At 45.4% G+C, this 57025-nt stretch carries 58 protein-coding genes, 2 tRNA genes and 2 rRNA genes (1 of these 62 cut by a window edge); 46 read left to right on the forward strand and 16 right to left on the reverse strand.

The genetic code is table 11. The features are described 5' to 3' along the window. The 5 genes from OJ16_RS03165 to OJ16_RS03185 form a co-directional block, all read left to right on the forward strand. Positions 1–886 (forward strand): 23S ribosomal RNA (locus tag OJ16_RS03165); the annotation flags it as partial. 130 nt (positions 887–1016) lie between these two features. Beyond that, positions 1017–1132: ribosomal RNA gene (gene rrf / locus OJ16_RS03170) — 5S ribosomal RNA — on the forward strand. Positions 1133–1202: 70 nt separating this feature from the next. Continuing rightward, a tRNA-Asp gene (locus tag OJ16_RS03175) sits at positions 1203–1279 on the forward strand. A gap of 34 nt (positions 1280–1313) precedes the next feature. Continuing rightward, positions 1314–1390 (forward strand) — tRNA-Trp (locus tag OJ16_RS03180). 555 nt (positions 1391–1945) lie between these two features. Beyond that, a complete protein-coding gene (locus tag OJ16_RS03185; RefSeq protein ID WP_040987392.1) occupies positions 1946–2704 on the forward strand; it encodes a hypothetical protein in 759 nt (252 codons plus the stop codon). Positions 2705–2792: 88 nt separating this feature from the next. Here OJ16_RS03185 and suhB read toward each other — a convergent pair whose 3' ends face one another. Then, on the reverse strand, positions 2793–3596 hold the full coding sequence (gene suhB / locus OJ16_RS03190; protein ID WP_040987395.1) for an inositol-1-monophosphatase: 804 nt from the start codon (positions 3594–3596) through the stop codon (positions 2793–2795). Between the two features lie 177 nt (positions 3597–3773). Here suhB and trmJ point away from each other — a divergent pair, with 177 nt between their 5' ends. From trmJ to ndk, 11 genes are all read left to right on the forward strand, one after another. Next, positions 3774–4499 (forward strand): tRNA (cytosine(32)/uridine(32)-2'-O)-methyltransferase TrmJ, encoded by a 726-nt coding sequence (trmJ, locus tag OJ16_RS03195; RefSeq protein WP_040987396.1) that lies wholly within the window; start codon positions 3774–3776, stop codon positions 4497–4499. Positions 4500–4617: 118 nt separating this feature from the next. Continuing rightward, the gene (gene iscR, locus OJ16_RS03200; protein ID WP_040987399.1) at positions 4618–5124 is read left to right on the forward strand and encodes a Fe-S cluster assembly transcriptional regulator IscR; all 507 of its coding nucleotides are present in this window, start codon (positions 4618–4620) and stop codon (positions 5122–5124) included. 30 nt (positions 5125–5154) lie between these two features. Then, the gene (locus OJ16_RS03205) at positions 5155–6369 is read left to right on the forward strand and encodes an IscS subfamily cysteine desulfurase (RefSeq protein WP_040987401.1); all 1215 of its coding nucleotides are present in this window, start codon (positions 5155–5157) and stop codon (positions 6367–6369) included. A 50-nt stretch (positions 6370–6419) separates the two neighbouring features. Then, positions 6420–6800, forward strand: coding sequence for a Fe-S cluster assembly scaffold IscU (gene iscU, locus OJ16_RS03210; RefSeq protein WP_005592829.1), 381 nt, complete (start codon positions 6420–6422; stop codon positions 6798–6800). Between the two features lie 67 nt (positions 6801–6867). Next, complete coding sequence (gene iscA / locus OJ16_RS03215; protein WP_040987406.1) at positions 6868–7191, forward strand: iron-sulfur cluster assembly protein IscA; 324 nt, start codon at positions 6868–6870, stop codon at positions 7189–7191. A 53-nt stretch (positions 7192–7244) separates the two neighbouring features. After that, a complete protein-coding gene (gene hscB, locus OJ16_RS03220; protein ID WP_040987408.1) occupies positions 7245–7760 on the forward strand; it encodes a co-chaperone HscB in 516 nt (171 codons plus the stop codon). A gap of 20 nt (positions 7761–7780) precedes the next feature. Then, positions 7781–9634, forward strand: a complete 1854-nt coding sequence (hscA, locus tag OJ16_RS03225; protein WP_040987410.1) for a Fe-S protein assembly chaperone HscA — start codon at positions 7781–7783, stop codon at positions 9632–9634. Positions 9635–9645: 11 nt separating this feature from the next. Further along, on the forward strand, positions 9646–9984 hold the full coding sequence (fdx, locus tag OJ16_RS03230; protein ID WP_040987412.1) for an ISC system 2Fe-2S type ferredoxin: 339 nt from the start codon (positions 9646–9648) through the stop codon (positions 9982–9984). 109 nt (positions 9985–10093) lie between these two features. Beyond that, positions 10094–10288 carry a Fe-S cluster assembly protein IscX gene (gene iscX / locus OJ16_RS03235; protein ID WP_006711734.1) on the forward strand — a complete coding sequence of 65 codons (195 nt, stop codon included), beginning with the start codon at positions 10094–10096 and terminating at the stop codon, positions 10286–10288. 197 nt (positions 10289–10485) lie between these two features. Beyond that, the gene (gene pepB / locus OJ16_RS03240; RefSeq protein WP_040987415.1) at positions 10486–11772 is read left to right on the forward strand and encodes an aminopeptidase PepB; all 1287 of its coding nucleotides are present in this window, start codon (positions 10486–10488) and stop codon (positions 11770–11772) included. 67 nt (positions 11773–11839) lie between these two features. Further along, complete coding sequence (ndk, locus tag OJ16_RS03245) at positions 11840–12265, forward strand: nucleoside-diphosphate kinase (RefSeq protein WP_006711732.1); 426 nt, start codon at positions 11840–11842, stop codon at positions 12263–12265. 64 nt (positions 12266–12329) lie between these two features. Here ndk and csdA read toward each other — a convergent pair whose 3' ends face one another. The 4 genes from csdA to OJ16_RS03265 all read right to left on the reverse strand — a co-directional run bounded on the left by csdA (position 12330) and on the right by OJ16_RS03265 (position 15972). After that, a complete protein-coding gene (csdA, locus tag OJ16_RS03250) occupies positions 12330–13541 on the reverse strand; it encodes a cysteine desulfurase CsdA (RefSeq protein WP_040987417.1) in 1212 nt (403 codons plus the stop codon). After that, positions 13541–14140, reverse strand: coding sequence for a DJ-1 family glyoxalase III (locus OJ16_RS03255; protein ID WP_040987419.1), 600 nt, complete (start codon positions 14138–14140; stop codon positions 13541–13543). The genes csdA and OJ16_RS03255 overlap by 1 nt, the downstream gene beginning before the upstream one ends. A gap of 4 nt (positions 14141–14144) precedes the next feature. Beyond that, positions 14145–15026 (reverse strand): 2-dehydropantoate 2-reductase, encoded by an 882-nt coding sequence (gene panE, locus OJ16_RS03260; RefSeq protein ID WP_040987421.1) that lies wholly within the window; start codon positions 15024–15026, stop codon positions 14145–14147. 103 nt (positions 15027–15129) lie between these two features. Further along, entirely contained in the window at positions 15130–15972 is an 843-nt protein-coding gene (locus OJ16_RS03265; RefSeq protein WP_040987423.1) for a nucleoside-specific channel-forming Tsx family protein, read from the reverse strand. 345 nt (positions 15973–16317) lie between these two features. Here OJ16_RS03265 and OJ16_RS03270 point away from each other — a divergent pair, with 345 nt between their 5' ends. The 3 genes from OJ16_RS03270 to OJ16_RS03280 are packed head-to-tail and all read left to right on the forward strand — an operon-like array spanning position 16318 to position 18193. Next, positions 16318–16890: an LON peptidase substrate-binding domain-containing protein gene (locus tag OJ16_RS03270; protein ID WP_040988764.1), complete on the forward strand. Its 573-nt coding sequence runs from the start codon at positions 16318–16320 to the stop codon at positions 16888–16890. 56 nt (positions 16891–16946) lie between these two features. Then, positions 16947–17528, forward strand: a complete 582-nt coding sequence (locus OJ16_RS03275) for a sigma-70 family RNA polymerase sigma factor (protein ID WP_040987424.1) — start codon at positions 16947–16949, stop codon at positions 17526–17528. 2 nt (positions 17529–17530) lie between these two features. Further along, positions 17531–18193 carry a ChrR family anti-sigma-E factor gene (locus OJ16_RS03280; RefSeq protein WP_040988766.1) on the forward strand — a complete coding sequence of 221 codons (663 nt, stop codon included), beginning with the start codon at positions 17531–17533 and terminating at the stop codon, positions 18191–18193. A 66-nt stretch (positions 18194–18259) separates the two neighbouring features. On the opposite strand, the gene OJ16_RS03285 is transcribed toward OJ16_RS03280, so the two are convergent. The 4 genes from OJ16_RS03285 to OJ16_RS03300 all read right to left on the reverse strand — a co-directional run bounded on the left by OJ16_RS03285 (position 18260) and on the right by OJ16_RS03300 (position 22027). Continuing rightward, complete coding sequence (locus tag OJ16_RS03285) at positions 18260–19636, reverse strand: AmpG family muropeptide MFS transporter (RefSeq protein WP_040987426.1); 1377 nt, start codon at positions 19634–19636, stop codon at positions 18260–18262. Positions 19637–19722: 86 nt separating this feature from the next. Then, the gene (locus OJ16_RS03290) at positions 19723–20268 is read right to left on the reverse strand and encodes a peptidylprolyl isomerase (protein ID WP_052810289.1); all 546 of its coding nucleotides are present in this window, start codon (positions 20266–20268) and stop codon (positions 19723–19725) included. Further along, positions 20268–20837, reverse strand: a complete 570-nt coding sequence (locus tag OJ16_RS03295; protein ID WP_040987428.1) for a YajG family lipoprotein — start codon at positions 20835–20837, stop codon at positions 20268–20270. The genes OJ16_RS03290 and OJ16_RS03295 overlap by 1 nt, the downstream gene beginning before the upstream one ends. A gap of 59 nt (positions 20838–20896) precedes the next feature. Beyond that, entirely contained in the window at positions 20897–22027 is a 1131-nt protein-coding gene (locus OJ16_RS03300) for a methyltransferase (RefSeq protein ID WP_040987430.1), read from the reverse strand. A 146-nt stretch (positions 22028–22173) separates the two neighbouring features. On the opposite strand from OJ16_RS03300, the gene OJ16_RS03305 reads away from it, so the two are divergent. The 9 genes from OJ16_RS03305 (at position 22174) to nqrM (ending at position 30345) form a co-directional block, all read left to right on the forward strand. Beyond that, positions 22174–22485 carry a BolA family protein gene (locus OJ16_RS03305; protein ID WP_040987432.1) on the forward strand — a complete coding sequence of 104 codons (312 nt, stop codon included), beginning with the start codon at positions 22174–22176 and terminating at the stop codon, positions 22483–22485. A gap of 445 nt (positions 22486–22930) precedes the next feature. Then, complete coding sequence (locus tag OJ16_RS03310) at positions 22931–24271, forward strand: Na(+)-translocating NADH-quinone reductase subunit A (RefSeq protein ID WP_040988769.1); 1341 nt, start codon at positions 22931–22933, stop codon at positions 24269–24271. 3 nt (positions 24272–24274) lie between these two features. Continuing rightward, on the forward strand, positions 24275–25516 hold the full coding sequence (locus OJ16_RS03315; RefSeq protein WP_040987434.1) for an NADH:ubiquinone reductase (Na(+)-transporting) subunit B: 1242 nt from the start codon (positions 24275–24277) through the stop codon (positions 25514–25516). Beyond that, the gene (locus OJ16_RS03320; protein WP_040987436.1) at positions 25506–26291 is read left to right on the forward strand and encodes a Na(+)-translocating NADH-quinone reductase subunit C; all 786 of its coding nucleotides are present in this window, start codon (positions 25506–25508) and stop codon (positions 26289–26291) included. Before OJ16_RS03315 ends, OJ16_RS03320 begins: the two co-directional genes overlap by 11 nt. Next, the gene (locus OJ16_RS03325; protein WP_040987439.1) at positions 26291–26923 is read left to right on the forward strand and encodes an NADH:ubiquinone reductase (Na(+)-transporting) subunit D; all 633 of its coding nucleotides are present in this window, start codon (positions 26291–26293) and stop codon (positions 26921–26923) included. The genes OJ16_RS03320 and OJ16_RS03325 overlap by 1 nt, the downstream gene beginning before the upstream one ends. Before the next feature lie 7 nt (positions 26924–26930). Continuing rightward, a complete protein-coding gene (nqrE, locus tag OJ16_RS03330) occupies positions 26931–27527 on the forward strand; it encodes an NADH:ubiquinone reductase (Na(+)-transporting) subunit E (RefSeq protein WP_040988772.1) in 597 nt (198 codons plus the stop codon). Between the two features lie 29 nt (positions 27528–27556). After that, positions 27557–28783 carry an NADH:ubiquinone reductase (Na(+)-transporting) subunit F gene (gene nqrF / locus OJ16_RS03335; RefSeq protein ID WP_040987441.1) on the forward strand — a complete coding sequence of 409 codons (1227 nt, stop codon included), beginning with the start codon at positions 27557–27559 and terminating at the stop codon, positions 28781–28783. Between the two features lie 301 nt (positions 28784–29084). Further along, complete coding sequence (locus OJ16_RS03340) at positions 29085–30089, forward strand: FAD:protein FMN transferase (RefSeq protein WP_040987443.1); 1005 nt, start codon at positions 29085–29087, stop codon at positions 30087–30089. A 22-nt stretch (positions 30090–30111) separates the two neighbouring features. After that, the gene (nqrM, locus tag OJ16_RS03345; protein ID WP_040987445.1) at positions 30112–30345 is read left to right on the forward strand and encodes a (Na+)-NQR maturation NqrM; all 234 of its coding nucleotides are present in this window, start codon (positions 30112–30114) and stop codon (positions 30343–30345) included. A gap of 78 nt (positions 30346–30423) precedes the next feature. Here nqrM and OJ16_RS03350 read toward each other — a convergent pair whose 3' ends face one another. Next, the gene (locus tag OJ16_RS03350) at positions 30424–31638 is read right to left on the reverse strand and encodes a GGDEF domain-containing response regulator (protein ID WP_040987447.1); all 1215 of its coding nucleotides are present in this window, start codon (positions 31636–31638) and stop codon (positions 30424–30426) included. Positions 31639–31794: 156 nt separating this feature from the next. On the opposite strand from OJ16_RS03350, the gene dinB reads away from it, so the two are divergent. The 4 genes from dinB to OJ16_RS03370 all read left to right on the forward strand — a co-directional run bounded on the left by dinB (position 31795) and on the right by OJ16_RS03370 (position 35815). Then, on the forward strand, positions 31795–32862 hold the full coding sequence (gene dinB / locus OJ16_RS03355; protein ID WP_040987449.1) for a DNA polymerase IV: 1068 nt from the start codon (positions 31795–31797) through the stop codon (positions 32860–32862). Positions 32863–32965: 103 nt separating this feature from the next. Then, positions 32966–33445, forward strand: a complete 480-nt coding sequence (locus OJ16_RS03360) for a GreA/GreB family elongation factor (RefSeq protein ID WP_040987451.1) — start codon at positions 32966–32968, stop codon at positions 33443–33445. A gap of 61 nt (positions 33446–33506) precedes the next feature. Further along, a complete protein-coding gene (locus OJ16_RS03365; protein ID WP_040987453.1) occupies positions 33507–34268 on the forward strand; it encodes a YggN family protein in 762 nt (253 codons plus the stop codon). A gap of 185 nt (positions 34269–34453) precedes the next feature. Beyond that, entirely contained in the window at positions 34454–35815 is a 1362-nt protein-coding gene (locus OJ16_RS03370; protein WP_040987455.1) for a sodium-dependent transporter, read from the forward strand. A 63-nt stretch (positions 35816–35878) separates the two neighbouring features. Here OJ16_RS03370 and OJ16_RS03375 read toward each other — a convergent pair whose 3' ends face one another. The 4 genes from OJ16_RS03375 to OJ16_RS03390 all read right to left on the reverse strand — a co-directional run bounded on the left by OJ16_RS03375 (position 35879) and on the right by OJ16_RS03390 (position 40167). Further along, positions 35879–36943 (reverse strand): succinylglutamate desuccinylase/aspartoacylase family protein, encoded by a 1065-nt coding sequence (locus OJ16_RS03375; protein ID WP_040987457.1) that lies wholly within the window; start codon positions 36941–36943, stop codon positions 35879–35881. Beyond that, entirely contained in the window at positions 36930–37835 is a 906-nt protein-coding gene (gene rimK, locus OJ16_RS03380) for a 30S ribosomal protein S6--L-glutamate ligase (RefSeq protein WP_005592785.1), read from the reverse strand. Before rimK ends, OJ16_RS03375 begins: the two co-directional genes overlap by 14 nt. Beyond that, a complete protein-coding gene (locus OJ16_RS03385; protein ID WP_040987460.1) occupies positions 37835–38278 on the reverse strand; it encodes an ATP-dependent zinc protease family protein in 444 nt (147 codons plus the stop codon). The genes rimK and OJ16_RS03385 overlap by 1 nt, the downstream gene beginning before the upstream one ends. A 416-nt stretch (positions 38279–38694) precedes the next feature. Beyond that, positions 38695–40167 carry an aminoacyl-histidine dipeptidase gene (locus OJ16_RS03390; RefSeq protein ID WP_040987462.1) on the reverse strand — a complete coding sequence of 491 codons (1473 nt, stop codon included), beginning with the start codon at positions 40165–40167 and terminating at the stop codon, positions 38695–38697. Between the two features lie 1018 nt (positions 40168–41185). On the opposite strand from OJ16_RS03390, the gene OJ16_RS03395 reads away from it, so the two are divergent. From OJ16_RS03395 to pgpA, 14 genes are all read left to right on the forward strand, one after another. Next, entirely contained in the window at positions 41186–42475 is a 1290-nt protein-coding gene (locus tag OJ16_RS03395) for an NCS2 family permease (RefSeq protein WP_040987464.1), read from the forward strand. 286 nt (positions 42476–42761) lie between these two features. Next, positions 42762–43226, forward strand: a complete 465-nt coding sequence (gpt, locus tag OJ16_RS03400) for a xanthine phosphoribosyltransferase Tet(34) (protein ID WP_040987465.1) — start codon at positions 42762–42764, stop codon at positions 43224–43226. A gap of 142 nt (positions 43227–43368) precedes the next feature. After that, positions 43369–44616 (forward strand): esterase FrsA, encoded by a 1248-nt coding sequence (gene frsA, locus OJ16_RS03405; RefSeq protein ID WP_040987467.1) that lies wholly within the window; start codon positions 43369–43371, stop codon positions 44614–44616. A gap of 83 nt (positions 44617–44699) precedes the next feature. After that, positions 44700–45089, forward strand: coding sequence for a sigma factor-binding protein Crl (crl, locus tag OJ16_RS03410; protein ID WP_040987469.1), 390 nt, complete (start codon positions 44700–44702; stop codon positions 45087–45089). Positions 45090–45207: 118 nt separating this feature from the next. Continuing rightward, positions 45208–46347: a glutamate 5-kinase gene (gene proB, locus OJ16_RS03415; protein ID WP_040987471.1), complete on the forward strand. Its 1140-nt coding sequence runs from the start codon at positions 45208–45210 to the stop codon at positions 46345–46347. 22 nt (positions 46348–46369) lie between these two features. Then, positions 46370–47620, forward strand: coding sequence for a glutamate-5-semialdehyde dehydrogenase (locus OJ16_RS03420; protein WP_040987473.1), 1251 nt, complete (start codon positions 46370–46372; stop codon positions 47618–47620). A 167-nt stretch (positions 47621–47787) separates the two neighbouring features. Then, positions 47788–48237 (forward strand): transcriptional regulator NrdR, encoded by a 450-nt coding sequence (gene nrdR / locus OJ16_RS03425; RefSeq protein WP_040987475.1) that lies wholly within the window; start codon positions 47788–47790, stop codon positions 48235–48237. 11 nt (positions 48238–48248) lie between these two features. After that, on the forward strand, positions 48249–49352 hold the full coding sequence (ribD, locus tag OJ16_RS03430; RefSeq protein ID WP_040987477.1) for a bifunctional diaminohydroxyphosphoribosylaminopyrimidine deaminase/5-amino-6-(5-phosphoribosylamino)uracil reductase RibD: 1104 nt from the start codon (positions 48249–48251) through the stop codon (positions 49350–49352). A gap of 5 nt (positions 49353–49357) precedes the next feature. Next, positions 49358–50011 carry a riboflavin synthase gene (locus tag OJ16_RS03435; RefSeq protein WP_040987479.1) on the forward strand — a complete coding sequence of 218 codons (654 nt, stop codon included), beginning with the start codon at positions 49358–49360 and terminating at the stop codon, positions 50009–50011. A gap of 88 nt (positions 50012–50099) precedes the next feature. Further along, positions 50100–51209, forward strand: coding sequence for a bifunctional 3,4-dihydroxy-2-butanone-4-phosphate synthase/GTP cyclohydrolase II (ribBA, locus tag OJ16_RS03440; RefSeq protein ID WP_040987482.1), 1110 nt, complete (start codon positions 50100–50102; stop codon positions 51207–51209). Between the two features lie 150 nt (positions 51210–51359). Next, the gene (gene ribH / locus OJ16_RS03445; RefSeq protein ID WP_005592769.1) at positions 51360–51830 is read left to right on the forward strand and encodes a 6,7-dimethyl-8-ribityllumazine synthase; all 471 of its coding nucleotides are present in this window, start codon (positions 51360–51362) and stop codon (positions 51828–51830) included. Further along, positions 51830–52297, forward strand: a complete 468-nt coding sequence (gene nusB / locus OJ16_RS03450) for a transcription antitermination factor NusB (protein WP_040987484.1) — start codon at positions 51830–51832, stop codon at positions 52295–52297. Before ribH ends, nusB begins: the two co-directional genes overlap by 1 nt. A 91-nt stretch (positions 52298–52388) precedes the next feature. Then, positions 52389–53366 (forward strand): thiamine-phosphate kinase, encoded by a 978-nt coding sequence (gene thiL / locus OJ16_RS03455; RefSeq protein WP_040987485.1) that lies wholly within the window; start codon positions 52389–52391, stop codon positions 53364–53366. Positions 53367–53368: 2 nt separating this feature from the next. Next, positions 53369–53875, forward strand: coding sequence for a phosphatidylglycerophosphatase A (pgpA, locus tag OJ16_RS03460; protein WP_040987486.1), 507 nt, complete (start codon positions 53369–53371; stop codon positions 53873–53875). A 69-nt stretch (positions 53876–53944) separates the two neighbouring features. Here pgpA and OJ16_RS03465 read toward each other — a convergent pair whose 3' ends face one another. Continuing rightward, positions 53945–54328, reverse strand: coding sequence for a DUF3461 family protein (locus tag OJ16_RS03465; protein WP_040987487.1), 384 nt, complete (start codon positions 54326–54328; stop codon positions 53945–53947). A gap of 129 nt (positions 54329–54457) precedes the next feature. Next, a protein-coding gene (glnD, locus tag OJ16_RS03470; RefSeq protein WP_040987488.1) for a bifunctional uridylyltransferase/uridylyl-removing protein GlnD crosses the window boundary here: on the reverse strand, positions 54458–57025 show its 3' portion. 57 nt of this gene lie beyond the right edge of the window; only the last 2568 of its 2625 coding nucleotides appear in the window; its start codon lies beyond the right edge, outside the window; the stop codon is at positions 54458–54460.

Below are 57025 nucleotides of genomic sequence, written 5' to 3' on the forward strand. Positions count from 1 at the left end.
AAATCGCCTTGAACCTGCAGTTTCCCCGCGGCTAGACGGAACGACCCCGTGAACCTTTACTACAGCTTGGCACTGAACATTGACCCTACATGTGTAGGATAGGTGGGAGCCTTTGAAGCAAGTACGCCAGTATTTGTGGAGGCAATCTTGAAATACCACCCTTGTATGCTTGATGTTCTAACGTTGGCCCCTTATCGGGGTTACGGACAGTGCCTGGTGGGTAGTTTGACTGGGGCGGTCTCCTCCCAAAGAGTAACGGAGGAGCACGAAGGTGGGCTAAACACGGTTGGACATCGTGTGGTTAGTGCAATGGCATAAGCCCGCTTAACTGCGAGAATGACGGTTCGAGCAGGTACGAAAGTAGGTCATAGTGATCCGGTGGTTCTGTATGGAAGGGCCATCGCTCAACGGATAAAAGGTACTCCGGGGATAACAGGCTGATACCGCCCAAGAGTTCATATCGACGGCGGTGTTTGGCACCTCGATGTCGGCTCATCACATCCTGGGGCTGAAGTCGGTCCCAAGGGTATGGCTGTTCGCCATTTAAAGTGGTACGCGAGCTGGGTTTAGAACGTCGTGAGACAGTTCGGTCCCTATCTGCCGTGGGCGTTGGAAAATTGAAAGGGGCTGCTCCTAGTACGAGAGGACCGGAGTGGACGAACCTCTGGTGTTCGGGTTGTCACGCCAGTGGCATTGCCCGGTAGCTAAGTTCGGAATCGATAAGCGCTGAAAGCATCTAAGCGCGAAGCGAGCCTTGAGATGAGTTTTCCCTGGCACTTTAAGTGCCCTAAAGGGTTGTTCGAGACTAGAACGTTGATAGGCAGGGTGTGTAAGCGCTGTGAGGCGTTGAGCTAACCTGTACTAATTGCCCGTGAGGCTTAACCATACAACACCCAAGGGGTTTTGTAGGACTCAATACAAGAACATGATTGAATGTGTGTGAGAACATAAGACAGCTTTCCAGATTAATTTTGCTTTCAGTTTTTTATAAAAGCTGAAGGTAAAAGAAGAATTTGCTTGGCGACCATAGCGTTGCGGACCCACCTGATTCCATGCCGAACTCAGAAGTGAAACGCAATAGCGCCGATGGTAGTGTGGGGTTTCCCCATGTGAGAGTAGGACATCGCCAGGCTTTAAATTTCGTTTTTAGATAGACCATCTAGAAACAAAATGGACGCTTACTACGGTAAGTTTGCCACTGCGGAGTGGTAGTTCAGTTGGTTAGAATACCGGCCTGTCACGCCGGGGGTCGCGGGTTCGAGTCCCGTCCACTCCGCCACTATTTTGAGAGTCGTCTCTTTAAACACGAAGATAGGGGTGTAGCTCCAATTGGCAGAGCAGCGGATTCCAAATCCGCGTGTTGGGAGTTCGAATCTCTCCACCCCTGCCATATACTAAGCCTCAGCAGAAATGCTGGGGCTTTTTTACGTCTGTAATATTTGTATTGGTTCCAATTGGTAGAGCAGCGGATTCCCCGAATATCAAATAGCGCGTGTTGGGAGTTCGAATCTCTCCACCCTGCCATATACTAAGCCTCAGCAGAAGTGCTGGGGCTTTTTTACGTCTGTAATATCTGCATCGACTTCAATTGGCAGAGCAGCGGATCCCCCGAATATCGAATAGCGCGTGTCGGGCGTTCAAATCTCTCCACTCCAGCCATATACTAAGCCTCAGCAGAAATGCTGGGGCTTTTTTACGTCTGTAATATCTGCATTAGCTCCAATTGGTAGAGCTGCGGATTCCCCGAATATCAAATAGCGCGTGTCGAGTGTTAGAATTTCATCCACTTCGCTATTTCTCGAATCTCATTCTCAGATTTCAGCTTGCGGTTGTGCAACAACCCGTAACACTTCTCTTTTAAGCTCTAAAACTACGCTGACATTCACTGAAGTTCTAATGACGCAGGTTGTTTACTATACAGCCAGTTCAAGGAATAAGGTGCCCTATGAAATTTAACACTAAGCTAGTGATTACATCACTTATCTCTATCCCTTTGCTTGCGGGTTGTACCTCGCCAGGTGAAGATGACCCTAATGCTGCTACTAAGCAAGGAGCGGTCGGGGGAGCGCTGCTAGGGCTAACGATGGGCGCATTGATGGGTGAACCTGATTTGGCTGTAAAAGGCGCGATTGCCGGTGGCGTTGCAGGAGGAGTCGCAGGCTCAAGTCAAGATCTGCAGAGTAATAGAGAGAATATACGTCATGATAGTCGCAATAGTGCCATCGCCGCGCTGGGAAGCGATGATACATCAGTTCGTCAACAGAACTGGCAACAGTTAGAAAACTTTGTGGGTGAATGGAATGTGGGCATTCAGAATCATATTGTGACGATTGATCATCAAAAGATCACGGCAGAAGGAAGGCTCGCTTCCTTTTCGACTGCTAACGTCAACATTGCCAACCCGCAGGGGCTCAATTTAAATGCGTCTTTTAGTTATGATGCCAGCAGTGGTCATCAGCTAGAGATTAATAATTTAGGCAAAAATGTATCGGTGCGTTTTGCTGGAGAGTCAGACGCAAACAGCAATAAGGTTTTATTTTATCCCACCAATGTCGATGATGTTATCTATGCGGATATTGAAACGGCGGATATTCGTCTTGAATTAAGTTTCGTTGGCCATCAGATTTGGCTCATTGATAGCTATGCCTATGTTGAAGGTCGTGAGCAAAAACTGCAAACATATCGCTTTACGAGAATGGGTTAATTTGGCTTAAAGCCGTCTCATGTTAGTTTGCGGCATAAACAAAAAAGCCCCGCTCATAGAGCGGGGCTTTTGTATAATCAAAGAGCGATTATTTTAGCATTGCAGCATTGCCGTTTTCACGGATATGCTTAAGGATGCCTTTAACGCCACGAGCACTTGAAGCAACGATGTTGCCTGATGCCATGTAGTCAGTGCCGCCAGCGAAGTCTGTAACGATAGCGCCAGCTTCACGAGCGATAAGCTCACCTGCTGCCATATCCCAAGGTTTTAGGCCTAGTTCAAAGTAACCATCAACGCGGTTTGCCGCTAGGTAACATAGGTCTAGAGCTGCAGAACCAGTGCGACGGAAATCAGCGCAGTCAACAAATAGAGCAGATAGGATCTTGAAGTAAGATTCAGAATGCTGCTTTTGTTTGAATGGGAAACCAGTTGCAAGGATAGTACCTTGAAGGTCTTTAACTTGTTTTACGCGAATACGAGCGTTGTTCAGCTGAGCGCCAGAACCACGTTGAGCAGTAAATAGCTCGTTAAGCATTGGATCGTATACACACGCTACTTCAGTTCGGCCTTTAATGCGAACTGCGATAGATACTGAGAAGTGTGGTAGACCTTTAACAAAGTTAGACGTGCCATCCAGTGGGTCGATGATCCATTGTACTTCTTTATCACGGCCGTCGATAACGCCGTTTTCTTCAGCAACGATACAGTGGTCTGGGTAAGACGCTTTAATTGTATCGATGATCATTGCTTCCGCTTCTTTGTCTACGTTAGTAACAAAGTCGTTCGTGCCTTTTAGAGAAGATTCAATCTTCTCAACATTTTCAAGTGATTTGGCAATGTGGTTGCCAGCTTTTCGTGCAGCACGAATAGCGATATTAAGCATTGGATGCATACTAATTTCCCAACGGATGTTAAAGAACAGAAAAACGGCCGGAAGTATAACAGAATAAATAACAAATGGAAGTGGTTAAATTTCGTACTGTTGAGTCATGGGATTAAATCCCTGCGATGATTTTGATCGGCAATGTGATAATATCTCGCAGCTTTATAATGCGATAGGTAATCGGTCATGCTCAACAATGTCAAAGTAGTTTTAGTTGGTACTTCTCACTCAGGTAACATAGGCTCGGCTGCACGAGCAATGAAAGTGATGGGGCTAACTAACATGGTTTTGGTCGACCCTCAATGCGAGGTAGATGACCAAGCAACCGCTCTAGCGGCTGGTGCGAGTGATATCGCTCTCAATGCTCAAATTTATCCAACGCTTGAAGAAGCGGTGGCCGATTGTGCTTTGGTTGTTGGCTCAAGCGCACGTTCACGTACATTAGATTGGCCTATGCTTGAGCCACGTGAATGCGGTGAAAAATGTGTCATCGAGGGACGTACGGCAAACGTTGCTATCGTCTTTGGTCGCGAGCGTACTGGACTGACAAATGATGAGTTACAGACTTGTCATTACCACGTTTGTATCCCTGCGAATCCAGAATATAGCTCGTTGAACTTGGCAATGGCCGTTCAAACGATCAGCTATGAAATTCGTGTTGCGCACCTTGCAGAAGAAAAGCTGGGTTTTACAGAAAGTACGCTTCCGGAATATCCTCGCCATAAAGAATTGGAATTGCTGTATCAGCACCTTGAAAAAGTCATGGTTGATACCCAATTTATTTCTGAAGAGCAACCTGGAAAGGTTGTGAATAAATTACGTCGTTTATTCAGTCGCGCACGTCCAGAATTACAAGAGATTAATATCTTACGTGGAATTTTGACCGCCGTTGAAAAAAACATTCGTCGTTGATTTGTTCGTTTCGCTATCTTCCCGTAATACCTGACTAAAATGGTCAAATTAATACTTGACCATTTTAGTCAGGTATGAAAAGATTCATACCACATGAACAATGTGGATATGGTGTTATATGAGACTTACATCGAAAGGAAGATACGCAGTTACCGCTATGCTAGATGTGGCGTTACATTCTCAGCAAAACCCTGTGCCGCTTGCCGATATTTCTGAACGACAAGGTATTTCTCTGTCGTATTTAGAACAACTGTTTTCAAAACTACGTAAAGCCGGCTTGGTTGCTAGTGTTCGTGGTCCAGGAGGTGGATATCGCCTTGGTGCAGAAGCGCACACTATTGCGATTGGAACCGTCATCGCCGCTGTAGATGAATCCGTTGATGCAACAAAATGCAACGGTAAAGGTGATTGCCAAGGTGGCACTCGCTGTCTAACGCACACATTGTGGCGAGATTTAAGCTCGCGTATCAGTGACTTTCTTAACAACATCACCTTGGGTGAGTTGATGAAAGACAATGAAGTCATCTCAATTTCTGACCGACAAGATATCGATCTTGCGGTAAACCATAGCTTAACCAATCGCGACTCTTTGAGTGCGGCTATGGGAATAAATGTCCGCTCATAAGCGGCCAGTAAGTTTACATTGGAGTAAAGAATGAAACTGCCGATTTATCTTGATTATTCAGCAACTTGTCCGGTTGACCCGCGTGTGGCTGAAAAGATGGTTCAGTGCATGACGATGGATGGTACGTTTGGTAATCCAGCGTCACGATCACACCGTTACGGTTGGCAAGCCGAAGAGGCAGTCGATAATGCTCGCGAACAAATCGCTGAGCTGCTGAACGCAGACCCTCGTGAAATCGTATTTACTTCTGGCGCGACTGAGTCTGACAACTTAGCCATTAAAGGCGCTGCGCATTTCTACGAGAAAAAAGGTAAGCACGTCATTACCTGCAAGACTGAACATAAAGCAGTACTGGATCCTTGTCGCCAACTTGAGCGTGAAGGCTTTGAAGTGACTTACTTAGCGCCTGAAGCAAATGGCCTGGTTGATCTTGATAAACTTCAAGCCGCAATGCGTGAAGATACCGTACTGGTTTCTATCATGCACGTGAACAACGAAATTGGCGTAATCCAAGATATCGCAGCGATTGGCGAATTATGTCGCGAACGCAAGATTATCTTCCATGTGGATGCCGCGCAATCAGCGGGTAAAGTTGTGATTGATGTACAAGCGATGAAAGTAGACCTTATCTCGCTATCAGCGCATAAAGCCTACGGCCCGAAGGGCATCGGTGCACTGTATGTTCGTCGTAAACCACGCATTCGCCTAGAAGCGCAAATGCACGGTGGCGGCCATGAACGTGGTTTCCGTTCAGGTACACTCGCAACGCACCAAATCGTCGGTATGGGTGAAGCTTTCCGCATTGCAAAAGAAGAATTACAAAAAGATTACGATCATGCCTTAGCACTTCGTAACCGTCTATTTAATGGCGTGAAGGATCTTGAAGCGGTAACGGTAAACGGTGACTTTGATCAACGTGTACCACATAACCTAAACATCAGTTTCGCTTTTGTTGAAGGTGAATCGCTACTGATGTCACTGAAAGACCTTGCTGTTTCTTCAGGCAGTGCATGTACATCGGCAAGCCTAGAGCCATCATATGTTCTTCGTGCTCTTGGCCTGAACGATGAGTTAGCACACAGTTCAGTTCGTTTCTCATTTGGTCGCTTTACGACGGAAGAAGAAGTGGACTATGCAATTGAACAAATCCGTGTAGCGGTTAATAAGCTACGCGACATGTCTCCTCTATGGGATATGTACAAGGAAGGGATCGACTTAAACACGGTTGAGTGGGCACACCACTAATCAGTTTGCGTCCCAATTGATGTAGATGTAGAGGATTCGAGGTAGATATTATGGCGTACAGCGAAAAAGTAATTGATCATTATGAGAACCCACGTAACGTTGGTTCTTTCGATAAAGAAGATCCATCAGTAGGCAGCGGCATGGTTGGCGCTCCTGCATGTGGTGATGTGATGAAACTTCAAATTAAAGTAACACCGGAAGGTATTATCGAAGATGCGAAGTTTAAAACTTATGGTTGTGGTAGTGCGATTGCTTCAAGCTCATTGGTAACAGAATGGGTAAAAGGTAAATCAATCGATGAAGCCGCAGCAATCAAAAACTCTGAAATTGCCGAAGAGCTAGAACTGCCACCAGTAAAAGTTCACTGCTCAATCCTAGCGGAAGATGCAATTAAAGCAGCAGTTGCTGACTATAAGAAGAAACATCAGTAAACTCGACTTTGTCATGATGGGAGCTGGCCTCCCATTTTATTGGTAATAGAAACAATCAAGGTGCAGTATGGCCATTACATTAACAGATGCAGCAGTTAGCCGTATCAGTGCTTTCCTAGAAAATCGTGGGAAGGGCGTGGGTTTGCGTCTCGGTGTAAAAACGACAGGTTGTTCGGGTATGGCTTATGTACTTGAGTTTGTCGATGAGCTAAATGAAGAAGATGAAGTTTTTGAGCACAAAGGTGTCAAAGTCATCATCGATCAAAAAAGCCTCGCATACCTTGACGGCACAGAGCTTGACTACGTAAAACAAGGCTTGAATGAAGGCTTTGAGTTCAATAACCCGAACGCGAAAAGTGAATGTGGCTGTGGTGAAAGCTTCAACGTTTAATGATTGATCTCCTGCTTGCGAAAGTGGGAGAGATTGCCAAAGGCTAGATTTAGATGAATCACTTCGAATTATTTGGGCTACCAACTCAGTTCAGTCTGGATGGTAGCCTTCTTTCTTCTCAGTTCCGAGAACTGCAAAAACGTTTTCATCCTGACAATTTTGCGACTGCTTCTGAGCGTGACCGCTTGATGGCAGTGCAAAAAGCAGCGCAAATTAACGACGCTTATCAAATTTTGAAAAAGCCGCTTTCGCGTGCAGAATATTTGATTGCCCAAAATGGCATCGAATTGCATGGTGAACAGCAGACTCTACAAGATCCTCTGTTTCTCATGGAGCAAATGGAATTACGTGAAGAGTTGGAAGAGATCCCTGGTGGAACGGATCCTGAAGCTGCATTGTTTGAGTTTGATGAAAAAGTGACTAAAACGTACAAGCAGCAGTTGGTCGAGATCGAAAAAGAGCTTAATGCCGCTCAATGGATTCTTGCCGCTGATCGTGTACGTAAGCTTAAATTTATTGCCAAATTAAAACATGAAATCGAGTTAGTAGAAGAAAAACTACTCGGTTAACCTCAGAGCAAGGACTAACAATGGCGTTACTTCAAATTGCAGAACCGGGCCAGAGCTCGGCACCTCATGAGCATAAATTAGCTGCCGGTATTGATCTCGGCACAACTAATTCATTGGTTTCGACGGTTCGTAGCGGTAATGCTGCGACATTAGAAGACGACCAAGGCCGTCGTATTTTGCCTTCTGTAGTTCATTACACCAATGATTCGGTTTTGGTTGGACATGAAGCACTGGCGCATTCAGAACAGGATGCTGCTAATACCATCATTTCAGTTAAGCGTCTGATTGGCCGTTCATTGACGGACATAAACCAGCGCTACTCTTCTCTGCCTTACCAGTTTATTGCCAGTGATAATGGTTTGCCTATCTTACAAACCGCGGGTGGCAATAAGAATCCGATCGAAATATCTGCAGACATTTTAAATGCGTTGAAAGTCCGTGCTGAAACCACACTGGGTGGCGAGTTAGCGGGGGTGGTGATCACTGTACCGGCTTATTTCGATGACGCTCAGCGTGCAGGAACAAAAGATGCGGCTAAACTGGCGGGTCTTCATGTTTTACGCTTGCTGAATGAGCCGACCGCTGCTGCGATTGCTTATGGCTTAGATTCTGGTCAAGAAGGCGTGGTTGCGGTTTACGACCTTGGTGGCGGCACATTTGACATCTCGATCTTACGTTTATCGAAAGGCGTATTTGAAGTGTTAGCGACCGGTGGGGATTCGGCTCTTGGTGGTGACGATTTCGACCATCTATTGGCTGAGCACTTATTGGCGCAAATGGGCATCGAAGCCCCATTATCAGCAGAGCAAAACCGTACACTGCTCAATGCTGCGCAAAAAGTGAAGCAATCATTCTCTACTCAAGACGTCGCGGATGTGAATGTTCTTGATTGGCAAGGTTCGGTTACACGTGAAGAGTTTGAAGACTTAATTCGCCCACTCGTGAAGAAAACATTGATGTCATGCCGACGCGCATTGAAAGATGCCGAAGTTGAGCTAGAAGAAGTCAACGAAGTCGTTATGGTGGGTGGTTCAACTCGCACATTGTTGGTACGTGAAATGGTCGGCGAATTCTTTGAACGCGCGCCACTTACCAGTATCAACCCGGACGAAGTGGTCGCTATTGGCGCTGGCATTCAAGCCGATATCCTTGTGGGTAACAAACCGGATTCAGAGATGTTATTGCTGGATGTTATTCCGCTTTCGTTGGGTATTGAAACCATGGGTGGTTTGGTGGAAAAAATCATTCCACGTAACACCACGATTCCGGTTGCACGAGCGCAAGAATTTACCACATTTAAAGATGGTCAGACTGCGATGACCGTTCATACCGTACAGGGTGAACGTGAAATGGTCGACGATTGTCGTTCATTAGCGCGCTTCTCATTAAAAGGCATTCCCCCAATGGCGGCGGGTGCAGCGCATATTCGAGTGACTTATCAAGTGGATGCTGACGGCCTATTGTCGGTAACGGCAATGGAAAAGAGCACCGGTATTCAATCAGAAATTCAAGTGAAGCCTTCTTACGGTTTAAGTGACAATGAAGTCGCTAATATGCTGCGTGATTCGATGACGTATGCCAAAGAAGACATGCAAGCTCGTGCTCTCGCAGAGCAACGTGTTGAAGCGGATCGTGTGATTGAAGGTTTGATCGCTGCGATGCAAGCAGACGGTGAAGAATTACTGACAAGCGAAGAAGAACAAGCGCTACTGAAAGTGATTGAGACCCTTATTGAACTGCGCAACGGTGATGATGCCGATGCGATTGAGTTAGGAATTAAAGCGACGGATAAGGCAAGCCAAGAGTTTGCGTCTCGTCGTATGGATAAATCGATTCGAGCTGCGCTATCAGGTCAGTCAGTCAATGATATTTAAGAGTAGAAGTTATGCCTAAAATTATCGTATTACCTCATGAAGACTTATGTCCTGAAGGTGCTGTATTAGAAGCTCAAGCGGGCGAAACAGTATTGGATGTGGCACTAAAGAATGGTATTGGAATTGAACATGCGTGTGAAAAGTCGTGTGCTTGTACTACTTGCCACATTATTGTTCGCGAAGGCTTTGACTCATTAGATGAAAGTGATGAGCTAGAAGATGACATGCTTGATAAAGCGTGGGGTTTAGAGCCGGAATCTCGTCTAGGCTGTCAGGCCCGAGTAGCAAAAGAAGATTTAGTGGTTGAAATTCCACGTTACACTCTAAATCACGCTTCAGAAGACCATTAATGTTCTTTGAGCTGAATTTAACGTTTGTTTATTGTCATGCATTTGATGATTTACGATAAATTCAGCTATCTTGAACAATATTAATACTCGATTTTAAGGAAGACGACGAATGAAATGGACCGATTCACGCGATATTGCGATTGAGCTGTGTGACAAATTCCCCGACACGGATCCAAAAACCGTGCGTTTTACCGATTTGCATCAATGGATTTTAGAGTTAGATGATTTTGAAGATGAACCGAATCATTCCAATGAAAAAATTCTTGAAGCGGTGATTCTTTGTTGGATGGATGAAGCGGATTAAAGCGCGATGTTATGCATCGTCAAAAAGTATTAAAAAAACGGGCCTTATGGCCCGTTTTTTTATCCAATTGACATTTTTGCGTGACATAATGCTAACATCGAACCTCAATACCCAAGTCTGCCTTAATGCTTACTCGAGAGGATTTTGGTATAGAGAAAAAGGCGTAGTCAGCGCCATAATTAAGACAAGGAGAGACCATGTCTACACAGATGTCGGTATATTTAAGCCAAGCTGAAGCTGCGGCAAGTTGGGGTAATAAAGCGCTCGTTTCTTTTACTGAACAAGGCGCGACAGTTCATTTGGCTGAAGGCCACGATCTTGATGCTATTCAAAGAGCGGCACGAAAAATTGTCTCACAAGGTATTACAAATACCGCGCTCGAAGGTCAGGGGTGGGATTTGGAAGCGATTTGGGCATTTTTCCAAGGATTCCGAGAACCAAAGAAAAACACCAATGTGACGTGGAAACCTCTGGAAGAGGTTCAGCAGGCAGAGTTAGAAGCTCGCATTCAAGCAACGACATTCACTTGTGACATCATCAACAAGTCGGCGGAAGAAGTTGCCCCTCGCCAATTGGCGACGATGGCGGCGGAGTTTATCAAATCCGTTGCCCCTGAAGGTTCGGTCACGGTTCGTATTGTAAAAGATAAAGATCTCCTCACGGAAGGTTGGGAAGGTATCTATGCCGTTGGCCGCGGCTCAGAACGCACCTCTGCAATGTTACAACTTGATTTCAACCCAACAGGGGATGAGAACGCACCCGTGTATGCCTGCTTGGTCGGTAAAGGGATTACCTTTGATTCAGGCGGTTACAGCTTAAAGCCATCTAACTTTATGACCGCGATGAAATCCGATATGGGCGGTGCTGGTACGATCACGGGTGGGTTGGGTCTTGCGATCATGCGTGGTTTGAATAAGCGCGTAAAACTGATCCTATGTTGTGCGGAGAATATGATCTCAGGTCGCGCACTCAAGCTAGGCGATATCATTACTTATAAAAATGGTAAAACCGTTGAAATCATGAACACCGATGCGGAAGGTCGTTTGGTTCTGGCTGATGGTTTGATCTACGCCAGTGAGCAAAAACCAGAGTTGATCATCGATTGTGCCACTTTAACGGGTGCGGCGAAAAACGCATTGGGGAATGATTATCACGCTCTGATGAGCTTTGATGAATCGCTTTCTCATCAAGCACTAACTTGTGCCCGTGAAGAAAACGAAGGCTTATGGCCATTACCTGTTGCTGAGTTCCACCGTTCAATGCTGCCTTCTAATTTTGCCGATTTATCGAATATCTGCAGCGGCGATTACTCGCCAGGCGCTAGCACGGCGGCGGCATTCCTGTCTTACTTTGTTGAAGATTATCAAAAAGGTTGGCTGCACTTTGATTGTGCGGGCACCTATCGTAAAGCGGCATCGGACAAATGGGGCGCAGGTGCAACCGGTATGGGGGTACGCTCATTAGCTCGCATTTTGGTCCAATAAATAGACGATCAATATGAGCAGCATTTAGACTGCAAATAAAAATAGAAGAGAAGTAGAGGGAGATCATATGGCTCTAGAAAGAACGTTTTCCATCGTAAAGCCGGATGCGGTAAAGCGTAATTTGATTGGTGAAATTTACAATCGTTTTGAAAAAGCAGGCTTAAGCGTTGTCGCGGCAAAAATGCTCCATCTCAATGATGAGCAAGCTAGTGGCTTTTATGCAGAGCATGAAGGTAAAGAATTTTTCAATGACCTCAAAGCATTCATGACGTCGGGGCCAGTGATGGTTCAAGTTCTTGAAGGTGAAGAGGCGATCACTCGCTATCGCGAGTTGATGGGTAAAACCAACCCTGAAGAAGCGGCATGTGGCACCATTCGTGCGGATTACGCATTGAGTATGCGTCATAACTCTGTTCATGGTTCCGATAGCCCTGAATCTGCTGCGCGTGAAATTGCGTTCTTCTTCCCTGAGTCAGAGATTTGCCCACGCTAATTTCAATCAGCAAGAGTTAGAATGAAAAGAGCCTCAATCGAGGCTCTTTTTTTTGTTTGTCGTATTACAACATATCGAGAGCTTTCTCTATTGCCGCAATAACTCGTTCGGCATCGTTTTGATCGTTGTAAATGGCAAAAGAGATTCGCACAGTCCCCGCGATGCCCAGTGCATCCATCAATGGATGTGCGCAATGGTGACCTGCACGTACGGCAATACCTTGTTGGTCGAGTAATGTGGCGATGTCTTGATGATGAACGCCATCGACCACAAAAGAGAGCACCGATGCATTTGGCTGGTAGCCGATGACTCGGATATCGTCATGCTGACAAAGCTGCTGGTAAACGCGGTCTACTAAGGCGTGAATATGCGCTTCGACTTCTTCTCGAGTAAACTGTTCATACCATTTTATGGCGGTCGCGAGTGCAATTGCGCCAGCCACATTTGGGGTGCCCGCTTCAAATTTACCGGGAAGTTCGCTATAGGTTGTGCCAGAAAAAGACACTTTCTCTACCATTTTTCCACCCCCATGCCATGGTGGCATGGCTTCTAGCAGATCAAGCTTGCCATAGAGCACGCCGATGCCCGCAGGCGCAAAAATCTTATGGCCAGAGAACACCAAAAAGTCGGCATTTAAAGATTGGACGTCGATCGCTTCATGAACGATGCCTTGAGCGGCATCAAGCACCACAACCGCGCCTTGTTGATGCGCAAGTTCAATCATCGCTTCAATAGGCTGACGGGTACCCGTGACATTTGTGGTGTGCGCGATCGCGACAATTTTTGTTTTCTCATTTAGTGCTTGCTGAAAGACATCCAAATCGAGATGACAGCCATCGCTCATGGCGACCTTAACGATTTTCGCGCCGGTTTGTTCCGCTACAATTTGCCATGGCACGATATTGGCGTGATGTTCCATTTCGCCAATAAGAATCTCATCACCCTCTTGCAGCGTATTGCGTGCGTAAGTTTGCGCGATCAGGTTCAACGCTTCGGTCGCACCGCGTGTCCAGATAATCTCCTTCTCGCTAGCCGCATGGATAAAGCGTGCGACGCAAGCGCGTGCGGCTTCAAATTGACTGGTGGCTTGAGCCGTTAAGCTATGGCTTCCACGATGAACATTGGCATTTTGGATACTGTAATAGCGGCTAATGGAATCGATCACCACTTGGGGCTTTTGTGTCGTCGCCGCGCTGTCGAGATAGACCAATGGCTGGTGGTTGATGGTTTGGTTTAACGCTGGAAATTGTGCGCGAATAGAGGTGATATCGAGCATTAGCTTTCACCCAGTTCGTGATAGTGCAATACGGGCATCGTAACCATCGGCTCGGCGATAGACCAAGCATGCGCTTTACCGGACAGTTGAATGACGATTTCCATCGCAAATTCCAAGGCACTACCTGGTCCTTGGCTCGTCAGGAGATTGTGAGTGACATCGTAGGTAACACGCTTCACTCGCCAATTATTGGCTGGAATATGGCTTTGGAAATGAGGATGACAAGTCATCAAAGCTTTTGGGTAGAGTTGATGGTGTGCCAGTACTAAAGCTGGCGCGGCACAAATGGCGCCGACCAGTTTGCCTTCATACATTTGTTGGCGAACGATTTCGACCAATACTGTGCTATCACGGAACACTTCACTGCCACCCACGCCACCTGGCAAGATCACCGCATCGAATTCTTCATCAGCAATATCAACTAAGCGACAATCGGCGGTAAGAGTGACTCCGCGTGATGCTTTCATCGTCAGCTGGCCGGAAGACTCAGCACTGGCAACAACCACTTCGTAACCAGCTCGCACCATAATATCGATGATGGTGATCGCTTCCATTTCCTCACTGCCAGTGGCAATAGGAACTAATACTTTTTTACTCATAGGATTACCAACTCTGCTCTATCTGTTTGATGGCGTGATACAACTGCTCATTTACCGGTACATCAATACCATGGGTGCGTGCCGTTTTAATCAGATGCCCCGTGATAAAGTCTATCTCGCTTGGTCTTTGATGCGCAATATCTTGCTCCATAGAAGAGTAGTTATTCGCCGTCGCCTCAATGACATCGTTTACGGTTTTACGCAGGTGCTGCGCGTCAGCGTCAATGCCTTCGGCTTGCATCACCAGAGCGACTTCTGTTGTGATGCTATCTAATTGTGAGCGGTAGTGCACAGCGGCTAATTCGCCATTACGGATTTGATGCAGTGCAGTCAATGGATTGATGGCGCAATTGATCGCCACTTTATTCCACAGCGCTTGGTTGATTTGGTGCTGCCAGTGTACTTGAGGCAAAGCGTGATTGAGAACCTCGACCAAAAATTCACATTGTGTCCCTTTTTGATTGACCGCGCCTATCAACGTTTGCCCTTGGCCGGTATGAAGTACTTGTGTACTTGATGGGCGGTAGGCTCCGTGTGTTGTCGTCGCGAGTAAAAGAGGATTGTTAGGGAATAATGTTTGAGTTGCTTTCGCCGTACCCATGCCATTGTGCATTAATAGCAAAATGGCATCTTTATCTATATGAGGTGCAATCGATTCAAGAACATGCTGAACCTGTGGCGCTTTTAAAGTGACCAGAACCACATCTGCTTGCGCAAGTTGCTCAGTATGACCATTATGAAATTGAATCGCTGGGCATTCATCGCGTTGGATGGAAATGTGTGGGGAGGAGTTGCGGCTCCACAGGCAAACGTGGTGACCCGCTTGGATGAGATAACTCGCCCATAGAGAGCCAATCGCGCCTGGGCCAACAATGGCAAAGTTCATGAAAATGACCGATTTAGATTAATGGCAAAAGGATAATAGCCTGTACAAGGAAAGCAAATAAAAAAGGCACCCGAAGGTGCCTTTTATGCCAGATTAGCAATAATTAGAACTTGTAAGTAACAGCGAAATAGTGGCCAACACCTGATGATTCAAATGCGTCACTGTCTTTAATTCCGTAAACGTTATCGTAAAGCTTTAGACCATAACCGACTGCGAATTGCTTATTATGCCAATAAATACCATTGAACATTGATCCGCCAGTACTTGATGTGCTGTATTCGTCTTTCATACCAAATTGGTAATCTAAATAGCCCTGGTAAGTAATAAATGAGCCATTCTCAAAGAAAAAGAAAGGTTTGAACCAGTTGGTAGAAAATTGGTAGCCGTTCCAATCGTTTTGTTTTACATCATAGTTTGCGTAAAGGTTGAATTGCATTTTACCAAACCATGGCACCATTACATCAGAACCTAAACCAATCATCGATTGAAAACCAGGATCTTTCTCTGCCATGACGTAATTACCGTCACTATCTTTTTTGCTTGTTTCGATCGAGTATTTCGCGCCACCATCGATAACAGTGTAGTTTGCGATGTACAATTCTTGAACAGGACCAAATGATAGGTCAGAGCCAGTTAAAGCATCAAGGGATAGACGAGGTGCAAATTTAGCAAAGAGACGATCCTGACCCGACTTCTCACTATCATCGTCATCACTTAGGTTGAATACATCAACGTAGCCATACAGGTCGAACATACCCGAACGACCACCAAACTCCATCTCTAGGTAAGTGTGCTCAGTGTTACCTGGTTTTTCATCTATCGCGTGCATCAAGTTGAAGTTGATGAATTTACCATCATTTTTATGAATGTCATCAGAGTAATCAGCAGCAAAAGTTTGGCCTGACACGGCTGCCACAACGCCAAGAGCTAAAAGTGTTTTACGCATAAAAGAGTCTCTCAGGAAATAATGTGTGTTAATTCTTTATGTGGAAGTGGTTGCACAATCTAATCTGCTTTCACTTGTTGGGTGGGATAATAGCGATCTGTATCTTAAAAAAAAGTGCTCAACGTGTAAAAAATCATAAAACAGCCGATCTTGATCACATTTATTGTAAAATTTTTGCTAAGGATTGAACTTTTCATTTGATTGCATAAAAAGTGCGTAAGGTATCGATTACGCAAACGAGCGCGTAAAATTAGCTGTTCATCAAATAACCAACAGGAAAGGTGAATGATCGTGTTGGGTAGCCGTCGCGTATAAGTGTTCAAACAGATGTTGCAGGGTTTTTCGATGACAGAAGTGATGCTTTTTCCACTGGGTTCAGTGGTATTGCCTGAAGGTAAGATGAGGCTAAGGATATTTGAGCCTCGATATCAACGATTGGTCACGGAAGCGAGCAAGCGTGATGGTACATTCGGTATTTGCCTTTTTGAGCGTAATGAAGATAACCCCAGAGGAACACTCTCTCGCACGGGTTGCTTAGTGAAAATTGTTGATTTTGAGACGCTCGACGATGGTTTACTGGGTATTACGGTCGTCGGCTTAAAGCGATTTGAACTTGGGCGAGTAAGGGTGGATTTTGATGGCCTTCGCTTTGCTACGGTGGAATGGCTGCCGAGTTGGGATATTCATCAATTGAGTGATGAGAAACAATATTTAGCTCAGCAATTGCGGCATGTTTACCAGCGTTTCCCTCAAATAAGCGCGTTATATCAACAGTGCTATTTCGACGATGCCTCTTGGGTCGCTCAACGCTGGTTAGAATTGTTGCCAGTTGATTTACAGCGATTTGATTTTTTGACCCGCAGGAAGGATTGCCAAGAAGCAATGGACTATTTATCGCTAACAATTGATAAAGAGTGATCATTTTTTTGTGCGGAGCGTATACAGTTAAAACTAAACACCGCAAGGAAGTTGGAATGAGTTTACCTGACACCAACACATATACCCGAGCCGATTGGACGGAGTGCATGGACAAGATAAAGCAGCGGGATAAACACGCCTTTGCCTTGGTGTTTAATCACTTTTCACCCCGACTCAAGCAGTTTGCTTTCAAACACATGGGTAATGAACAAGTGGCGGTCGAGTTAGTACAAGAAGCACTCGCAACCGTATGGCAGAAGGCAGCGCTGTTTGATGGCACGAAAAGTTCCCTTTCCACCTGGGTATACACAATTGCGCGTAACCTTTGCTTTGATTTGTTGCGTAAGCAAAAAGGGCGAGATGCACACATTTTAGCCGATGACATTTGGCCTTCTGATTATATTCCGCCCGATTTGATTGAGCACTACTCACCTGAACATGAAATGTTGAAGAAGCAGGTGATTAAATTTTTAGAGGTGCTTCCTGAAGCACAAAGGAAGGTCGTTCAAGCCGTTTATCTTGAAGATAGGCCTCACCAGCAAGTGGCAGACATGTTTGATATTCCATTGGGCACGGTTAAATCTCGCCTAAGACTGGCCGTTGAAAAGTTAAGAAATTCCATAGAGGCGACGCAATAATGATGAGTTATCACCCCAAATTAGAAATGTTGCAAGCCTACGTTCAAGGCGATCTAGATGCCGTAGATGGCTTTGCACTTGCGACTCATATTGAAACTTGTCCGCTCTGTCAGCAACATGTGGTGAGAATGGAAGACCAAGCGGGACGCGAACTTGAAGCCCTGCCTGTTGAAGACTCAATGGATATGAGCGATCTCTTTGATAAGATTGTCGCTCTCGACACCTGCGATGAACCAATACGAATCGCGCGCAGCCCAAGAACGGTGGAGGTGAATGAACGACAATTCACTCTGCCGCTGACGCTAAGTCGTTTTAGTGACCATATTGGTGAGTGGAAGAGCTATGGTGGAAAAGTATTCAGCGCGCCGATTGAATTGGTTGATGGGGCTCGTGTTAATTTACTTTATATCTCGGCTGGGGTGAAAATTCCGCAGCACACCCACAAAGGGTTTGAATCGACCCTTGTACTACACGGTTCTTTTCGCGACGAGGAAGGGACCTATTACGCCGGAGATTATTTACTCAAAGATGCTTCGACAAAGCACAGCCCTTTTACTCGCGAGGGAGAAGATTGTTTGTGTCTTACCTTTTTAACTGAACCGATGTTATTTACTCAAGGCGTTGCGCGCATATTTAATCGGTTTGGTAAAGGGTTGTATCCGTAGTGGTGTAAATGTTTGTTTGATGTGTTCGTGAAGAAAGAAAAGGGTCGCCGTTGCGACCCTTTTCTTTTATTGCTGTCGTGTCGAATCTATATCTTGTTGGTCACGTGTACGTGCTTTATCCAACATATCATTAAAGTAGTCTCGCATGGTGTAAAGCATGATAAGACTTGGTATCACCATTAAGGCGGTAATGATAAAGAACATCGACCAATCATTGAGGTAATCAACCAGTTCACCGCTAAAGGAAGCTAATGTTGTACGGCCAAAATTCCCCAATGATGCCAGTAAAGCGTATTGAGTTGCCGAGAAGGCTTGTCCTGTTACCACCGTTAGGAATGAAACAAACGCGACCGTTGAGAAAGCGGAGGTAAAGTTGTCCACAACCAGTGTTGCAAGGAATAAGGTTTCATTTGGTCCTACTTTCGCAATCCATGCAAACATCAGATTACTCGCCGCCATTGCGATGCCGCCGATCATTAAGCCGCGAACAATACCAAATTTCACATTGACCATACTGCCGATTAAGGTGAACAACATGGTTAATCCCCAGCCGATAAGCTTAGAGTAGTAACCGATTTGTTCATTACTAAAACCGATGTCTTTGTAAAACGCAATCGACATCCGGCCAAGAAACGCTTCGCCGATTTTGAACAAGAATACAAACAGCAACAGGGTTAGCGCGACACGAAAGCCATTGCGTTCAAAGAAATCGATAAACGGCTCAAACACCGTCACGGTTAGCCAAGCAAGTATAGGGTTGCCAATGACTTTATTGTGGCGAGCTTGAGCTTGAGCTTGTAAAGCATCACGTTTAGTCACGGGCTCGCCGACCAATAGGGTAAATAGCATTAGTAAGCCCACAATCACCGCCATGCCATAAAATACGCCATTCCAGCCGATACTGTCAGCGTTCATAAAGGCTAAATAACCCGGTAGTGAGTAACCTGTCCACCATCCTATTACCGCCATGGCCGAGGCTTGAGGCAGTTTCTCGGATTGTGATTTAGGGAAGGTATCAATTCGATACGCATCAATGGCGATATCTTGTGTTGAAGAGGCAATCGCAATGCACAGCGCAAGCACTGACGTGAGCATTAAGTTCTGAGCGGGGTTAACGCCAGCAATCATTAGCGTGCATATCAGAACAATGCTTTGGCACAAAAATATCCAACTGCGTCGCTGACCAAGGGAGTGGAGTAGGGGGAGCTTGACGCGATCCACCAATGGCGCCCAAAGGAAGTTAATCGCATACACAGCAAAGACACTACCGAAGTAGCCGATAGCAGTGCGCGTTAGGCCGGCATCTTTTAACCAGCCCGACATATTTGAGCCGATAAGTACCCATGGAAAACCGCTTGAACAACCGAGCATAAAAACCCACAACAGGCGTTTATCTAGATAACTGCGAACGGTGTCTGACCATGACATTGAAGCGTTAGCCATAACGAATCCTTGAAAAAGCGTGATTCAATATTAGAAACGAAGAGAGAAAAGAAAAGGCTCTCACTGAGAATGAGAGCCTAGCTGTATTAGTCGAGAATAGTGACGTTTTTAATCACAATCGCTTCTACAGGGACATCGCCGTAACGCCCCACGGAATGGGTTGGTTTTCTTGCCATTTCTTGTACAACATCAAACCCTTGGATCACTTCGCCAAATACGGCGTAACCCGGTGGGCGAGAACTGGCATTCAGGAAGTCGTTGTCCGCTAAGTTGATAAAGAACTGACGGGTCGCAGAATTAGGATCATTGGTGCGCGCCATAGCGATGGTTGCGACGTTATTCGGTAATCCATTATTCGCTTCATTCTTGATTGGCGCATAGGTGTCAGCACGATTCATGTTGGCGTCAAAGCCACCGCCTTGAGCCATAAAGCCAGGAATAACGCGGTGAAATTGAGTGCCTACATAGCTGCCATCCTCGACATATTTGAGGAAGTTGGCAACAGAAACGGGTGCTTTCTCGCTATTTAGCTCGATGATGACTGACCCTAGGTTTGTCTCCATTTCAACTTTTGGTCCAGCAAAAGCGAAATGAGAAAAGAGCGCGAAACACGCAATGGCGTATTTCCACATTAGAAACGCTCCTGCATGTAGCTTTGTAGTTCACGATCATTTGCGACTTCACGCAGTGCAAGGTTCGCCACGTCGTTTAAAACCAATTCAATTTCTTCATTTGATGCGCTAAGAGCACCGTTGCGATTTGCGGTTGCCGTGTAAAGCTTCACCAACTTGCCTTTTGGGGTTTCTGCGGTGAGTTCAATAACGAGCTTAGCATTCATCTCATTTTCCATCACAGAGTGCTTCACTGAAACCAGGACTTCTTGTACTTCCAATTCAACCGTATTGTCGCTGCTGACTGAGCTACGGAAGCCTTGAGATTGGAACTGTTCTACTAATGCATTTTCAAGCGTAATGCGAACATTCTGTTTAGCATGAATCGGTTCAATGTTTGAACGACCACTGTCGACAAGCGCGACGTATTGCGCTGAGCGTACATCTTTACTGGTTAGTGAGAATGTGCTGCCGTTTACAATGTTGCTGTTACTCAATTCTGCCATAGGGGCAAAGTTGAGTTGTTCTTGTTGAGGCGCAGAACAAGCAGTGAGTAATGCCATTGATGCGGCGAGAACCAGTTTTCTCATTGTCATTTCCTTTTTTGTTTTTTTACAGAGAAGCCAAAATGTTGAACGATAATCGTGGACTACTTAGTCGCTTGTAAAATCACGAATTTTTTATTTACCGAAACGACAGAGACATTCGATTGACCAAACAGTCGTTTTAATTTTATATCGTATCCGAGGTGACGGTTACCGATAACTAATAATTGCCCACCGGTGCTAAGAACATGCTTTGCATCACAGAACATCTGCCATGCAATATGGTCAGTGACCGCTTGCTGCTGGTGGAAAGGGGGGTTACATACAACGAGGTCATAGCTCGCGGCAGGCATGCCATCTAAACAATTGTTAGCGATACAATGAAAGCGCTCTGAGTTACCGACATTATCCAATAAGTTTTGTTTAGCCGATTCAACCGCCATAAAACTCTCATCAACACTGGTGATGTTTAATTTCGGGTTTAACTGAGCCAGTTTGACCGATAAAACACCATTACCACAGCCTAAATCAATCGCGTGCTTATAAGTGTCACCAGTGGGTAAATTTTGCAGTATAAATCGCGCCCCTTGATCGAGACTTTCTCCAGAATAGACATTCGCATGGTTCTTTAATGTCATATTATGTTCGTCGACCGACCAAACGGTAAAAGGCTCAACCTCAATAGCTTGCGGGCTGTTGGCTTGACTCAAGACGAGACGATGTTTTTTCCACGCCAGTGAGGTTTTGGTTTCACCAAGGTATTTTTCAAACAACTTTAACGTCGAAGAATGAATCTCTTTGGCTTTATTTACCGCGATCACAGGAACGTGGCTTGGCAATGTTTTGCGTAATTGTGCAAGTTGCCAAGTTAAATAACGGTTGTTGCGCGGGATTTGCATGATAACCAAATCGACATTTGCCGGAATCGCCTCCAAGCTGGTGGCGAAGGATACCGGGTTGCAATCATTATCGGCGAGGTTGGTTTGTGTCGCTTGTTGAACAATAAAAGAGTCACTCACCATCGTTACGTGGTGTTTATCGGACAACCAGCAGCTTAAAGCGCCAAAGTTATCGTTAAGGACAACGATGTGCTGCCCTTGAGGTAACCCCATCTCTTCAACGTGTTGAATAAGGTATTCATCACCAGCGTCCCATGCTTGTAATGTTTCGTTGTTACGTTTTGGATAACGGAAGAGGGTCAAAGTACGATCGTAAAGAGTCAGATCTGTTTTCATAAATGGAACGCTTAGTGTTTGGGATTGAGGAAATTGTCGCAGATGAAGAGCAAAGTGAAAACCAAAACCTTTTGATTTACCGTTCGTCGGACTATGATGCATTAATAATAATTAATCATACTGTTAATAGGAAGTGGTGAAACGCTATGTTACAAGAAGTGATAAATACAAAAGTTCATCAACAATTGGCACCACAACACCTTGATGTTATTAATGAAAGTTATATGCATAACGTGGCACCAGGTTCAGAAAGCCACTTTAAGGTGATAGTGGTGAGCGATCAGTTTGACGGGCTCCGTTTGATTGCACGTCATCGTATTATTAATCAAATCTTAGCGGATGAATTGGCGAATCATATTCATGCATTAGCGATTCATACCTATACGCCGGCAGAATGGAGTGAGTTGCAAACTGCGCCTGATAGTCCATTGTGCATGGGTGGTTCAAACCTTACTTAAGGTAAGAAAAAAGTAAGAAAAAAAGCAGCATGGACTGCTTTTTGTTCATTAATACTGCGTATAATTATTAACAACATCGAAACAAATGACAGAATACAGAAAAATAACGATAAAAATATCATTATGTTAATTGTCAATAATAATATTTGTATTCATAGGATGAGTTCGATGTGCGATGGCTCAAAATTATGATTATTCTTTAGCCTTTTAAACTCAATTCCTCACATTTATTCGCCTTATACCGCTGATTGGTCATGGCATCGGCTTTGGAAATAATGATAGACTATCGCACCTGATAAATCTCACATCTAGCATGTGACGAGTTTATTAATAGGATGTTGCGATTTTGACTGCAGACTATGCGTCAAAACCGGACACTGATGTCGTGTCTAAAAGTTACGCAATCTCAAGAATCTTTTTCCCGATAAAAGTAGTGCAAGTGCGTATGATTACAATAAAGAAGGGTCTGGATCTTCCTATCGCGGGAACTCCTGCCCAGGTGATTAGTGATGGTAAAACCATCAAAACAGTCGCCTTGCTTGGCGAAGAGTACGTGGGCATGCGCCCTACCATGCATGTTCGCGTAGGCGATGAAGTGAAAAAAGCGCAAGTTCTTTTTGAAGACAAGAAGAACCCTGGCGTGAAGTTTACTTCACCAGCAAGCGGTAAAGTGATCGAAGTTAACCGTGGCGCTAAACGTGTCCTTCAATCTGTAGTGATTGAAGTGGCAGGTGAAGAGCAGGTGACTTTCGATAAGTTTGAAGCAGCTCAACTTAAAGGGTTAGATCGTGCAACGATCCAAACTCAACTGGTTGAATCTGGTCTTTGGACAGCTTTACGTACTCGTCCGTTTAGCAAGGTTCCAGCAATCGAATCTTCTACGAAGGCTATCTTTGTAACTGCAATGGATACGAATCCATTAGCGGCTCAGCCTGAGTTGATCATTAATGAACAACAAGAAGCATTTGTTGCTGGTCTAGATATTCTTTCAGCCCTAACGAATGGCAAGGTTTACGTTTGTAAATCTGGCTCTAGCCTGCCTCGTTCTCCACAGTCAAATGTGGAAGAGCACGTTTTTGATGGCCCTCACCCTGCAGGTCTTGCAGGTACTCACATGCATTACCTATATCCGGTAAATGCAGATAATGTGGCGTGGAGCATCAACTACCAAGACGTTATTGCTTTCGGCAAGTTGTTCCTAACGGGTGAACTTTACACAGGTCGCGTTGTGTCTCTGGCAGGTCCAGTAGTCAACAAACCTCGTCTTGTTCGCACAGTGATGGGTGCAAATCTTGATGAATTGACAGATAACGAGCTAATGCCTGGCGAAGTTCGCTTGATCTCTGGTTCAGTACTTAACGGTACACAAGCTGCGGGTCCTCTAGCTTACCTTGGTCGTTACCATCAGCAAGTGTCTGTATTGCGTGAAGGTCGTGAGAAAGAACTGTTCGGCTGGGCTGTCCCAGGTAAGAACAAATTCTCAGTAACCAAATCATTCCTTGGTCATGTCTTCAAAGGTCAGTTGTTTAATATGACAACGACAACGAACGGTAGTGACCGTGCAATGGTTCCAATTGGCAATTACGAGCGTGTAATGCCACTTGATATGGAACCGACATTGCTGCTTCGTGATCTGTGTGCAGGTGATACTGATAGCGCGCAAGCGTTGGGTGCACTTGAGCTGGATGAAGAAGATTTAGCATTGTGTACCTTTGTATGTCCAGGCAAATACGAATACGGTGAACTGCTTCGTGAATGCCTAGATACCATTGTAAAGGAAGGGTAACCCATGCTTAAAAAATTCCTTGAGGATATCGAGCATCATTTTGAGCCCGGTGGTAAACATGAGAAGTGGTTTGCGCTATATGAAGCAACTGCAACTCTGTTCTATACCCCAGGCACAGTAACAAAACGTAGCTCACACGTTCGTGATAGCGTTGATTTAAAACGTATCATGATCATGGTTTGGTTCGCGGTATTCCCAGCAATGTTCTGGGGTATGTACAACGCGGGTGGCCAAGCTATCGCAGCGCTTAACTACCAATATGCTGGCCAAGAGCTTGTGAACATCATCGCAGGCAACTGGCACTACTGGCTAACCGAAATGGTTGGCGGAACGCTAAGCTCTGATGCTGGCGTCGGCAGTAAGATGCTATTGGGTGCGACCTACTTCTTACCAATCTACGCGACCGTATTCCTGGTCGGTGGTTTCTGGGAAGTGCTTTTCTGTATGGTGCGTAAGCACGAAGTAAACGAAGGTTTCTTTGTTACTTCAATCTTGTTTGCACTTATCGTTCCACCAACGCTGCCTCTTTGGCAAGCGGCCCTAGGTATTACCTTTGGTGTTGTGGTTGCGAAAGAAATCTTTGGTGGCACAGGCCGTAACTTCTTGAACCCTGCATTGGCAGGCCGTGCATTCTTGTTCTTCGCATACCCAGCGCAAATTTCTGGTGATGCAGTTTGGACTGCGGCTGACGGCTTCTCAGGTGCAACTGCTTTGAGTCAATGGGCTCACGGTGGCTCAGGCGCTCTAATCAATACGGTTACGGGCGATCCTATTACTTGGATGGACGCGTTCATCGGTAATATCCCGGGTTCAATCGGTGAAGTATCTACGCTAGCGCTTATGATTGGTGCTGCAATGATCGTTTACATGCGAATTGCGTCTTGGCGCATCATCGCAGGTACGATGATTGGTATGACGGTAGTGGCAACACTATTTAACATCATCGGCTCTGATACAAACCCAATGTTTGGTATGCCTGCTCACTGGCACCTAGTTCTAGGTGGTTTTGCGTTTGGTATGTTCTTCATGGCAACAGACCCTGTATCAGCTTCATTTACCAACGGTGGTAAGTGGTGGTACGGCATCTTAATCGGTGCAATGTGTGTAATGATTCGTGTAGCTAACCCAGCTTACCCAGAAGGTATGATGCTGGCGATTCTATTCGCGAACCTATTTGCACCTCTGTTTGACCATTTGGTTATTGAGAAGAACATTAAACGGAGACTAGCACGCTATGGCAAGTAATAACGACAGCATTAAAAAAACGCTGACTGTTGTTGTCGGGTTGAGCCTAGTGTGTTCAATCATCGTATCAACAGCGGCGGTAGGTCTGCGTTCAAAACAGCAAGAAAATGCGGTTCTTGATAAGCAGACAAAAATCTTGGAAGTTGCTGGTGTTGAGACTGAAGGTCAAAATGTTCCTGCATTATTTGCACAGAACATTGAACCTCGTCTTGTTGATTTTGAAACGGGCGATTTTGTTGAGAAAGCAAAAGATGGTCAAACGGCTGCAACTTACGATCAACGTAAAGCGTCAAAAGATCCATCTGAGTCAATCCGACTTGATGCTCAAGATGATAAAGCGAAGATCTTACGTCGCGCTGACACGGGTATTGTTTACCTAGTGAAAAGCGGTGATGACATTTCTAAAGTTATCATCCCTGTTCACGGCACTGGCCTTTGGTCAATGATGTACGCGTTTGTTGCCGTTGAAACTGACGGCAACACCATCGCGGGTATTACTTACTACGAGCAAGGTGAAACTCCTGGACTTGGTGGTGAGATTGAAAACCCAAGCTGGCGCGCACAGTTCGTAGGCAAGAAAATGTTTGATGAAAACCACCAGCCAGCAATCAAGATTGTTAAAGGTGGCGCTCCTGCAGGTTCTGAGCACGGTGTTGATGGTCTTTCAGGCGCAACACTAACTGCGAACGGCGTTCAAGGTACATTTGACTTCTGGCTAGGTAAAGATGGCTTCGGTCCTTTCCTTGCTAAAGTTCGTGATGGAGGTCTGAACTAATGGCGAGCGCAAAAGAAATTAAAAAGAGCATTTTAGCGCCGGTATTGGATAACAACCCAATTGCGCTACAGGTTCTTGGTGTGTGTTCTGCACTAGCAGTAACCACGAAGCTAGAAACTGCTTTTGTTATGACACTTGCTGTAATTTTTGTTACTGCATTGTCTAACTTCTTTGTTTCAGTGATTCGTAACCACATTCCTAACAGCGTGCGTATCATCGTTCAAATGGCGATCATCGCATCTCTAGTAATTGTGGTAGACCAAGTACTAAAAGCTTACCTATACGATATCTCTAAGCAGCTATCTGTATTCGTTGGTTTGATCATTACGAACTGTATCGTAATGGGTCGTGCTGAAGCATTCGCAATGAAGTCTGCGCCACTGCCATCATTTATCGATGGTATTGGTAACGGTCTTGGTTACGGTTTCGTTCTGATCACCGTAGCGTTTTTCCGCGAGCTACTTGGTTCAGGTAAGTTGTTTGGTATGGAAGTTCTTCCACTTGTTAGCAACGGCGGTTGGTACCAACCAAACGGTTTGATGCTACTTGCTCCATCAGCGTTCTTCCTGATCGGCTTTATGATTTGGGCTATCCGTATTCTGAAACCAGCACAAGTCGAAGCGAAGGAGTAAAGGCATGATTGAACATTACATTAGCCTATTAGTTAAATCGATTTTTATCGAAAACATGGCTTTGTCTTTCTTCCTAGGTATGTGTACGTTTCTTGCGGTATCTAAGAAAGTTAAGACTTCGTTTGGTCTAGGTGTTGCGGTTGTGGTGGTTCTAACCATCGCAGTACCGGTTAACAACCTAGTCTATACCTACGTATTGAAAGAGAATGCGCTGGTTGCAGGTGTGGACTTAAGCTTCCTTAACTTCATTACCTTCATCGGTGTTATCGCAGCACTTGTACAGATTCTAGAAATGATCCTAGATCGCTTCTTCCCGCCTTTGTACAACGCACTGGGTATCTTCCTACCGTTGATCACAGTGAACTGTGCAATCTTCGGTGGTGTATCTTTCATGGTGCAACGTGACTACAACTTTGTTGAATCTATCGTGTATGGCTTCGGTTCTGGTGTAGGTTGGATGTTGGCGATTGTTGCTCTTGCTGGTATCCGTGAGAAGATGAAGTACTCAGATGTGCCTCCAGGTTTACGTGGTCTAGGTATTACCTTTATCACTGTTGGTTTGATGGCGTTAGGCTTTATGTCTTTCTCTGGTGTTCAACTGTAGGGTAAGCACCCATAAATAAGGAATAACAAATGCAAAGCATTATTCTTGGTGTAGCGATGTTTACCATTATTTTACTTGCTTTGGTTTTAGTGATTTTATTCGCTAAATCTAAGCTAGTACCTACAGGTGACGTTACTATTTCAGTGAATGGCGATCCAGAGAAGAGCTTCATTACTTCTCCTGGTGACAAACTACTTAGCGCAATGGCAAGCAAAGGCATCTTTGTATCGTCAGCGTGTGGTGGTGGTGGTTCTTGTGGCCAATGTCGTGTGAAAGTGAAATCTGGTGGTGGTGATATTCTGCCAACAGAGCGCGATCACATTTCAAAAGGTGAAGCTCGTGAAGGTGAGCGTCTAGCTTGCCAAGTGGCTGTGAAAACAGACATGGAAATCGAACTTCCAGAAGAAATCTTTGGTGTTAAGAAGTGGGAATGTACTGTTATCTCGAATAACAACGAAGCGACTTTCATCAAAGAATTGGCACTGGCTATCCCTGATGGCGAAGAAGTTCCATTCCGTGCAGGTGGTTACATTCAGATTGAAGCTGAACCACACCATGTGAAATACGCAGATTACGATATTCCTGAGGAATACCGTGGTGACTGGGATAAGTTTAACTTGTTCCGTTACGAATCTATCGTTAAAGAGCATTCGATTCGTGCTTACTCAATGGCTTCATACCCAGAAGAGAAAGGCATCATCAAGCTTAACGTACGTATCGCAACGCCGCCGCCAAATAATCCAGACGTAGCACCAGGTGTGATGTCGTCTTACATTTGGTCACTAAAAGAAGGTGATAAGTGTACTATTTCAGGTCCATTTGGTGAGTTCTTCGCTAAAGATACTGACAATGAAATGGTCTTCATCGGTGGTGGTGCAGGTATGGCGCCAATGCGTTCTCATATCTTTGACCAACTTCTACGTCTTAAATCTAAGCGTAAGATGTCTTACTGGTATGGTGCACGTTCTAAGCGTGAAATGTTCTACGTGGAAGACTTCGATGGCCTAGCGGCAGCGAACGAGAACTTCGTATGGCACTGTGCTCTGTCTGACCCGATGCCAGAAGATAACTGGGATGGTTACACAGGCTTCATTCACAACGTTCTTTACGAGAACTACCTACGTGATCATGAAGCGCCAGAAGATTGTGAATACTACATGTGTGGTCCACCTATGATGAACGCGGCTGTTATCGGCATGCTGAAAGATCTAGGTGTAGAAGATGAAAACATCCTTCTAGATGACTTCGGTGGCTAATTTCTTCTGATTTGACGCCGTGGCGTTGTTAGTAGTGTCAACTTCCGCTAATCACATAGTTAACTATGCTCATAGCGATAAGTCGGCACTCCTGCCTAGCCACAACAACAAATCCTTTGAAATTCTGAATCTTGGCCATTGGGGCATTATCGCGCCAATGACATGAATTTAGTTTCACGACAAATTGATACATGGCTGGCTCTTGAGCTAGCCATTCTTTTTTTTGAACTAGTGAATATAAGATAGCTGATGAATATCAACAGCTACCCTATGTTTTCTCACGTATGTTAGGAGTGAACGAGTGAAAAAATGGCTGGTTGTTTTTGCTTCTTTATTGGTGTTGGCGGGTTGTGAAAAATCGGTCGAACAAGTTCATTTAAGTGGTCCAACGATGGGAACCACTTATAATATTAAATATATTGAGCAAGAAGGCCTCGCAACGGCAGATGTGCTCCAAGCTGAGATTGATCGCTTGCTGGAAGAAGTAAACGATCAAATGTCGACTTACCGTAAAGATTCGGAGCTGAGTCGTTTTAACCAGCATCAAACCAGTGAACCTTTTACCGTTTCGCCACAAACGGCGACGGTAGTGAAAGAAGCGATGCGTTTGAACGGTCTTACTCTTGGCGCACTAGATGTTACTGTGGGCCCATTAGTGAATCTATGGGGCTTTGGTCCTGAAGCGCGTCCTGATGTTGTACCAACCGAAGAAGAGTTGGCCGCGCGCAAAGCGTATACGGGCATTCAACATTTGTCTCTTGAAGGCAATGCGCTGTCGAAAGATATCCCAAACCTGTATGTTGATCTGTCTACCATTGCGAAAGGTTGGGGGGTTGATGTAGTGGCTAATTACTTACAATCTCAAGGCATTCAAAATTATATGGTTGAGGTTGGCGGTGAAATGCGTTTGAAAGGTGTGAACCGTGAAGGCGTTGGTTGGCGTATTGCGATTGAAAAACCAAGTGTGGATGAGCGCTCAATTCAAGAGATTATTGAGCCGGGTGACATGGCAATTGCAACAAGCGGTGACTACCGTAATTACTTTGAAAGTGATGGTGTGCGATACTCTCATATTATCGACCCAAAAACGGGCTACCCAATTCACCATAAAGTGGTTTCAGTGACCGTTCTTGATGCTTCATCAATGACCGCAGATGGCCTTGCGACGGGGTTGATGGTGTTAGGCGAAGAGCGAGGAATGCAAATCGCGAACGAAAATAATATTGCTGCTTTCATGATAGTGAAAACAGATGACGGTTTTAAAGAGTTGGCTTCTGAAGCGTATAAGCCATTCTTGAAAAAATAATGATTTAAGTGAGTATGTGATTATGAGTACATTTCTAATTACTTTTGGCGTTTTCATGGCAGTGATTGCGGCAATGGCAGTTGGCTACATTTTCCAAAAGAAAGTCGTGAAAGGAAGCTGTGGTGGTCTGGGAACCGTTGGGATTGATAAAGTCTGCAACTGCCCAGAACCTTGTGATGCACGCAAGAAGCGTGAAGCTCGTGCAGCAGAGCGCGCTGAAAAGCTCGCGGCATGGGAAAAAGATCGCATTGCTTAATCGCAGCGCTGATTAATGAAAATAAAAACCGGCTTTTGAGCCGGTTTTTTTATCGCAGGACATTTGTTGAGTGTAGCGCTAGCGGCAAACCAATCGATTACGGCCATGCTCTTTGGCGAGATAGAGGCGATCATCAGCCAGTTTGATTTGTTTCTCTAAGCTATCGTCGCTCGCGGCAACCCCAATACTCATCGTGATGTGAATGGTTGAATTTTGATAAGGGATCGCTGTTTTCTCAATACGTTGACGAAAATGTTCCAAGCGAGTCGAGAAATCATTGAGTGAACCGCACGCTTGGATACAAAACTCCTCTCCTCCAAATCGTGCGACAAGGTCATCCGGAAAATAGAGTTGCAGTATTTTTGCGACACGAACTAGTACCGCATCCCCGCCATCGTGACCATAAGTGTCGTTCACTGACTTAAAGAAATCGATGTCTAGCATCGCGATACAGCGTCCTTCACAGTCGCTTAATGCTTGATTGAAGAGATAGCGCCGATTCCAAAGGCCGGTTAACGAATCTTGGTTGGCCATGCGATAGAGTGCATTGGTGGCTTCTTGCATATTGAGGATCTGATGAACTCGACAGTAAAACTCTTCAGGATTAAAAGGCTTGTTCAGAAAATCATTGGCCCCGGCTTTAAGAAATTGCGCCGTCAGCGTGGGGTCATCGCTCCCCGAGAGTCCCAAGATGGGCATCATGGTGTCATTACTGTGTTGCCGTATTTCACGAATCATCGATATGCCATCTTTCTCTGGCATGTCGTGATCGCTTATTACAAACGTAATATCGGGGTCTACCTGCAAGGCGGCGAGCGCTTCTTGGCCATTTTCCGCTTGAACGGTTGCTATGTACTGATGCCCTAGCAACTGAGATATGTGGTGACGAACCGTGACGGAATCATCAACAACTAAGCACTTATGACGCTTATTCTTTTCTAGTCGCTGAATGAGCGGCAGGATATAGGATACCGAGGCGGTATTGTCTTTTAATAAATAGTCCACAACGCCTTTAGCGAGCATGCGCTGACGTAATTCAGGGTTGAAGAGTGCGGTGAGTACAATCACCTTATGTTGGTAAGTAAGTGCTAACTCGATCACTTCACCGTCTTGTCCATCCGGTAGGCAGTAGTCGATAACGGCGCAGAGTAAGTGAGGTTCCGTGTTCAATATGCTTTGCGCTTCAGCGATATTTTGAGCGGTAAAAACGTGATATCCCGCTTGAGTGAGCAATTGTCCGAGGTAATTGCGAAAGGTTAGGCTGTCTTCAACGACTAAGACTTGGTTGGTCACACAGTATCCATACTATCTAATTTGTTAATAGTCATCATAAAGTGTTATTGAATCTCGCTCCATAGAAATAGAGGCCAAATGGTGTGACACAAATTGATTTTTCATCTTGTCATTTATTAATTATACTGTTTTTTTGAACAGTGTGATGTGGCGTGTATGAGATCGGATCGAGTAAGAAAAATAATTCATGTGGATATGGATTGTTTTTTTGCGGCTGTCGAAATGCGCGATCACCCACAGTACCGAGGGCGGCCTCTGGCTGTTGGAGGCAGTGAAAAACAACGTGGGGTGATCAGTACGTGCAATTATGAAGCGCGTAAGTTTGGTGTGCGCAGCGCAATGCCAACGGCAAGGGCCTTGCAGCTTTGTCCTGACCTATTAGTGGTTCGAGGTCGTATGGAAGTATACAAACAGGTATCACGCCAGATTCGAGCTATTTTCGAGCGTTACACGCCACTAATTGAACCACTCTCATTAGATGAAGCGTACTTGGATGTGACAGACGCCAGTTTATGTCGAGGTTCGGCGACGTTAATTGCACAAGCAATTCGTCAGGATATCGAGAACGAATTGAACCTTACGGCCTCTGCGGGCGTTGCTCCGATAAAGTTTCTCGCCAAAGTGGCTTCTGATATCAATAAACCCAATGGGCAATGTGTGATTCCACCAGAGCGGGTGCAAGAGGTGATCGACAAGTTGCCGCTGGAGAAAATTCCTGGTGTGGGCAAAGTCAGTTTAGAGAAATTGCATCAAGCTGGATTCTATTTATGTGAAGACATAAAAGCGACGGATTATCTTGAGTTGTTGCGCCGCTTTGGTCGACAAGGGGAGTCTTTATGGAAGCGAAGCCATGGGATTGATGAACGTGAAGTCGTGACCGAGCGTGAACGAAAATCCGTTGGGGTTGAACGCACTTTTAGCCAGAATATCATCTCTTTTGAAGAGTGTTGGCAGGTCATTGAAGATAAACTTTACCCAGAACTTGAGATGCGTTTAACCAAGGTCAGCCCGGACAAGTCGATTATGAAGCAGGGCATCAAAGTCAAGTTTGCCGATTTTCAACAGACAACCATTGAACATATACACCCTCAACTCGAGCTGAATGATTTTAGGCATTTGTTAAGTGAGGTTTTGAAGCGACAAAATGGTCGTGAAATCCGTTTATTGGGGCTCAGCGTGATGCTTAAACCCGAAGAGCATAGCCAACAGTTGAGTTTTTTTTAGCGGTGATAAAAGGGTTTTATCTTACTCTTGGTTCTGGGTTATAGGGGGAGTGTGTTACTCTGTCAGTCTTTCTTATTCTGGTCTATTTTCGATTAAAATCCTCATGCATAAACAGCAACTCGTCATTGATATCATCGCGGCATTACAACAAAAGTTAGTTATTGCTCACTCCTCAACGCAAACGGCTATTGATGCAGCGACAGATGACCAAACGGTATCGGAACATAAATACGACACCTTAGCATTGGAGGCCGCTTATCTTGCTCATGGTCAAGCGATGCGTGTTCAAGAGTGTGAACATGAGTTAAGTGTGATGAGAAATCTGACATTACGTTGCTTTACTGACTGTGCGATTGCGGTTGGTGCGTATGTTGAAGTGGAAGATGAGTTTGAAGTCAGTAAACACTTTTTTATTGCCCCATGTTCTGGTGGCCTAGAAGTCTTATCCCAGCAGCAGCAAGTGTATTTATTAACGGTGCTCTCACCGTTAGGAAAAGCCTTGAAGGGTAAGCAAGAAGGCGATGAAGTGATCGTCAAGATTGGTGATCATTCTAAGGTCTACCAAGTCGTGACAGTAAGTTAACATGCCTTTTGTGCATTAATGTTATAGTCATAATAGATTCAGATAACGATTGAGTGACACCATGAAAAGAAACATCATTCGCCTTTCACTTATATTTCTTAGCGTTGCTGGCTTTAGTGTCAGCAGCCAAGCTGCGCAATGTCGTATTGATATTAAAAACCAGGTCACACTCGATGGTGATACGCTAGAAATCGCTCATTCTGGTGGGGACAAAGTTGTCGTCGATGGCGATAACAATCTCTTTATTCATGGTGAGAAAGTTGAACTGGATGCTATTCAGCAGGCGGCTATAGAGAAATATCGTCAGCAAATGAATAATTACTTACCTCAAGCGAAGAAGTTGGCCGATGACGGTATCGCTTTGGCGAACGATTTGATCGATGATGTGGCGACCAGTCTTGAAGCACCAGGTGCATTTGATGATGTCAAAATTGCCGTTAAAGATTTCTACGCTGATGTTGAAGCTCGCTACTACAAAGATGGCGACTTAATTTTACCCGCGCAAAGTTTTGATGAAATGAGCCTGTCTTGGGCGGAAGATTTTGCGAAAGCAAGAGAGATTTTTACCAGCGAGTTTTTGTCTGACGCAATGGTTGTTCTGTCGGAGAAGATGCAACAGGATGGTGGCTTAAATTTAACTGAACTATCAGAAAGCATGTATGCACTGAAAGCGAAGGTAGAAAAGCGCATGGCAGAACATGCTAAAGAATCAGAGGTAAAAGCACAGGAGTTCTGTGAGTCTCTTGACCAAATGGCAGAGCAAGAGCAAGACGTGTTGAAGAAAATTCCACAGTTAAAAGATTATCAAGTCTTTAGTATTTAATGTGATTCTGATTTTTGAAGGGAGCCTATTTGGCTCCCTTTTTTATTCACCGTATAAAAAACAGTACAGTGAGATCATCGGATAATTGAGGGTTATATCGAAATAATTATCTAATGTGTCTTGTGAATAATTCCGTTTACCTATAATGTACTAGTCTACTAGTTCATTGATATTGTGTGGGTTGTATGACACAACAAAATTCTTCTGATCGCGAGCATTTCGGCTCTCGTCTTGGCTTTGTACTTGCCGCCGCTGGCGCTGCAGTTGGCCTAGGTAACATTTGGGGTTTCCCGACTCAAGCGGCCAGTAATGGTGGTGGGGCTTTTCTGCTGGTTTATCTTGTGATGATCCTTGTGGTGGCTTTTCCTATGCTGGTGGTCGAGATGGCGATTGGGCGTGCTGGACAAGCGAATCCAGTCGATAGTATGCGCTCGCTTACCTCTAACCCCGTCGCCAAAAAAGCAGGCGCCTTAGTCGGTTGGATTGGTCTAAGCGTGCCGTGCGCCGTGTTGGCTTTTTATAGCATCGTTGGTGGTTGGTTGATTTGTTTTATGTTGGGGGCGATGACTGACATTTTAGGCATGGAATCGGCAACGGCTTGGTTTAAAGGATTCAGTGTCGAACGTAACCTTTTTGGTACCCTCGTTTTTTATGTTCTGACGGTCTTAATTGTGCAAGGTGGTGTAAAGCAAGGTATTGAAAAATGGTCAACGCGTTTGATGCCTGCTTTGTTTATTCTCTTCGGCCTATTGTTTGTCTATATAATGACGCAAAGTGGTGCAATGGAAGGTTTAAAACACTACTTAGTGCCGGATTTTGAGAAAGTCTTTGATCGCAAACTTATCTTAGCGGCGATGGGGCAAGGCTTCTTTTCACTTACGATTGGTGGCTGTTCAATGCTGATTTACGGTTCTTATTTGAGTAAGAAAGAGAACCTACCGAAGATGGCGATGAACGTAACGTTGGTCGATACTGCGGTGGCCTTTATTGCCGGTTTGGTGGTAATGCCTGCCATGTATGTGGCAATGCAAAAAGGCGTACAAATCTATGCAGAAGACGGTTCGCTATTGAGCTCAGATACGCTGGTATTTACCGTGCTGCCATTGATGTTCGACAGCTTAGGTTTGCTTGGTCAAATCTTCTCAATTGCTTTCTTTTTGCTATTAACGATTGCCGCATTAACCTCATCAATCTCGATGCTTGAATGCCCAGTTTCGTTGGTTGGTGAGCGTTTTAACACTAAGCGTGGGCCAACCAGTTGGGTGCTTGGTGGCATTATTGCTCTGTTTAGTATCGTGATTGTTTACAATTTTGGTGAAATGTTTGGCTTGGTGGCGATGATCGCGACGCAATACCTACAGCCTATTGCCGCATTGCTGTTCTGTATCTTTGGCGGGTGGGTTTGGAATCGCAACGCGAAAATTAAAGAATTGGAGCAAGGTTGTCCGGAATTTAGCCAAGGGCTGTTTGGGAAACTGTGGCCTGTATATGTGAAATTTGTTTGCCCATTGCTGGTAGCAACGGTTATTTGGGCTTCGTTCGGCTAATTGAGCTTACCCAAGATATAAGAAAGCCCGCGTTAATACGCGGGCTTTCTTTTTTTCGTCAACTTAAGAGTTTATGTTGATTTGACCGGTTGTTAGCGGTTCTAGATCCGCATCAATGATCTCTTCAATAAAATCTTCAACGACTTGTTCCACGTCTTCGTCATCTTCTTCGAAGTAGGCGAGGTGGAAAATCGCATCGCCTTCGTTCACGAGAGGCAGTGTTTGCTGGCCGATCACAATACCGCCTTTGCGAGCGGTTAGTTCAATTTCACTGTGACCTAATGGTGCACTAATGTAAGCAAGAACTTGATCTTTCTCTACTTTCTCACCAAGTGTTACTACGGTGCGTAGAATGCCGTCGCTTTCAGCGCGCAACCAACTGGTGGATTTTGCAATCACCGTGTTAGGTAGCTTTTTACGACTAGAACGCAGCATGCCAATGGCTTGCATCACGCGTTGCACACCAATAAAGCCAGCATTAATACAAATAGGCTCAAAGCGCAGTGCTTCGCCCGCTTCATACGTCAGTACTGGAATGCCCAAACGCTCAGCTTCACTGCGAAGTGAACCATCACGTAAAGGAGCATCAACGGTTACTGGTGTTGCAAATGCTTGTGCAATTCTTAGTGTCTCAGGATTACTCAAATCCGCACGAATTTGAGGCAAGTTGGTACGATGAATCGCACCCGTATGCAGATCTAAGATGTAGTCACAGCGTTTTGCCACTTGAGAGAAAAAGGTGTGCGCCATGCGTGAAGCTAGCGAGCCTTTTTCACTGCCCGGGAAGCATCGGTTTAAATCACGACGGTCAGGCAAGTAGCGAGACTTATGGATAAAACCAAATACGTTCACGATAGGCACCGCAATAAGGGTGCCTCTCAGTTTATTCACATCAATGGTGTTGATTAACTGACGAACAATTTCAACGCCGTTTAATTCATCGCCATGGATAGCAGCGTTAACCATCAAAATTGGACCAGCCAATTTACCATTGATGATTTCGACTGGAATCGATAAAGGAGAATGAGTATAAAGCTTTGCGGCTTCTAACTCGATAACCTTACGTTCTCCCGGTGCAACTGTTTCACCGAGAAATTCAAAAGCACGATTCTTTTTAGCCTTTGCCACGAGTTTTAGTCCTTTTACTTGCCGCGTTTTTTTCAATAAATTCGACAATCATTCCAGCGATGTCCTTACCGGTAGCGGCCTCAATACCCTCAAGACCTGGAGATGAGTTTACTTCCATGACTAATGGACCACGGTCAGAACGCAGTAGATCGACCCCAGCCACATTAAGACCCATAATCTTCGCAGCAGCAACCGCAGTACGGCGCTCTTCTGGCGTGATTTTGATCAATGAAGCGCTACCACCGCGGTGTAGGTTAGAGCGGAATTCACCCTCTGCACCTTGGCGTTTCATTGCAGCAATTACTTTATCGCCAAGGACGAAACAGCGAATGTCTGCACCACCAGCTTCTTTAATAAATTCTTGAACCATGATGTTGGCTTTTAAGCCCATGAAAGCTTCAACAACACTTTCCGCTGCTTTGCGTGTTTCTGCAAGCACAACACCAATTCCTTGAGTGCCTTCAAGGAGCTTGATCACAACTGGCGCACCGCCAACCATTTCTAATAGGTCTTTTACATCATCAGGTTTACTTGCGAAACCGGTGATAGGCATACCAATGCCTTTGCGGGACAGCAGTTGCATTGAACGCAGTTTGTCACGAGAACGTGTAATCGCTACCGATTCGTTAATTGGGTAAACACCCATCATTTCAAACTGGCGTAGAACTGCAGTACCGTAAAAAGTCACAGATGCACCGATGCGAGGAATAATGGCATCGACACCAGAAAGTTCTTCACCTTTAAAGTGAATTTCTGGTTTATCTGAATTGATATTCATGTAACAGCGAAGAGCATCAACTACTTTAACTTCATGGCCTCGAACTTCACACGCTTCGATTAGGCGACGAGTCGAGTAAAGATTCGCGTTGCGTGACAGAATACCAATTTTCATTATTTGTTTTCCTCAAACGGGATTAAAAATGATTCTACAGGATCGACTTGGATGCGGTGATGCATTGCAGTACGACCTAATAACATACGAAAAGCCATGTTCTCGCGGTTGTTTAATGTGATTTCAATTGGCCAAGTTTGGCCGCCGAGGCTCATGTCGGCTTGAATCACATAGCGTTTTTCTTCATGACCACCAGAGTCACGAACAACGCGTTCATCGATAACTTTAGCTTCGCAAACGACTTCTACTTCCGTGTTGTGTTGAATAGGGTGCAGCCAAAAGCGTACCCATTGTGTCTCTTCCTTGTAAAAGCTCTCTACTTTGAACGCGTGTAAGCAAGAGGTTCTGGCGCCGGTATCAATTTTAGCGTTAATTTTATCAATACCAAGACTTGGTAGGGACAGTGTTTCACACCAGCCTACGAGCAGTTTTTCTTTCTTCATCACAATTATTCAGTTCGTTGATATAAAAAAATGAGTAGTTTTACCAACGATAAAAAGATGAAAAATTTCATCGAATTGTCGTTAATAAATGACAGTCAATAGCTTGCAATGCATATCAATAAACATCTCTATGCATAACGCAATTTACGACTACCTACTACAGATTAGTATATGAGAGAAATAAGACACCCCAGGAAGGAGCGCTCCCAACATAACAACACGGTGTTATGGCTTGAAGAAGGCAAGATGGTTTGCCCAAAGACGCTTCAAGGACGGGGACTTTAACAACCTGAAATAACGGTGACTAACTAAAACAATTGATCGTGACGACAAATTTTATTTATCGTGCTAACTAAAAAAGCCAGCTAATCAAAGCCGGCTTTTCGGATAACTTATACTAATGCACTTTGATTGGGCTATGCCTTGTTAGGAATATTTTCTAGTAGAGCAACCATTTGCTCCCAGAATAGTGCCACAGTGCTAATCTCTACTTTTTCATCAGGAGAGTGCGGGAATTTAATGGTTGGACCAAAAGAAAGCATATCCATTTCAGGGTACGGTTCTTTAAATAGACCACACTCAAGACCTGCGTGAATCACCATGATATTTGGTTTGTGACCATAGATATTTTCATAAAGGTCACGGAATACCGCCATGATTTCAGAGTCAGCATCGGGTTTCCAACCAGGGTATGCACCGCTAAATGTGACGTTAGCACCAGCAAGTTCTGCCACTGATTTCAATGTGCTTTCAACTTGTTGGCGGCCTGAATCGATCAAAGAACGGATAAGACAAAGTACTGTGATTTTGTCTTCTTCTGTCACAATAACACCCACGTTTAGTGAGGTTTCCACGACACCAGCAATATCGTCACTCATACGAACAACGCCGTTTGGCAGTGCGTTTAGAGTGGCAATAAAACGCTGCTGATCAACCGCTGTGAATGCTTGAGTGTCATTGTTGATCGATTGATTAAAGGTGGTGATGTCTGTTTCTACTCGACCTAGCTCAGCACGCAGTAAATCCGCATAAAAATCAAAGGTTTCAGCCAGTTTCGCTTCATTTTCTTCCGGCAGTGCAACGGTCACAAAGGCTTCGCGAGGAATCGCGTTACGTAGGCTACCACCACGGAATTCGATCAGGCGTAGATCGAGCTCTTGAGCGTGGCCAGCAAGGAAGCGACCTAACAATTTGTTCGCATTACCACGACCAGTGTGGATATCACAACCAGAGTGGCCGCCCTTCAAGCCTTTCAAGACTAATTGGCGCGTGATATAGCCAGCAGGGATCGCTTCTCGAGAGAGTGGCAGTGTGACTTCGCCATCAATGCCGCCCGCACAACCCATGTAGACTTCGCCTTCTTGCTCTGAATCGGTGTTCAGTAGGATGTCGCCTTCTAGCCAGCCCGCTTCTAAACCAAAGGCACCAGTCATACCGGCTTCTTCATCAATCGTGAGTAAAACTTCGATTGGGCCGTGTTTGATATCGGTAGAGGCCAGTACGGCTAAGCAAGACGCCATGCCCATACCATTATCTGCACCTAATGTGGTGCCTTTCGCTGTTACCCATTCGCCATCAATGTATGGCTGAATTGCATCAGTGGTGAAGTCATGCTGAGTGTCTTCATTTTTCTGCGGCACCATATCAATGTGTGCTTGTAGAACGACGCCTTTTTTGTTTTCCATGCCTGGTGTTGCTGGTTTTTTAATAAAAACATTACCAGTAGGATCTCGGCGAACATCGAAACCTTGCTCTTGTGCCCAGCTAACGATGTATTGCGCAAGCGCTTCTTCGTGCTTAGATGGGTGTGGAATAGAACAAATCTTATCGAAGAACTGCCAAAGTGGTGCAGGGGATAAATGGCTAATCTCAGAATGGAATTCAGACACGGATGACTCCTTAATTGGTACTGGGCCATATGATTTTGAATAAAAAACGGACAGTGTAGGATGAAACACTGTAAATGACCCATTAACTAGTGCGGGCTAGCATAGCATTGTCGTGAAGGAGAGAGTAGAGGTAAAAAATGGTTTTTCTTGCCTCACAAGATCAGGCGAAAACCTTTAAATACGGGCTAAGCAATCGCTTGCACTGCTGGTCAATATTTCTGCCGTTTTAGGCCTCAATTCTGTAATAAAATTACAGAATTAAGGGGTGGGAGGTCAAAAAATGATTTTTTTGTGACTTTTATCACCGATCTTCTTGTAATTTATTTTCTTTGGAGTATATTTATAACCAACTTCGAAATCGAAGAGTAAATGCTCAAAGGATGAGTCCGATTCATCGCCTCCAAGGAACCGAGAAATCAATGTTGTAGTTTAATTAATTGATTTAAAAGGTGATATTATGAAAGGTTTACCAAGTGCAATGTTCTGGATAAACAGCTCTGTTTATACGAGTAACTTTGTATACCCAACAAGTTTTGGCTATTAGTTTTTAGCTTGTTATCGAACAGTTTTGTTCACCCCTATTATTGGAATTTATTTACAGCTTTCTTTTTTAGCTGACATGATTCGACCGCCACTCAATTTGAGTGGCGTTTTTTTATCTACCACTATGCTCATTTCTTAAACACCACTCGTTCGTTTCCTCTCTTGTTACCTTAAAATGCCTTTCTGAGCCTATAAACAATGACAATGTCGTCATTCTCAAGATAAAATCACCTGAAAGTTTACAACATAGAACGAAAAAACACCGTTTGATTTATATCGTCATTTTTATTGTTAGCTTATGAATTATATGGTTTTTTGTTCATTTTTTGGTGTAATTTATGGCATTCAATTTTCGAGCGTGAGCAAAAATATTGATTAGAGCATTAATTCTATCTGGAATTTGTTATTTGATAACTTTATAATCACAGCCAATCGATTACGCAAACGTTTACCTTTATCTTGATGGAATATAACCATGCTTGAGAAACTTTTTAAACTCACTGAAAACAACACGAACGTCAAAACTGAAATTATCGCAGGTATAACCACCTTTTTAACAATGGCTTACATCATTTTTGTTAACCCTGCGATGCTCGCTGATGCGGGTATGGATAAGGGCGCCGTTTTTGTTGCGACCTGTCTAGCGGCTGCGATTGGCTGTTTTATCATGGGTTTTGTCGCTAACTACCCAATTGCACTTGCTCCTGGTATGGGGTTAAACGCTTTCTTTACCTATGGCGTCGTGCTTGGCATGGGTCATACGTGGCAAGTCGCTCTGGGCGCGGTGTTTGTGTCTGGTATCCTTTTTATGGCTTTGAGTATCTTCAAAGTTCGTGAATGGATCATTAACTCGATTCCACTGTCTTTACGTACGGGTATTTCTGCCGGTATCGGTCTATTCCTGGCTTTCATTGGCTTACAAAATGCGGGTATTGTGGTTGATAACCCAGCGACGCTTGTCAGTGGTGGCCACCTAGCAAGCCTGAAGCCTGCATTGGCGGCACTGGGCTTCTTCTTGACGATTGGCCTAGTGTATCGTGGTGTTCGCGGTGGCGTAATGATCGCGATTCTTATCACGACGGCGATCGGCATTGTTTTAGGTGATGTGCAATGGGGCGGTGTGATGTCGGCGCCACCAAGCATTGCGCCTACGTTTATGCAAATGGATATCGCTGGCGTTTTTGAAGTTGGCATGATCTCTGTTGTGTTTGCTTTCTTGTTTGTGGACTTGTTTGATACTGCCGGTACGCTGGTTGGTGTGGCGACAAAAGCAAACCTAATCAAAGAAGACGGCAAGTTGCCTCGTTTAGATAAAGCACTGCTAGCTGACTCAACAGCAACGTCAGTTGGTGCACTATTAGGCACTTCAAGCACCACGTCATTTGTTGAATCAACGGCAGGGGTTGCAGCGGGTGGTCGTACAGGTTTAACCGCGGTTGTGGTTGGTGTGCTATTCCTATTGGCTATTTTCTTCTCGCCTTTGGCGGGCATGATCCCAGCTTACGCCACGACAGGTGCACTATTCTACGTGGCTATCTTGATGATGTCGGGTCTGGTGAGCGTTGATTGGCGCGACCTAACGGAAGCAGCTCCTGTTGTCGTTACCTGTTTACTGATGCCGTTGACCTATTCAATTGCAGAAGGTATCGCATTAGGCTTTATCTCTTATGCGGCAATTAAGCTGCTCAGTGGTAAAGGACGTGAAGTGTCAGTGAGTGTATGGGCATTGGCTGCACTGTTTGCGATTAAGTACATGATTGCTTAATGACTCGATGATTGATCATCCATGGTTAAAGGGGGGGTGGGTGTAACAAAGAACACTTAACCTCCCAATCGTGATGAAATTCACATCGCCATAGTGGTTTACGCTGCTATGGCGTTTATTTTTTTGAAATGGTGAATTCTCCATTGGTATTGCCCAGCGCTTTCGGTAGAATAATCGTTTGCGTCGCTTTTCCCCTATTTGCCTGTTGCTACTTGCACTGTAAACCATCACTGGTTTGATTTGCCTAATACGGGGATGCAAACTTTAAAATTATTAGGTTATTACAATGAGCAAAAAATTCATTATCACTTGGGACGCCATGCAAAATTACTGTCGTCAGCTTGCTGAAAAACAGATGCCAGCTGAACAGTGGAAAGGCATTTGGGCGGTAAGTCGCGGCGGTCTAGTTCCTGGCGCTATCCTTGCGCGTGAACTCGGTATTCGTCATGTGGATACCATTTGTATTTCTAGCTACGATCATGATCACCAACGTGATATGACCGTGCTAAAAGCGCCAGAAGGTGATGGCGAAGGTTTCCTAATCGTCGAAGACCTAGTGGATAGCGGTGACACGGCGCGTAAATTACGTGAAATGTACCCGAAAGCGAAATTGATTGCGGTTTGCGCGAAACCATCAGGTGCTACACTGCTTGATGATTACGTGGTTGATATTGCTCAAGATACTTGGATTGAGCAACCATGGGATACCACGGTGCAATTTGTGGAACCTATCAATCGCAAGCAAAAGTAAGCGTTGAACATTATTTAAAAAATGACCCATCATGGGTCATTTTTTGTTTATAGCTCGCTGCAGGCGAGTTGTGCTATTCAGCATAGTATCTTGGGTTGATTTGAGTATATTATGTTGAGGTCGTCATTAGTGAGATACCGTCATGTCTGAGCTGGATAATCAAAACCTTTCTGAAACGTTATTTGTGAATCACAAGCAAGCGAGGGAGACATCAGAGCTTACGCGCTATATGCCTACCAATCGCGCTTTACTCGATGAGATGCGCGAAAATTCCGGTGTGCGTTGGTATCGAAACCTTCGCCGCTTACAGTGGGTATGGCAAGGCATTGACGCGATCGAAATGGAAAGCGTACTGGCGAAAATCGCAGGTTCAAAACACTCGCGTACTCATGATGAGTGGTTGGATACGGTCATGGGCTACCATGGCGGTAACTGGACGTTTGAGTGGACCAAGCTTGGGATGTTGCATCAAAAAAGATCCAACGAGATGCAAGGCGAGTCGGCTGCTGACGAACTGTTTAACGCGTCGTTGTGCTACAGCATTGCGGGTTATCCACACTTAAAGAACGACAACCTGGCTCTTCAAGCGCAAGTATTATCGGCAAAAGCGTATCAAGAAGCCTCAGAAAAAACCCAATACACGATCAAACGTCTTGAGGTGCCTTATAAAGGCAAAAAAATCATCGCACATCTGCACCTGGCCTCAACGGATAAGCCGAAACCTGTGGTGATTGTGAGTGGTGGGTTAGATAGCTTACAAACCGACATGTGGCGTTTGTTCCGTGATCATTTAGCGCCGAAAGATATTGCGATGTTGACGGTAGATATGCCGTCGCTTGGCCATTCGAGTCATTGGCCGTTATCGGAAGACTCTTCGTGTCTGCACCAGGCGGTTTTAAATGAGCTGCCGAATATTCCGTGGGTCGATCATTTCCGAGTCGGCTTAATTGGTTTCCGCTTTGGTGGTAATGCGCTCGTGCGTTTATCGTTTATGGAACCCACCAAAATTAAAGCGTGTGTATCACTTGGCGCGCCTATTCATGATGTTCTGTCATCACCGGCTAAACTGAAAAAAATGCCGAAGATGTATCTTGATGTACTGGCCACTCGACTGGGTAAAGAAGTTGTCGATATCAATAGTTTGTCAGGGCAGATGATGGCATGGTCATTAAAGACGCAGGGCTTTTTATCTAGCCGTAAAACCAAAGTGCCAATTTTAGCCATGAGTCTCGAAGGGGACCCGGTATCGCCGTATAGCGATAACCAATTGGTGGCCCTTTTTAGTGATTACGGAAGAGCAAAGAAAATCAGTTCCAAAACAATTACACAAGGATATGAGCAATCCCTCGATTTAGCGATCAAATGGTTAGAAGATGAGTTATTGAGATGACATTCTTGCTAATTTAGTTAACAGTAATGATGGGTTAGGTTAATAACCTGCTGATAATTAAAATAGAAAGATGGAGAGTCTATATGTCAAAAGTGACAAAAATCCCGACTCATTTTCGCTTACTGACGAGTTTACGTGCCATTGGGCCATATCTCAGAGAATCGCAGAGCAGAGAAGGGTTTTATTTATTTGATTGCTTAGGTGTTTGCGTAGATGACAAGAAGTCTCCGGAAGAACGAGAGTTTTGGGGCTGGTGGTTAGAATTGGAAATGCAAGGCCAAGAATTTGCCGCACGTTATCGCGTGGGTAAATACGACAAACTCGGTGAGTGGGTCAATGATCCGCTACCTAAAGAGGCGGTCGCAGAAGTGAATCGCATCCAAAATAATTTTCACCAAAAATTGGTGGAGGTGTTGGAAAAAGAGTTTGGCGTGCTGGTGACGTTGCATGATAAGTCGGTGGAATTTGTGTAAAACGGTCACTTAACAAAACGTAACCAATAAAAAGGCGCTTTTAGCGCCTTTTCTGCTTGTTAAATGCCGCTTTGATTGATAAAACAGCAAATCTTGTTTTTTATTAACTATATCAATCATGACAACGAATCAACAATGCGGAATGGTGACACAGCCACAAACAGTGGTTGTTAAACTTGGTACCAGTGTACTGACTGGCGGAACACTACAACTTCACCGTGCTCATATGGTGGAACTTGTGCGCCAGTGTGCAGAGCTCAAAAAACTAGGCCACTCAGTGGTTATTGTATCGTCTGGCGCAATCGCTGCAGGCCGAGAGCATCTTGGGTACCCCGCACTGCCCAACTCGATGGCCAGCAAGCAATTACTCGCGGCCGTCGGTCAAAGCCAGTTGATTCAAACTTGGGAAGCGTTATTTGCCATTTATGGCATTAAGATTGGGCAAATGCTGCTGACCCGCGCTGACCTTGATGATCGTGAGCGCTTCCTAAACGCACGCAATACCATTAACGCGTTGGTCGAACATGACATCATTCCGGTGGTGAATGAGAACGACGCGGTTGCGACGGCGGAAATTAAAGTTGGCGATAATGACAACTTATCTGCACTGGTTGGTATTTTATGTGGCGCAGATAAACTGTTACTGCTGACCGACCAAAAAGGTCTGTTTACGGCAGACCCTCGTAAAGATCCAAACGCAGAGCTGATCAAAGAGGTCAGCACGATTGATGATACATTGCGTAAAATTGCGGGCGGTAGTGGTACAACATTGGGTACTGGTGGTATGGCAACGAAGCTGCAAGCCGCTGAGATTGCTCGCCGTGCCGGTATCGAAGTGATTATCGCCGCTGGCAGCGCGCCTAACGTGATTTTTGATTCATTAGGCCAAGAGCCGCAGGGTACTCGTTTCTTGCCATGTGAAGAAGCGCTTGAAAACCGTAAACGCTGGATTCTTGCTGGCCCTGCTGCCGCAGGCGATCTTGTGATTGATGATGGTGCGGTTAACGCCGTTTTGGCGAAAGGCAGTAGCTTATTGGCAAAAGGCGTTGTTGCTATCAAAGGTGAGTTTGCCCGTGGTGATGTTGTTCGTGTGACCGACCAATCAGGTAAACTGATTGCGCGTGGTATTTCGGCATACTCAAGCATGGATATGGACAAAATTCGCGGCACGCACAGTAAAGATATTCACTCAGTATTAGGTTACGACTACGGTTCAGAAGTCGTGCACCGTGACGACATGGTCGTTATTCAAGAATAAAAGCAATCAGAAAGGAAGAGACGTGGATTTAACCAATATGGGTAAAGCGGCCAAGGAGGCGGCTTTCGTACTTGCGACAGCATCGACTGCGCAAAAAAACCAAGCATTGGCACTGATTGCTGATGAACTTGAAGCAAACGCAGCAGCGATTCTCGCTGCGAATGAAAAAGACATCGAGTTAGGACGCCAAGCAGGCTTAACGGATGCGTTACTTGATCGTCTATTGCTGAACGAAGAGCGTTTAACGGGCATCGCGAATGATGTTCGCAACGTGATTAGCCTAAACGATCCGGTGGGCAGTGAAATTGACAGTAAAGTGCTGGAAAACGGCATGTCATTGGCTCGTCGCCGCGTGCCACTTGGTGTGGTTGGCGTGATTTACGAAGCTCGCCCAAACGTGACGATTGATATTGCCGCATTGTGCTTGAAAACCGGTAATGCCAGCATCTTACGTGGCGGTAAAGAAACTTTCTTCTCTAATATGGAGCTTGTGAAAGTGATTCAGTCTGCGTTAGATAAAGTGGGATTACCTGCTGCTTCTGTGCAGTACATTGAAAAGCCTGATCGTGAGTTAGTGTCGCAACTGCTTAAATTGGATGACTACGTGGACATGATTATTCCTCGTGGTGGTGCTGGTCTACACAAAATGTGTAAAGAGAACAGCACAATTCCGGTGATCATTGGTGGTTTTGGTATTAGCCATATTTTTGTCGATGACAGCGCGGATCTTGCTAAGTCACTGAATGTGGTTGAAAACTCAAAAGTACAACGCCCTTCGGCATGTAACTCGCTTGATACCTTGTTGGTTCATGAGAGTGTGGCGGCGGCGTTTTTACCCATGCTCGCTGAGCGCTTAAATGGCAAAGTGACGTTCGTCGTCGAACCGAAAGCGAAAGCACTGCTGAGTAACGCACAAGATATGCGTGATGCGATCGAGGGTGATTTCGATACGGAATGGCTAAGCTACACGCTTGGGGTCAAAGTGGTCGCGGATGTTGCGGAAGCGGTGGATCATATGCGTATTCACAACGCGAGCCATTCTGATGCGATCATGACGAACAGCCTTGAAAACGCAGAGCGTTTCATTAATTCTGTTGGTTCTGCTGCGGTGTATGTCAACGCTTCGACACGCTTTACCGATGGTGCCCAGTTTGGCTTAGGCGCTGAGGTGGCGGTATCGACACAGAAACTACACGCACGTGGCCCAATGGGGTTAGAAGAGTTGACCAGCTATAAGTGGGTGGGCAAAGCCAACTACTTAGTTCGCAGTTAAATTAGTCAGCAGTTAAACATTCGCCATATTTGACGTGTCGCAGGGCGGCAACGACAATTATTGAGCGTATGATGCGATATAGATAGTGAAAAGGGGCGAAGTCGCCCCTTTTTCTTTTCTTCAACTTATCAATTCCGTTACACTACGAGCATTGATATGGAGGTGATATGCATTGTCCTTTTTGCTCTGAGACCGATACAAAAGTGATCGATTCTCGATTGGTGGCTGATGGCCATCAAGTTCGTCGTCGTCGACAATGCTTAGCTTGTAGCGAACGTTTTACGACGTTTGAAACCGCTGAGTTGGTTATGCCACGTGTGATCAAGTCGAATGGCAATCGCGAACCTTTTAATGAAGATAAGATGGCCGGTGGCTTGCAGCGCGCGCTAGAAAAACGCCCTGTTAGTGCTGATGCGGTTGAACTTGCGATTAGCATGATCAAATCCAAATTGCGCGCCACCGGTGAACGTGAAGTGCCAAGCGATATGATTGGCAATCTCGTCATGGACCAGCTTAAAGATCTCGATAAAGTCGCTTATATTCGTTTTGCTTCTGTTTATCGTAGTTTTGAAGATATCCGTGAATTTGGCGAAGAAATTGCCAAACTTGAAGATTAAATAGGTCATTAGTGATGACATTCACTCATCAAGATTACCAAATGATGTCACGTGCGATTAAATTGGCACAAGGTGGCATCTATACCACAGCACCAAACCCGAACGTTGGTTGTGTCATCACACGTGATGGCCAAATTGTCGGTGAAGGATTTCACTATCGTGCTGGTGAACCGCATGCGGAAGTGCACGCACTGCGCATGGCAGGGGAGTTAGCTGAAGGTGCGACCGCTTATGTCACGTTAGAGCCTTGCTCTCACTACGGGCGCACTCCCCCTTGCGCTGAAGGCTTGATTAAAGCCAAAGTCGCCAAAGTCATCTGCGCAATGCAAGATCCGAATCCTCAAGTTTCAGGACGCGGAATTGCTATGTTGCGTGATGCTGGCATTGAAGTGCAAGTTGGCCTGTTAGAAGCCGATGCCCACGCTCTAAATCCTGCGTTCATCAAACGCATGCAAACCGGCATGCCGTTCGTCCAATTGAAAATGGCGGCGAGCTTAGATGGCCAAACGGCACTGGCGAATGGTCAGAGTCAGTGGATTACATCACTGGCCGCAAGACAAGACGTACAAGTGTTGCGAGCGCAGGCGGGGGCGATTCTCTCTACCAGTCAAACGGTGATTGAAGATAATGCCTCATTGAATGTCCGCTGGAATGATTTACCTTCTTCTGTGCAATCACGTTACCCAGCTAACAGTGTTCGCCAACCCATTCGTGTTATCCTCGATCGCCAAAATCAACTTTCCCCAGATTTGAAACTATTTCAAACCGAAGGTGAGCGACTTATTGTTGGCCTTAATGGTGAGGTTGAATGTCGACTTGATGCGGATCATCGCATTGATCTGCGTACGACATTGGAACGTTTAGCTAACCAGCACAATATTAATCATCTCTGGGTCGAGGCGGGAGCCACACTGGCCAGTTCACTGTTCAAGCATCAGCTGGTGGATGAAATCGTGCTCTATCTTGCCCCTAAATTGATGGGCAGTGACGGTCGTGGCTTATTCGGGGCGCTGGGTTTGCATGATATGTCGAAAGTCATTGATTTGGATATTACCGAGCTTAAGCAGGTAGGTCGCGATATTCGCATTCTTGCCAAGCCAATCTATAAAGAATAGTCATTATGTTTACAGGAATTGTAGAAGCAGTCGGAACTTTGGCTGCAATTACGCCAAAAGGCGAAGACATTAGCGTTACCGTGAGCAGCAATAAGCTCGATATGTCAGATGTTAAACTGGGCGATAGTATTGCCACCAATGGCGTTTGCTTGACCGTGGTGGCGTTTAATGACCACAGTTACACCGCTGATTTATCTTTAGAGACTCTGAATAAAACGGGTTTTACGCATTATCAAGCGGGCGATAAGGTCAATCTAGAAAAAGCCATGCTACCGACGACGCGTTTTGGTGGGCATATTGTTTCTGGCCATGTCGATGGTGTGGGTGAAATCGTTGAGCGCAACCAAGTTGGGCGTTCAATTGAATTTTGGGTCGCTATGCCAGAAGAACTGAACAAATATGTCGCAGAAAAAGGGTCGATTACGGTTGATGGTATTAGCCTAACCGTGAATGCTTTACGTAAGAATGCATTCAAGTTGACGATCGTGCCGCATACCGGTGAAGAAACCACCATTGCCGATTTCCATGTCGGTCGTAAGGTAAACTTGGAAGTGGATGTATTGGCTCGTTATATGGAGCGTTTGCTGGCAAGTCAGCAATCACAACAACCAGAGTCTCGCATTACGATGGAATTTTTACAGCAGAATGGATTTGCCTAGCTTGTTGAGGTAAGAGGCGAGTCACGATAATTAGACGCTAAACATTATATCGCCGTTATATAACGTGCGGCAAAAATAGGATTTTAAGATGCCAATTAGTACGCCAAAAGAAATTATTGAAGACATTCGTTTAGGGAAAATGGTCATTCTGATGGATGACGAAGACCGAGAAAACGAAGGCGATTTGATCATGGCCGCGGAGCATGTCACTCCGGAGGCGATCAACTTTATGGCAACTTTTGGCCGTGGCTTAATCTGTTTGACCATGACGAAATCACGTTGTGAGAAACTGGGTTTGCCACCAATGGTGCAAGACAATAACGCCCAATACACCACCAATTTTACCGTTTCAATTGAAGCCGCTGAAGGCGTAACGACGGGCATTTCAGCGGCCGACCGTTCTCGCACCGTGCAAGCTGCCGTCGCGGCAGATGCAAAGGCGGCTGATTTGGTCCAGCCTGGTCATATTTTCCCATTGGCTGCGCAAGAAGGTGGCGTATTAACCCGCGCTGGTCATACGGAAGCGGGTTGTGATTTGGCGCGCTTGGCTGGTCTTGAGCCAGCCTCTGTGATTGTTGAAATATTAAATGATGACGGCACCATGGCTCGTCGCCCAGATCTGGAAGTGTTTGCTGAAAAACACGGTCTAAAATTGGGTACGATTGCGGACTTGATTGAATACCGCAATAACACTGAAACCACGATTGAACGTGTGGCAGAGTGTAAACTGCCAACGGAATTTGGTGAGTTTAACCTTGTGACTTACCGTGACACGATTGATAACCAAGTGCACTATGCGATGTGTAAAGAGGCTTCAGCAGATAAAGCGCCGCTTGTACGAGTGCACCTGCAAGATACGTTTACCGATTTACTGCGTAGCGATCGCAATGCAGAACGCAGCTGGACACTCGATAAAGCGATGAAGCGCATTGGTGAAGAAGGCGGTGTATTGGTGATCTTAGGTAACGAAGAGCCAAGCGACTTGCTGATTCATCGCGTTAAGATGTTTGAAGCACAAGACCAAGGTAGCGCTCCAACACTCGCCAAGAAACAAGGCACGTCACGCCGAGTCGGTGTTGGCTCGCAAATCCTTGCGGATCTTGGTATCCACGACATGCGTTTACTTTCTTCAACCAACAAGCGTTACCATGCGCTGAGTGGTTTTGGTTTGAACGTTGTTGACTACATTTGTGAGTAACTAAGACAAGGGATTATTCCTGATTAAGCGAGATGTATTACGTATCTCGCTTTTTCGTTTTAGGAATGTAAAAACCTATTAGATATTGCTCACAGTTTTGTGCTAGAATCCGGCGATTCTCACTTGATGAACATAGTTAAAGGAAAGCTTATGAAAGTGATCGAGGGTGGCTTCCCAGCGCCAAACGCAAAAATTGCTATCGTTATTTCTCGTTTCAACAGTTTTATTAACGAAAGTCTATTGTCTGGTGCCATCGATACTTTAAAGCGTCATGGACAAGTTAGCGAAGACAACATTACCGTAGTTCGTTGCCCTGGTGCAGTGGAATTACCATTAGTTGCTCAACGTGTAGCAAAGACGGGCAAATACGATGCAATCGTATCTTTAGGCACCGTTATCCGTGGCGGTACGCCACATTTTGACTATGTTTGTAGTGAATGCAACAAAGGTTTGGCACAAGTGTCTCTGGAGTTTTCACTTCCAGTCGCATTCGGTGTTTTAACTGTTGATACTATTGATCAAGCAATTGAGCGCGCAGGAACCAAGGCTGGTAATAAAGGTGCAGAGGCTGCACTGAGCGCACTTGAGATGATTAACGTTCTTTCTGAAATCGATTCCTAATGGGGGCCAGTGTGAAACCAGCCGCACGTCGTAATGCACGTCGATTCGCTTTACAAGCGATCTACTCTTGGCAAATTACTAAAGAAAATGTTGCCACAATTGAAGAGCAGTTTTTATCTGGTGGTAAGTATGATGAAGAAGAACATCATGCTGCAGAGCCAGCTCTAGCTGCGCCAGACACAGACGTTGCCTACTTCCGTGACCTGTTAGCAGGTGTTGTGCTAAGTCACACAGAGCTAGATTGTAAGATTCGCCCTTACACATCTCGTCCAATGCAAGATTTGGATTTGATGGAATTGGCGCTACTTCGTCTTGCTATGTACGAGATGACTCGTCGCGAAGACGTTCCTTACAAAGTTGTTATCAATGAAGCGATCGAACTTGCAAAAGTGTTCGCAGCAGAAGATAGCCACAAATTCGTTAACGGTGTACTTGATAAAGCGGCACCGCACGTACGTAAGAAATAATCGCCAGATTAGTAAAAAGGTCAGCAAATTGCTGGCCTTTTTTTATATACTGAATTCCTCAAAAACTAGCCTGTTAGAACGAAATATCTCTATGCCCGGTGAATTTAATCTGATCGACAAATATTTTGTTGGCCGTCAAACACAGCGTGAAGACGTCTTGTTAGCTGCCGGTGATGATTGCGCTTTAGTGCAAGCGCCCGCGAATCAAGCGATTGCGATCAGTACTGATACCTTAGTTGCAGGAACCCACTTTCTCACCTCTGCCAACCCTGCATGGGTGGCGCATAAAGCATTAGCGTCCAATATCAGTGATTTGGCTGCGATGGGGGCAAGCCCTGCTTGGGTGTCATTTGCTCTCACGATGCCTGAAGTGGATGAGGCGTGGCTTAAGCCCTTCTGCGACAGTTTTTTTTCGCTTGCGGATCACTACGGCATTCAGTTGATCGGGGGGGATACCACCAAAGGCCCACTGAGCTTAACGCTGACAGTGCAAGGCTTTGTTGCTGCCGATAAAGCGCTTAGGCGTGATGGCGCGAAAGTGGGGGATTGGGTGTATGTTTCCGGTAACCTTGGTGATGCTAAGGCAGGGCTAGAGGTTATTTTGGGTAATGTTACGCCGAACGAACCCCACGCCTCTGAACTGGAAAAGCGCCACTATTTATCGACACCGCGGGTATCGCTTGGCCAGATGCTGCAAGGCATTGCGAGCGCAGCGATTGATATCTCTGATGGGCTTGTCTCAGATCTGCCCCATATTCTAAAACGATCAGGGGTCGGGGCGCGATTACAGGTTGATGATTTGCCGATTTCTGCCGAGCTATTGGCATTTACGGGCAATCGAGAGCAGGCATTGCAATACGCACTCAGTAGTGGCGAAGAATACGAACTTTGTTTTACTATTTCACCGCAGCATCGTGACGCATTAGAGCGTATGCTGTTAGAGAGCAATACGAAAGTGACCTGTGTCGGCCAAATTGTCACACAGGCAGGGCTATCATTGACTCTCCAAGATAAACCACTCGATTGGCTGTTGAGTGGATATGATCATTTCCATACCAATAAGACGTAATTATGGCTAATCCTCTTTCTTTGATTTCTTTAAAAAATCCCTGGCACCTTCTAGCGACAGGATTTGGTAGCGGTTTATCACCGATCATTCCGGGCACGATGGGGACATTGGCCTCGATTCCGTTTTATTTCCTTTTGGTGCAATTACCTCTGCCGCTGTACCTTTTTGCGGTACTCGCGTCTTGCTTGATTGGCGTGAAAATTTGCCAAGTCACCTCAGATGATATGGGCGTGCACGATCACGGCTCGATTGTGTGGGATGAATTTGCGGGTTTTTGGATTACGATGGCGATTGTGCCGTTGTTTCAATTGTCACCGACTGATTGGAAGTGGCTACTGACCGGTTTTATTCTGTTCCGTTTTTTTGACATGGTAAAACCGTGGCCAATTGGCTGGTTAGATAAGCGTGTGCACGGAGGCCTCGGTATTATGATTGATGATATTGTCGCTGGTGTGATGGCGGGTGTTGCGCTTTACCTTGTCGGTAAATATGCGGGTTGGATGGTGTAATCATCGGTAGAAAACGAGAGCGCAATGCTCTCGTTTTTATTGCGTATGCCTAATATGACCGCGACAAGGCTAAGAGAGCTTTTCTAAATCCGCTTCAATCTCGGCAATTTTACTTGAGACCACTTTTTCTAAGTGGCGTAAATCAGACAGAATTTTTTGTTTAATGTCCACATCGGTTGGTTTCGCAGGTTTGGTTATCGCGTTTAATTCATCAATGACTAACGTTAAATTGCGATTGATTTCGGTGATTTGTTTGTATTGATGACTGGCGTTGTTGATTAAGACATTTTTTACTTGGCGGGGATATTTGAATTTGACGCTTTTGGCAAAGAGTTCGCCTTTCTGTTTGCGGAAATAGATTTTCAATACGTCTTTATGGGCTTCTTGCCGCAAAGAGTAGCGCTCAATCTTCAGGGGATCTTGAATACCTAAACCGATAAGATTTACAAACATAGGCGACCTCATTAAATTGGGTTGAGCGGAATACCCCTCACGATGTGGGTATCCCTTCATTTAATGTAGCAGCCTATATTTAACTGATACAGTGCGCTCTATCGCTATTTTAGCAACTTGTGGCTGAGATCAGTTTGGTGCGAGTTCTGCCACATTGGCACAAAGCATCTCACGCAATTGCTGCTCTTCATGATCGCTTAGCTTTCCACCTTCGGCACCCGTAATAATAAATAAATCTTCAGCCCGCTCACCGATAGTGGTGATTTTGGCCGCGTGAAGATTGATATTTAAATCGGCAAATGTCGCCCCAACCGTCGCGAGTAACCCGGGTGTATCCAAGGCCACAAATTCTAATGTGGTGCGCTTTTTACTCTTGCTTGGAAGAAAGTCCACTTTGGTTTTTACGGTAAAGTGCTGCAAATTTCGCGGGAGGCGGCGAGTGCGGATCTTCGTTGGTCGCCCATCTTGCAAAACATGTGTGAGGTGTTTAGTGACGGCTTTGTGGCGACCAATATCAATCGCTTCACCATGCTGGTCGAGAACCATAAAGGTATCAAGTACATACCCATCTTTACTGGTCATGACTTGTGCATCATGAACGTTGAAGTTGCGTCTATCCAACTCGGCGACAACCGTTGCGAATAGGGCGTGTTGGTCTTTATGATAAACAAAAACCTCTGTGCCGCCGCGGGTGGCTTTTTCACTGATCAGAATTAATGGGCTCGTGGGATCATCGTGGCGCAATAAGTGGCTGCAGTGCCAAGCAATTTGTTTGTGTGTATGGCGGAGGAAATAATCGGCCTTAAAGCGCTGCCACAGTACTTCGATCTCTCTTGCCGAGAACCCTTCTTTACGTAGCTCCGCAGAGGCCATTTGTTGATTGTGGCGAATGCGTTCACGCACATCGACCGGGTTCTCTAGACCACGGCGTAATGCACGCTGTGACGAGTAGAATAACTCGGCGAGCAATGTCCGTTTCCAACTGTTCCAAAGTTCAGGATTGGTCGCACAGATATCCGCGACCGTCAGGCAAACGAGATACTCTAAATGCTCTTCATCACGGACTTTTTTCGCAAATTCCGTGATCACTTCTGGGTCGTAAATATCGCGGCGCTGGGCGGTAACAGACATGAGCAAGTGGTGTCGGACTAACCAAGAAACGAGGTTGGCTTCAGGTGTCGATAGCCCTAACTCCAAGCAGAATGTGTACGCTTCTTCTGCCCCAATGACGGAGTGGTCTCCGCCACGTCCTTTGCCGATGTCATGGAAAATAGCGGCAATGATCAGTAATTCTTTCTTTTGGATGCGCGGATACACTTCACAGCAAATAGGGTGCTTGCTGTGATTTTTTGCATAACTAAAGGTGTTGATGTGTTTGAGTAAGCGCATGCTGTGCTCATCCACGGTGTAAACATGGAAGAGGTCGAACTGCATTTGGCCGACGATCTGGCTCCATTGTGGTAAATACGCGGCTAATACGCCCAGTTTGTGCATTAAGCTAAACGCTTTGTGTAGCGCGTTCGGGTGGCGACACAACTCAAGAAATTTTTCACGCGCCGCTGGCATCGTATGAAGGAACTTATTGAGACGTCGGCGTGCTGTGCGTAATTGACGCAACGTGGGTGGCGCGACACCTTCAATGGTTGAATCATTCGCTATCAGCAAAAACATATCCAATATCGTCTCAGGGCGAGCTTGGAATAGCGCAGGCTTGCGAGCTTCAATAAGGCTGCCACGACGTTGAAAGTCAGCCGTAATCACTTGTGGAGCGCTGGCTGTGCCATTGTTTAAAATGGCTTGGTCAAACAACTTTAACAGCATTTTATTGAGGTCAGCGACACGTCGCAGAGTCCGGTAGAACTCTTTCATCATCATTTCAACGCCGCGGTTGCCCTCACCACTAAAGCCTAAATTTTCGGCCACTTGTGCTTGGTGGGCAAAAGTGAGGCGATTGTCATAGCGACGCAGTTCAATGTGCAGTGCAAAACGGACCCGCCATAAAAATTCTTGGCACTCGACCAATTCACGGTATTCCGCGTCCGTAAGGAAGCCATAACGACTCATTTCAAATAAGGACGTCGCACCAAAGTGGCGCCTTGCTATCCAACCGAGTGTGTGGATGTCTCGAAGGCCACCGGGTGTCGATTTTATATCGGGTTCAAGGTTGTAAGTGGTGTCATGGTAGCGCGCATGACGATTCTTTTGTTCCTGAACCTTGGCTTTGTAGAAGGTTTCGCTTGGCCAAAAGGACTCGGAATGAATCACCATTTTGAGCTGGTGGAAGGTGTCTTCACAGCCACAGAGCAAGCGTGCTTCTTGCAGGTTAGTGGCGACCGTAAGATCGGCTCGGCCAATCTCGGCGCACTGTTCAATCGTACGAACAGCGTGGCCTATTTCTAAGCGTAAATCCCAAAGTAACGTAATAAATTCGCTGACTTTAGTGCCCAAACTTTCAGGTAGGGCTTTTTTGGAAACGATCAGCATATCAATATCGGACAAAGGGTGTAGCTCTCCTCGACCATACCCCCCAACGGCAACCAAGCTGATATTCGGTACTTGGTCAAAACCAAAGTGTTGCCATAACCGATGGAGTAACAAATCGGTGTAATCGGAACGGCCTAAGACGAGATCGCTTACCGAGTGGTGGTTCAAGAACTCTTCTCGTTGCGTATGAGCAAATTGCTCTAACTGAGCTTT

Source organism: Vibrio renipiscarius (assembly GCF_000827885.1).
In the GTDB taxonomy this organism is placed as follows: domain Bacteria; phylum Pseudomonadota; class Gammaproteobacteria; order Enterobacterales; family Vibrionaceae; genus Vibrio; species Vibrio renipiscarius.

What these genes read in the sequence shown, in the direction of transcription:
- csdA (WP_040987417.1), bottom strand. Translation starts at nt 13,541, where the DNA reads ATGCTCGATATCACCTCTATTCGCGCACAATTTCCAGCGTTAAACCAA.
- suhB (WP_040987395.1), bottom strand. Translation starts at nt 3,596, where the DNA reads ATGCATCCAATGCTTAATATCGCTATTCGTGCTGCACGAAAAGCTGGC.
- iscX (WP_006711734.1), top strand. Translation starts at nt 10,094, where the DNA reads ATGAAATGGACCGATTCACGCGATATTGCGATTGAGCTGTGTGACAAA.
- panE (WP_040987421.1), bottom strand. Translation starts at nt 15,026, where the DNA reads ATGAACTTTGCCATTGTTGGCCCAGGCGCGATTGGCTCTCTATGGGCG.
- iscA (WP_040987406.1), top strand. Translation starts at nt 6,868, where the DNA reads ATGGCCATTACATTAACAGATGCAGCAGTTAGCCGTATCAGTGCTTTC.
- OJ16_RS03265 (WP_040987423.1), bottom strand. Translation starts at nt 15,972, where the DNA reads ATGCGTAAAACACTTTTAGCTCTTGGCGTTGTGGCAGCCGTGTCAGGC.
- dinB (WP_040987449.1), top strand. Translation starts at nt 31,795, where the DNA reads ATGAGATCGGATCGAGTAAGAAAAATAATTCATGTGGATATGGATTGT.
- OJ16_RS03360 (WP_040987451.1), top strand. Translation starts at nt 32,966, where the DNA reads ATGCATAAACAGCAACTCGTCATTGATATCATCGCGGCATTACAACAA.
- nusB (WP_040987484.1), top strand. Translation starts at nt 51,830, where the DNA reads ATGGGGGCCAGTGTGAAACCAGCCGCACGTCGTAATGCACGTCGATTC.
- ndk (WP_006711732.1), top strand. Translation starts at nt 11,840, where the DNA reads ATGGCTCTAGAAAGAACGTTTTCCATCGTAAAGCCGGATGCGGTAAAG.
- ribH (WP_005592769.1), top strand. Translation starts at nt 51,360, where the DNA reads ATGAAAGTGATCGAGGGTGGCTTCCCAGCGCCAAACGCAAAAATTGCT.
- OJ16_RS03465 (WP_040987487.1), bottom strand. Translation starts at nt 54,328, where the DNA reads ATGTTTGTAAATCTTATCGGTTTAGGTATTCAAGATCCCCTGAAGATT.
- OJ16_RS03300 (WP_040987430.1), bottom strand. Translation starts at nt 22,027, where the DNA reads ATGAAAACAGATCTGACTCTTTACGATCGTACTTTGACCCTCTTCCGT.
- OJ16_RS03275 (WP_040987424.1), top strand. Translation starts at nt 16,947, where the DNA reads ATGAGTTTACCTGACACCAACACATATACCCGAGCCGATTGGACGGAG.
- OJ16_RS03205 (WP_040987401.1), top strand. Translation starts at nt 5,155, where the DNA reads ATGAAACTGCCGATTTATCTTGATTATTCAGCAACTTGTCCGGTTGAC.
- OJ16_RS03305 (WP_040987432.1), top strand. Translation starts at nt 22,174, where the DNA reads ATGTTACAAGAAGTGATAAATACAAAAGTTCATCAACAATTGGCACCA.
- trmJ (WP_040987396.1), top strand. Translation starts at nt 3,774, where the DNA reads ATGCTCAACAATGTCAAAGTAGTTTTAGTTGGTACTTCTCACTCAGGT.
- iscU (WP_005592829.1), top strand. Translation starts at nt 6,420, where the DNA reads ATGGCGTACAGCGAAAAAGTAATTGATCATTATGAGAACCCACGTAAC.
- OJ16_RS03365 (WP_040987453.1), top strand. Translation starts at nt 33,507, where the DNA reads ATGAAAAGAAACATCATTCGCCTTTCACTTATATTTCTTAGCGTTGCT.
- gpt (WP_040987465.1), top strand. Translation starts at nt 42,762, where the DNA reads ATGAGCAAAAAATTCATTATCACTTGGGACGCCATGCAAAATTACTGT.
- OJ16_RS03310 (WP_040988769.1), top strand. Translation starts at nt 22,931, where the DNA reads ATGATTACAATAAAGAAGGGTCTGGATCTTCCTATCGCGGGAACTCCT.
- OJ16_RS03270 (WP_040988764.1), top strand. Translation starts at nt 16,318, where the DNA reads ATGACAGAAGTGATGCTTTTTCCACTGGGTTCAGTGGTATTGCCTGAA.
- OJ16_RS03185 (WP_040987392.1), top strand. Translation starts at nt 1,946, where the DNA reads ATGAAATTTAACACTAAGCTAGTGATTACATCACTTATCTCTATCCCT.
- rimK (WP_005592785.1), bottom strand. Translation starts at nt 37,835, where the DNA reads ATGAAAATTGGTATTCTGTCACGCAACGCGAATCTTTACTCGACTCGT.
- pgpA (WP_040987486.1), top strand. Translation starts at nt 53,369, where the DNA reads ATGGCTAATCCTCTTTCTTTGATTTCTTTAAAAAATCCCTGGCACCTT.
- fdx (WP_040987412.1), top strand. Translation starts at nt 9,646, where the DNA reads ATGCCTAAAATTATCGTATTACCTCATGAAGACTTATGTCCTGAAGGT.
- ribBA (WP_040987482.1), top strand. Translation starts at nt 50,100, where the DNA reads ATGCCAATTAGTACGCCAAAAGAAATTATTGAAGACATTCGTTTAGGG.
- hscB (WP_040987408.1), top strand. Translation starts at nt 7,245, where the DNA reads ATGAATCACTTCGAATTATTTGGGCTACCAACTCAGTTCAGTCTGGAT.
- proB (WP_040987471.1), top strand. Translation starts at nt 45,208, where the DNA reads ATGACAACGAATCAACAATGCGGAATGGTGACACAGCCACAAACAGTG.
- OJ16_RS03255 (WP_040987419.1), bottom strand. Translation starts at nt 14,140, where the DNA reads ATGAGTAAAAAAGTATTAGTTCCTATTGCCACTGGCAGTGAGGAAATG.
- OJ16_RS03385 (WP_040987460.1), bottom strand. Translation starts at nt 38,278, where the DNA reads ATGAAGAAAGAAAAACTGCTCGTAGGCTGGTGTGAAACACTGTCCCTA.
- nrdR (WP_040987475.1), top strand. Translation starts at nt 47,788, where the DNA reads ATGCATTGTCCTTTTTGCTCTGAGACCGATACAAAAGTGATCGATTCT.
- nqrF (WP_040987441.1), top strand. Translation starts at nt 27,557, where the DNA reads ATGCAAAGCATTATTCTTGGTGTAGCGATGTTTACCATTATTTTACTT.
- OJ16_RS03395 (WP_040987464.1), top strand. Translation starts at nt 41,186, where the DNA reads ATGCTTGAGAAACTTTTTAAACTCACTGAAAACAACACGAACGTCAAA.
- OJ16_RS03320 (WP_040987436.1), top strand. Translation starts at nt 25,506, where the DNA reads ATGGCAAGTAATAACGACAGCATTAAAAAAACGCTGACTGTTGTTGTC.
- OJ16_RS03325 (WP_040987439.1), top strand. Translation starts at nt 26,291, where the DNA reads ATGGCGAGCGCAAAAGAAATTAAAAAGAGCATTTTAGCGCCGGTATTG.
- OJ16_RS03280 (WP_040988766.1), top strand. Translation starts at nt 17,531, where the DNA reads ATGAGTTATCACCCCAAATTAGAAATGTTGCAAGCCTACGTTCAAGGC.
- hscA (WP_040987410.1), top strand. Translation starts at nt 7,781, where the DNA reads ATGGCGTTACTTCAAATTGCAGAACCGGGCCAGAGCTCGGCACCTCAT.
- nqrM (WP_040987445.1), top strand. Translation starts at nt 30,112, where the DNA reads ATGAGTACATTTCTAATTACTTTTGGCGTTTTCATGGCAGTGATTGCG.
- crl (WP_040987469.1), top strand. Translation starts at nt 44,700, where the DNA reads ATGTCAAAAGTGACAAAAATCCCGACTCATTTTCGCTTACTGACGAGT.
- iscR (WP_040987399.1), top strand. Translation starts at nt 4,618, where the DNA reads ATGAGACTTACATCGAAAGGAAGATACGCAGTTACCGCTATGCTAGAT.
- OJ16_RS03315 (WP_040987434.1), top strand. Translation starts at nt 24,275, where the DNA reads ATGCTTAAAAAATTCCTTGAGGATATCGAGCATCATTTTGAGCCCGGT.
- OJ16_RS03285 (WP_040987426.1), bottom strand. Translation starts at nt 19,636, where the DNA reads ATGGCTAACGCTTCAATGTCATGGTCAGACACCGTTCGCAGTTATCTA.
- pepB (WP_040987415.1), top strand. Translation starts at nt 10,486, where the DNA reads ATGTCTACACAGATGTCGGTATATTTAAGCCAAGCTGAAGCTGCGGCA.
- OJ16_RS03370 (WP_040987455.1), top strand. Translation starts at nt 34,454, where the DNA reads ATGACACAACAAAATTCTTCTGATCGCGAGCATTTCGGCTCTCGTCTT.
- OJ16_RS03435 (WP_040987479.1), top strand. Translation starts at nt 49,358, where the DNA reads ATGTTTACAGGAATTGTAGAAGCAGTCGGAACTTTGGCTGCAATTACG.
- OJ16_RS03290 (WP_052810289.1), bottom strand. Translation starts at nt 20,268, where the DNA reads ATGTGGAAATACGCCATTGCGTGTTTCGCGCTCTTTTCTCATTTCGCT.
- frsA (WP_040987467.1), top strand. Translation starts at nt 43,369, where the DNA reads ATGTCTGAGCTGGATAATCAAAACCTTTCTGAAACGTTATTTGTGAAT.
- thiL (WP_040987485.1), top strand. Translation starts at nt 52,389, where the DNA reads ATGCCCGGTGAATTTAATCTGATCGACAAATATTTTGTTGGCCGTCAA.
- OJ16_RS03295 (WP_040987428.1), bottom strand. Translation starts at nt 20,837, where the DNA reads ATGAGAAAACTGGTTCTCGCCGCATCAATGGCATTACTCACTGCTTGT.